The organism is Candidatus Poribacteria bacterium (genome assembly GCA_021295715.1).
Classification (GTDB): Bacteria; Poribacteria; WGA-4E; order WGA-4E; family WGA-3G; genus WGA-3G.
This window is the reverse complement of the sequence record JAGWBV010000053.1, coordinates 1-50,408: the sequence shown is the minus strand read 5'-3', so window position 1 is coordinate 50,408 and position 50,408 is coordinate 1. Positions and strand designations below refer to the sequence as shown.

At 48.9% G+C, this 50,408-nt stretch carries 38 protein-coding genes and 1 tRNA gene; 26 read left to right on the top strand and 13 right to left on the bottom strand.

Features of this window, described 5'->3' with window-relative positions:
• The 23 genes from J4G07_14000 (at position 1) to J4G07_13890 (ending at position 32,136) form a co-directional block, all read left to right on the top strand.
• A tRNA-Val gene (locus tag J4G07_14000) sits at positions 1-68 on the top strand.
• Positions 69-413: 345 nt separating this feature from the next.
• Complete coding sequence (gene thrS / locus J4G07_13995; GenBank protein MCE2415108.1) at positions 414-2,201, top strand: threonine--tRNA ligase; 1,788 nt, start codon at positions 414-416, stop codon at positions 2,199-2,201.
• Positions 2,202-2,337: 136 nt separating this feature from the next.
• A complete protein-coding gene (locus J4G07_13990; GenBank protein ID MCE2415107.1) occupies positions 2,338-2,970 on the top strand; it encodes a penicillin-binding protein activator LpoB in 633 nt (210 codons plus the stop codon).
• A gap of 67 nt (positions 2,971-3,037) precedes the next feature.
• Complete coding sequence (locus J4G07_13985) at positions 3,038-4,423, top strand: hypothetical protein (GenBank protein MCE2415106.1); 1,386 nt, start codon at positions 3,038-3,040, stop codon at positions 4,421-4,423.
• A gap of 197 nt (positions 4,424-4,620) precedes the next feature.
• Entirely contained in the window at positions 4,621-5,781 is a 1,161-nt protein-coding gene (nifS, locus tag J4G07_13980) for a cysteine desulfurase NifS (GenBank protein MCE2415105.1), read from the top strand.
• 275 nt (positions 5,782-6,056) lie between these two features.
• Complete coding sequence (locus J4G07_13975; protein ID MCE2415104.1) at positions 6,057-7,526, top strand: DUF4159 domain-containing protein; 1,470 nt, start codon at positions 6,057-6,059, stop codon at positions 7,524-7,526.
• Positions 7,527-7,692: 166 nt separating this feature from the next.
• Positions 7,693-8,796: a mandelate racemase/muconate lactonizing enzyme family protein gene (locus J4G07_13970; GenBank protein ID MCE2415103.1), complete on the top strand. Its 1,104-nt coding sequence runs from the start codon at positions 7,693-7,695 to the stop codon at positions 8,794-8,796.
• Between the two features lie 8 nt (positions 8,797-8,804).
• Entirely contained in the window at positions 8,805-9,773 is a 969-nt protein-coding gene (locus J4G07_13965) for an ornithine cyclodeaminase family protein (protein MCE2415102.1), read from the top strand.
• 418 nt (positions 9,774-10,191) lie between these two features.
• The gene (locus J4G07_13960) at positions 10,192-11,265 is read left to right on the top strand and encodes an Ldh family oxidoreductase (GenBank protein ID MCE2415101.1); all 1,074 of its coding nucleotides are present in this window, start codon (positions 10,192-10,194) and stop codon (positions 11,263-11,265) included.
• Positions 11,266-11,472: 207 nt separating this feature from the next.
• Positions 11,473-12,510, top strand: coding sequence for an Ldh family oxidoreductase (locus J4G07_13955; protein MCE2415100.1), 1,038 nt, complete (start codon positions 11,473-11,475; stop codon positions 12,508-12,510).
• 46 nt (positions 12,511-12,556) lie between these two features.
• Positions 12,557-15,112, top strand: coding sequence for a T9SS type A sorting domain-containing protein (locus J4G07_13950; protein ID MCE2415099.1), 2,556 nt, complete (start codon positions 12,557-12,559; stop codon positions 15,110-15,112).
• 514 nt (positions 15,113-15,626) lie between these two features.
• Complete coding sequence (locus tag J4G07_13945) at positions 15,627-16,418, top strand: SDR family oxidoreductase (protein ID MCE2415098.1); 792 nt, start codon at positions 15,627-15,629, stop codon at positions 16,416-16,418.
• Between the two features lie 177 nt (positions 16,419-16,595).
• Positions 16,596-17,297, top strand: coding sequence for a glycosyltransferase family 2 protein (locus J4G07_13940; GenBank protein ID MCE2415097.1), 702 nt, complete (start codon positions 16,596-16,598; stop codon positions 17,295-17,297).
• Positions 17,298-17,636: 339 nt separating this feature from the next.
• Positions 17,637-19,250, top strand: a complete 1,614-nt coding sequence (locus J4G07_13935) for a hypothetical protein (GenBank protein MCE2415096.1) — start codon at positions 17,637-17,639, stop codon at positions 19,248-19,250.
• 87 nt (positions 19,251-19,337) lie between these two features.
• Complete coding sequence (locus tag J4G07_13930; GenBank protein ID MCE2415095.1) at positions 19,338-21,173, top strand: bifunctional homocysteine S-methyltransferase/methylenetetrahydrofolate reductase; 1,836 nt, start codon at positions 19,338-19,340, stop codon at positions 21,171-21,173.
• Between the two features lie 29 nt (positions 21,174-21,202).
• Positions 21,203-23,131 (top strand): hypothetical protein, encoded by a 1,929-nt coding sequence (locus tag J4G07_13925; GenBank protein MCE2415094.1) that lies wholly within the window; start codon positions 21,203-21,205, stop codon positions 23,129-23,131.
• Between the two features lie 11 nt (positions 23,132-23,142).
• The gene (locus J4G07_13920) at positions 23,143-24,162 is read left to right on the top strand and encodes an AIR synthase family protein (GenBank protein MCE2415093.1); all 1,020 of its coding nucleotides are present in this window, start codon (positions 23,143-23,145) and stop codon (positions 24,160-24,162) included.
• 91 nt (positions 24,163-24,253) lie between these two features.
• Positions 24,254-24,844 (top strand): Uma2 family endonuclease, encoded by a 591-nt coding sequence (locus tag J4G07_13915; GenBank protein ID MCE2415092.1) that lies wholly within the window; start codon positions 24,254-24,256, stop codon positions 24,842-24,844.
• Between the two features lie 88 nt (positions 24,845-24,932).
• Positions 24,933-25,598: a methyltransferase domain-containing protein gene (locus tag J4G07_13910; GenBank protein ID MCE2415091.1), complete on the top strand. Its 666-nt coding sequence runs from the start codon at positions 24,933-24,935 to the stop codon at positions 25,596-25,598.
• Between the two features lie 279 nt (positions 25,599-25,877).
• A complete protein-coding gene (locus tag J4G07_13905) occupies positions 25,878-26,507 on the top strand; it encodes an ANTAR domain-containing protein (protein MCE2415090.1) in 630 nt (209 codons plus the stop codon).
• Positions 26,508-26,750: 243 nt separating this feature from the next.
• Positions 26,751-28,340 (top strand): ferredoxin--nitrite reductase, encoded by a 1,590-nt coding sequence (locus J4G07_13900; protein MCE2415089.1) that lies wholly within the window; start codon positions 26,751-26,753, stop codon positions 28,338-28,340.
• 123 nt (positions 28,341-28,463) lie between these two features.
• Entirely contained in the window at positions 28,464-29,807 is a 1,344-nt protein-coding gene (locus J4G07_13895; GenBank protein ID MCE2415088.1) for an MFS transporter, read from the top strand.
• A 172-nt stretch (positions 29,808-29,979) separates the two neighbouring features.
• Entirely contained in the window at positions 29,980-32,136 is a 2,157-nt protein-coding gene (locus J4G07_13890) for a nitrate reductase (protein ID MCE2415087.1), read from the top strand.
• 8 nt (positions 32,137-32,144) lie between these two features.
• On the opposite strand, the gene J4G07_13885 is transcribed toward J4G07_13890, so the two are convergent.
• The 6 genes from J4G07_13885 to J4G07_13860 all read right to left on the bottom strand — a co-directional run bounded on the left by J4G07_13885 (position 32,145) and on the right by J4G07_13860 (position 39,291).
• A complete protein-coding gene (locus tag J4G07_13885) occupies positions 32,145-33,161 on the bottom strand; it encodes an AAA-like domain-containing protein (GenBank protein MCE2415086.1) in 1,017 nt (338 codons plus the stop codon).
• Positions 33,088-33,270 (bottom strand): hypothetical protein, encoded by a 183-nt coding sequence (locus J4G07_13880; protein MCE2415085.1) that lies wholly within the window; start codon positions 33,268-33,270, stop codon positions 33,088-33,090. The genes J4G07_13885 and J4G07_13880 overlap by 74 nt, the downstream gene beginning before the upstream one ends.
• A gap of 236 nt (positions 33,271-33,506) precedes the next feature.
• Positions 33,507-34,457, bottom strand: coding sequence for a D-2-hydroxyacid dehydrogenase (locus tag J4G07_13875; GenBank protein ID MCE2415084.1), 951 nt, complete (start codon positions 34,455-34,457; stop codon positions 33,507-33,509).
• A gap of 111 nt (positions 34,458-34,568) precedes the next feature.
• The gene (locus J4G07_13870) at positions 34,569-35,465 is read right to left on the bottom strand and encodes an HAD family hydrolase (GenBank protein MCE2415083.1); all 897 of its coding nucleotides are present in this window, start codon (positions 35,463-35,465) and stop codon (positions 34,569-34,571) included.
• A 249-nt stretch (positions 35,466-35,714) separates the two neighbouring features.
• On the bottom strand, positions 35,715-37,181 hold the full coding sequence (gene gnd / locus J4G07_13865; GenBank protein ID MCE2415082.1) for a decarboxylating NADP(+)-dependent phosphogluconate dehydrogenase: 1,467 nt from the start codon (positions 37,179-37,181) through the stop codon (positions 35,715-35,717).
• A 55-nt stretch (positions 37,182-37,236) separates the two neighbouring features.
• A complete protein-coding gene (locus J4G07_13860; protein MCE2415081.1) occupies positions 37,237-39,291 on the bottom strand; it encodes a hypothetical protein in 2,055 nt (684 codons plus the stop codon).
• Between the two features lie 390 nt (positions 39,292-39,681).
• On the opposite strand from J4G07_13860, the gene J4G07_13855 reads away from it, so the two are divergent.
• Both J4G07_13855 and J4G07_13850 read left to right on the top strand, forming a co-directional pair.
• Positions 39,682-41,367, top strand: a complete 1,686-nt coding sequence (locus J4G07_13855) for an ABC transporter ATP-binding protein (protein MCE2415080.1) — start codon at positions 39,682-39,684, stop codon at positions 41,365-41,367.
• Between the two features lie 94 nt (positions 41,368-41,461).
• A complete protein-coding gene (locus J4G07_13850; GenBank protein ID MCE2415079.1) occupies positions 41,462-43,270 on the top strand; it encodes an ABC transporter ATP-binding protein in 1,809 nt (602 codons plus the stop codon).
• 159 nt (positions 43,271-43,429) lie between these two features.
• Here the strand turns inward: J4G07_13850 and J4G07_13845 are convergent, their stop codons facing one another.
• The 6 genes from J4G07_13845 to J4G07_13820 form a co-directional block, all read right to left on the bottom strand.
• Positions 43,430-44,011, bottom strand: coding sequence for an MjaI family restriction endonuclease (locus J4G07_13845; GenBank protein MCE2415078.1), 582 nt, complete (start codon positions 44,009-44,011; stop codon positions 43,430-43,432).
• 25 nt (positions 44,012-44,036) lie between these two features.
• Positions 44,037-45,179, bottom strand: coding sequence for a site-specific DNA-methyltransferase (locus tag J4G07_13840; GenBank protein ID MCE2415077.1), 1,143 nt, complete (start codon positions 45,177-45,179; stop codon positions 44,037-44,039).
• A gap of 224 nt (positions 45,180-45,403) precedes the next feature.
• Positions 45,404-45,844 (bottom strand): HNH endonuclease, encoded by a 441-nt coding sequence (locus tag J4G07_13835; protein ID MCE2415076.1) that lies wholly within the window; start codon positions 45,842-45,844, stop codon positions 45,404-45,406.
• Positions 45,837-46,079 carry a hypothetical protein gene (locus J4G07_13830; GenBank protein ID MCE2415075.1) on the bottom strand — a complete coding sequence of 81 codons (243 nt, stop codon included), beginning with the start codon at positions 46,077-46,079 and terminating at the stop codon, positions 45,837-45,839. Before J4G07_13830 ends, J4G07_13835 begins: the two co-directional genes overlap by 8 nt.
• A gap of 243 nt (positions 46,080-46,322) precedes the next feature.
• Entirely contained in the window at positions 46,323-48,221 is a 1,899-nt protein-coding gene (locus tag J4G07_13825; protein MCE2415074.1) for a hypothetical protein, read from the bottom strand.
• Positions 48,214-48,918, bottom strand: coding sequence for a phosphopantothenate/pantothenate synthetase (locus J4G07_13820; GenBank protein ID MCE2415073.1), 705 nt, complete (start codon positions 48,916-48,918; stop codon positions 48,214-48,216). Before J4G07_13820 ends, J4G07_13825 begins: the two co-directional genes overlap by 8 nt.
• 158 nt (positions 48,919-49,076) lie before the next feature.
• On the opposite strand from J4G07_13820, the gene J4G07_13815 reads away from it, so the two are divergent.
• Positions 49,077-50,141: a tetratricopeptide repeat protein gene (locus tag J4G07_13815; GenBank protein MCE2415072.1), complete on the top strand. Its 1,065-nt coding sequence runs from the start codon at positions 49,077-49,079 to the stop codon at positions 50,139-50,141.
• Between the two features lie 41 nt (positions 50,142-50,182).
• Here J4G07_13815 and J4G07_13810 read toward each other — a convergent pair.
• On the bottom strand, positions 50,183-50,408 hold a 226-nt coding region (locus J4G07_13810; GenBank protein MCE2415071.1), incomplete at its 5' end, for a hypothetical protein.

Sequence of the window (50,408 nt, the reverse complement as noted above, 5' to 3'; positions counted from 1 at the left end):
TTAGCTCAGGTGGCTAGAGCGTTTGCTTGACATGCAAGAGGTCACAGGTTCAAGTCCTGTACCGCCCATCCTCCCAAAACGTTTACGCCAACGCACCTGAAACTGGACAATACCCTCCCTAAACAATATCAATTCTGATTGATGATTGTTCTTAAAAGGGTCCACTATTTTTGGTTATACCCGGTGCGGTTAGGAAACCCCACCTACCGGGGTCTGAGTGAACGTCGCGCTTAATCTTTTAGAAATGGTACAATATCCTCCTAAAACTAAAACTCCTACCCTTATCTTTTTTATTGGCAATCCCCTTTTAAATCGTGTAAAATTATTTCGTAAACAGTGTAGAAAAAAAGACGTTAAGTCTATTAAGACCAATTTTGAAACCTATCTGAATCAATATATGAGAGTGAATTGCAATGCGTGAACCCAATCAACCTGAAGATTACTTACAACGCTTACGCCATTCGACCGCGCACATCATGGCGTATGCCGTCCAACAACTATTCCCAGATGGCGAACGGACCGTTAAACTCGCAATCGGACCGCCGATTGAAAACGAGTTCTATTATGATATGGAGGTGCCGCGCCCCATCACACCCGACGATTTTCCTGAAATCGAAAAGCACATGAAGGCGATGATCAAAGCCAATGTGCCTTTCGAGCAAGAGGCATGGTCCTACGACGATGCTCGCACATGGTTCGGTGAACGCGATCAGAAATTCAAACTCGAATTAATCGACGGGATTTCGGATCGTGAAGTCAGTGCTACCGATGAGGGTGTTGATGAAGAAGGTGTTTCTATCTACCACAACGGCGATTTCACAGACCTCTGCAAGGGTCCACATGTTGAAAAAACACGCGAATGCCGATATTTCAAACTGCTCCGGGTTTCAGGAGCCTATTGGCGCGGTGATAGCAACCGTGAGCAGTTGCAACGCATCTATGGCACCGCATGGGAGACCAAAGCCGACCTTCAGGCGTACTTGACACAACGCGAAGAAGCCGCCAAACGCGACCATCGTAAACTCGGACGCGAATTGGAACTCTTCCAAATGCATCCCGAATCCCCCGGAAGCGCATTTTGGCTTCCGAAAGGCACACTCATCTATAATCTCCTCTCGGAAAAGGTGCGGAAACTCTATCTCAGTGAAGGCTATCAGGAGGTTCGGACACCGCTCATCTACGATAGTAGTCTCTGGAAGACCTCCGGACATTGGGAACATTTTAAAGACGATATGTTCCTCGTCGAAAATGAAGATGGCGAAGCGACGAGTGCTTTGAAACCGATGAACTGTCCGGCACACATGTTAATCTATAAAAGTGTGCGCCACAGCTATCGTGATTTACCCTATCGTCTGCACGACCAAGGCGTGTTGCATCGTAACGAAGCCACAGGGACACTGACCGGTTTGTCGCGTGTGCGTCAGATGTGTCAAGATGATGCACACAATTTCGTCACCGAAGACCAGATTGCTGATGAATATGAACGGATTCTTGGACTCTTCCAACGTATCTACGGCACGTTTGATCTACCGTTTCGATGCGATTTGAGTACACGCAACCCTGAGAAGTTTATGGGCGATGTAGAGGTCTGGAATCGAGCGGAGACAATCCTTGAGGACGTGTTGAAAAACAACCGGATTGAGCACACTATTGATCCCGGGGAAGCCGCATTCTACGGACCTAAGATGGATTTTCAGGTTCGGGATTCACTCAACCGAGACGTGCAGTGTGCTACCGTGCAACTCGATTTCCAGCTGCCTGAACGGTTTGAACTCATCTACGTCGCGCCAGACGGATCTGAAAAGCGTCCTGTGGTTATTCATCGCGCGATTTGCGGGAGTTTTGAACGCTTTATCGCGATGCTGATTGAGCATTACGCCGGGGCATTTCCGACATGGCTCTCGCCTATCCAGTGCGTCGTGATGACGATTAGTCAACGCTTCGTTGATTACGGCAAAGAGGTCGAACACCTTCTGTTGCAAAAAGGGTGTCGTGTTGCATTGGACAATAGCGATGACAAGATTGGCGCGAAGATCCGTCAAGCCCGTTTGCAACGTGTGCCGTACATGTTAATTATCGGTGGACGTGAGCAGGAAAGCCGCACGGTCAGCGTCCGCAGCCGCGATGAAGGCGACATCGGTGCGATGGCACTTGATACTTTCGTTGACAAAATTGTTCAAGAAGCCGACTTAGACTTTTAATTGGCAATCAGTTATCAGCAGTCGGCAGTCAGAAAGAGAATCTTGTGGTGGTTATCGTAAACATTCCTGCCATACTGTGTCCTACTGACAGCCGAAGGCTGACGGCTGATAGCCATTCCAAAAAGGAGCATACCGAATGTATAAAATTTTGACAGTCAAGCCTTTTAAATATAGTCTTACAATTTTCGCACTCTTCGTTGGTATCACAATTTTCAGTAGTTGCAGTTCCTCTAAGCAGGTCACTCGTGTCGATGCCGATACTACGATTGATCTGTCTGGACGTTGGAACGATACCGATTCGCGTATGGTCGCCGACGACATCATTCAGGACTGCTTAACACACCCTTGGATCAATGATCACGGTATAAACGCCGGTACGAAACCGGTTGTAATCGTCGGAGGTATTCGCAATAAGAGCATGGAACATATCCCCGTTGCTACGTTTATCACCGACATCGAGCGCGCTTTCATTAATTCTGGAAAGGTGCGGACTGTCTCAAGCTCAAGTGAGCGCGGTGAAATTCGCGAAGAGCGTGCCGACCAAGGCGAATTCGCTGCAATCGAAACCGTTAAACGGATGGGACGTGAACTCGGTGCCGATTACATGATGACCGGTGAAATCAACACCATCGAAGATCGAGAGGGCGGCGACCAAGTTATCTTCTACCAAACAGACCTGACATTGACGAACATTGAAACTAACGAGAAGATTTGGATCGGTAACAAGAAAATCAAAAAGTTTGTCGGACGTGACAAGTTTAAAATGTAGAGGAACGGCTATCGGCTTTCGGCAGTCAGCAAAGAGGTTTCCGTTCTGATGACTGATGGTTAAACTGATGGCTACTCTGAAAGCCGACGGAAACCGATGGAAACCGATTGCCACTCTTATGATTAAAACACTCTCTTTCCTGTTCATTACTTGTCTGATAATCGGATGCGGCGGCTATAAGATGCAAGACCTCCAAATCGCATTGGAGGCGGGAGAAACAGAAAAAGCCTATACGAACCTTCAGAAAAATGCCTCGAAAAAGTCTGACATCCCTTTTCTGTTTGAATTAGGATTAGTTGCCCATTACGCCAATCATTTCCAAGAAAGCAACGCGGCGTTCGATCAAGCAGGCGATATCGCTGAAGACCGGTATACCAAAAGCGTTTCAAAAGAGGTTGTTTCGCTCGTTACCTCTGATCAGATGCGTCCGTATCCGGGCACCCGATATGAACGGCTTTTGAGCCACTATTACCGGGCACTCAACTATATCTACCAAGGTCAGTTAGACGGTGCGCTGGTAGAATGTCGTCGGGCAACGGCTCTCATCAACTACTTCAAAGGTGAAGACGAAAATTACGATTTCTTCGGCGCAGGATTTCTTGCGCACCTCTCTGGTGTTCTCTTTGAAGCCACTGGTGAATGGAATGATGCCTACATCTCTTACAAACAGGCTGCAGCATACTATAGAAACGCATCAGAGAAAACGGGTGTAGCGATACCAGCGGACATCGGGCGTTCGCTGGTCGGGTTGGCACGCAAACTCGGTTTCGTCGACGAGCTGGCGCGTTATGAGGAACAGTATGGAAAGTTTTCTGTCCGTCCTGAAAACACCGGCGAACTGATTCTTTTTTATGAAAGCGGCTACGTTCCGCCGAAAGGTGAGGACGCTTTGACGTTTCCGATTCTGAAAACAGACGATGTGGACGATGACAAGTTTGTGCCGGCACTTATAGGGCGCGAGGGAAGGGTGTATAAAGAGATTGAATTGGAATATCTGCTACGTGTCGCTATCCCGAAAATTGACTCCCATCGACCCCTTTTCTCAGGGATCGAAGTTGCGGTTGGAGCGGTGAAAGCGAAGGGTGTGCTTGTGGAGGATGTAGAGAACAGCGCAATAGAAACTTTCAAGGCGCAACGCACTGGGATTCTCTTGCGAACCTTAGTCCGAGCTGTAGGGAAATACTTGCTCTACCGAAAAGCAAACAAGGAAAATGAAGCCTTAGGACTCCTTGTAAACCTCGCTGGTGCCGTGACAGAACAGGCGGACACACGTTCTTGGCAAACGCTTCCGAATCAAATTTTTATCGTGCGGATGCCTCTGCCCGCAGGCACGCATACACTCAATCTTTCCTTTTTAGACGCGAACGGAAGGGTCGGTGAACGCGATTCTGTGCCAAAAATCAAGATTAACCCGAATCGGATAACTTTTTGGAATCACCGAACATATTTTTAATTCTTTAATTTTACCTTGCGGGAGAACAACGCTCATTTGAGCCAAGAATATGCTTTCTTGAGCATCCGCTCTCCATTTCATTACGAGCTACAGGTCCGATTTTAAGAAGAATCTACAGAATAATCGAGGACCTGCTCCGATAAGGTCTTTCCAGTGGGGAAATCCATCTGTGTAGCCAAGGATTCATAAATTTAAAAATGCAACGCATCTATTTAGATTACAACGCCACAACACCCCTTCGTCCCGAAGTCATAGACGCAATGACACCGTATCTCACCGAGGCATTCGGTAACGGTTCGAGCATCCACGCATACGGCCGCGAGGCACGCACGGCGATCGACACCGCCCGCGAGCAGGTCGCGGATCTCATCGGTGCCAAAAGTCCGAGTGAGATTGTTTTCACCGGAAGCGGCACCGAAGCAGACAACCACGCCATTAAAGGATTGACTGAACTGGGAAAGAGCCGGGGCAACGGAAACCATATCATCACTTCCTCTGTGGAGCATCACGCTGTCTTGCATACGTGTCAATATCTGGAGCAACGCGATTTTGAGATAACCTACCTCCCCGTAGACAGATACGGACGAATCCGTATTGAACAACTCCGTGAAGCAGTCCGTGATACGACAGTCCTGATCTCTATCATGCACGTCAACAACGAGAATGGCACCGTCCAACCGCTCGAAGAGATATGCGAGATCGCGCAGGAACACGAGATCCCTCTCCACACCGATGCCGTGCAATCGGTCGGCAAATTGGAGATGAACGTTCAAAAACTCGGTGTGAACCTCCTCGCGTTTTCTGGGCACAAGATTTACGCCCCCAAAGGCATTGGTGTCCTCTACATTCGCCGCGGCACCCGACTGGCAAACCTCGTTCACGGGGGGGCGCATGAACGCAACCGACGCGCTGGATCTGAAAATGTCCCTGCCATTGTCGGCTTAGGTATTGCTGCCGATCTTGCGAAACAGGAGCAGAACACCTACGCACAGCATCTCGACGCTTTAACCCAAAGACTCCGCGAAGGCTTGGATGCACACATCGATCGCTTGCACTACAATGGACACCCTGACCACTGTGCGCCCGGCACGCTTAACGTCTCGTTTGAAGCGGTAGAGGGTGAAAGTCTCATCTTACGTTTGGACATGGAGGGTATCTGTGTCTCGACGGGTTCAGCGTGTACCTCCGGTTCTATGGAACCGTCGCACGTTCTCGCCGCGCTCGGCTTACCCCCGCGTTTGGCACAAGGCACAGTCCGCTTTTCCTTGGGTAGGAACACAACTGAAACCGAGATTGATGAAGTGATTACCAAATTACCGAAGGTCATCCAGCAAATGCGCACCTTGTATAGAGGATAGAATTCCCATCTCCATCGAATCGGGGTAGATGCGGTTTCTAACCGCATCGGTTTTCCATCCTGTAACCTCTTCACGCCAATCCCATAGCATACTTGTAGAAATACCGAACTGCAACAAGCCCCTTTTTGTGCAATCAAAAAAGACAACTGTCCTTTTTCGTGCAGTCTAATCCCTCATAACTACACGAATTACCGCAAATTCAGCACTTTTTGTATTGGCACGGAAATTGCTTTTATCTCCATATCAACACTTTTGTTCCTTGGAGGTAAAGACAAATGCGCGGAAAAATAACCTCAGGTGCTCTTATAACCTCGTTGGCACTTCATGCTGTCATCATATGTGTTGCTGGACTCTATCTGCTTGCGCTAACTGCGCCGCTCAAAGATCTGATAGGCATCGAAATTCTCTATCCCAAAGAGCCCCCGAAGCCTAAAGTGGGAAGAAAACTCGTCGTGAAACCTATCGTGAAACCAACGGTTCCAACGCAAAAAACTGTTGTTGGACAGATTCAGGTGCAACCGCGTGTAACAACTGTGTTGCCTCGCGAGTCAAATTTCCAAGCACAGACAGTAATCGAATTTTCAAGCCAAACCGTCAAAGTCCAACCGCCAATAGATCCGGATGTACCGAAAGTAGTAACGCTAAACCCAGCGGCGCAGGCAGATGTGATATACGGTGATTTACTGGTATCAGATGCTCCCGATGCCTTGGCATTCTCTGCCCCCGTGGTAACAGTCCCTTCCGCTCGAATGAGAAATGTCAACCGTGGTATCGCTGGGTGGTTAAAGGTCACGCTTGAACGCCCACCGGGACTCTCAATGGTTGAAAACGTCGGTGCCGCACGCGATGCACTTGGTGATGTGGTCGAGAATATTACGCTTTCTAACTACGTCGTCCCGCCCCTTCCGAAAGGCGAACCGGGTGGACGCGTCATCGGTAAAGGTAAGGACATCCGAGGTATCCTCCGTTTTGCCCGGGTTCGGCACGATCTTTCTGACTGGTGGGCGGACGCCTCCGCTCTTAACGCATTGACGCAATGGCTCAACGAACGCACCAAGATTAAAACCGATATGAATGTTGAAGGCGGTGCATTGAAACTCACCGATGCGAGTCTCTTCAAAACGCCCCTCGTTTTTATGACAGGACATGATCCAGCAGTTGTCCGATCTCGCGATCTTCTGGGGAAAAATTATGGTGCCGGTAGAATAGATGGTCGTTTCTCTAACAACGAAGCAGCAGGACTGCGTCGCTATCTCGTCGAAAAAGGTGGATTCCTCGTTTTTGACGATTGCGGTGTAGATGCTCCTGCACAAGCGATGGTTCGCCTCTTTCTCTCGCAGATGCACTACGTTATGCCTGAATACCACATTGAGCGGATTTCCAACAATCACGAAATTTATAATAACTTCTATGGGATGGGCGGACCTCCAATCGGATACGACATTTTCTGGTGGGGCACACGTCCACCGAAACGGAACTTCCTTGAAGGTATCTCCGTCGGTGAGAAATTATCGGTTATCGTTGTTCGTCGTGATTACATGTGCGCGATGGAAACTGTCAGCTACCCGACGCGGAGTGTCCACTATTCCCCAGGGGTCTACCGTTTCATGACGAACGTTGTGATATATGCGTTGACGCACGGCTCGATCTCTGATTACTCCGGTTATGTTCCTGAATCCGCGCTAATCAAGAAAGCACTCCCAAAGCATGCACCTGCCGCTGCGAGGGTCAGTGGTTTTGAGTAGTATTTTATCTTTCTGCGCGTACACGCTTTTTCTTGATAGTTTTTGTCAAACATGCTACTATCCTCACAACGGATTGTGGTGTGGTGAAAGATTTTGATAATCCTTCCGCCCACTACTGCCTCAATTATCAATCACTTCATTTCACGATTGGCACATAATTAAAAATATGGAAATTCGCTGTATTAATGCCTATCAAGTTGATCTCCCACTCTATGAAGGCAGTTATAACTGGTCGGGCGGAAAATCTGTATCCGTATTTGACAGCACCATTGTCTCAATTGAAACGGACGAAGGCATCACCGGCTACGGTGAGGTTTGTCCGTTGGGACCTTTCTATCTCCCCGCTTATGCGGCAGGCACCCGCACCGGCATCGCTGAACTCGCACCACATCTCATCGGCGAAGATCCGACACAACTGCTTCCGCTCAACCAACGCATGGATATTGCCCTCAAGGGACACCCGTATGTGAAATCAGCGATCGACACAGCGTGTTGGGATATTCTCGGTAAGGTTTCAAACCAATCGGTTTGTACGCTTCTCGGTGGAAGGTATGGGTCGGATTTCATGCTCTATCGTGCGATTTCGCAACAATCTCCCGACGAGATGGCGGCAAAAGTCGCCACCTATCGTGCGGAAGGATACCGCAAATTCCAGTTAAAAGTAGGCGGCGATCCGAACACCGATATCGAACGTATCCGAGCGGTTGCTGAACTGATGGAACCCGGAGATGTCCTCATTGCAGATGCGAACACGGGTTGGTTGATGCACGAAGCCGCCCGCGTCGTCCGAGGCGTAAGCGATGTAGACGTCTACATCGAACAACCCTGTCTTTCCTATGAAGAATGCCTTGCGATCCGTCAACGCACAAGTCACCCCTTCGTTCTTGACGAGACGATAGACAGCATTCAAGCGTTGCTACGCGGTCATGGCGATCAGGGGATGGATGTCGTCAACATCAAGATTAGCAAATTCGGCGGACTGACCAAAGCGAAACTGGCGAGAGACTTATGCGTTGAACTCGGAGTTGCGATGACGATCGAAGATAGCTGGGGTGGTGATATTACAACCGCTGCCATTGCCCATCTCGCGCACAGTACACCGACGGCATTTCTTTTCACGGCAACCGATTTCAATAGCTACGTCACCGTCAGCACGGCGGCAGGGGCACCCCAACGAACTAACGGCAGGATGGCAGCCTCAACGCAACCGGGCTTGGGAATCGTCCCTGATATGGATGTGTTAGGTGAAGCGATCATCCGTGTGGAGTAAATGGTTGTATGCAGATCAGAATTTTATCCGCCGCCGATGTCCGAACAGCCCTACCGATGCCCAAAGCAATTGAGGCGATGCGGCATGCCTATGGTCAACTTTCAGCAGGCAAGGTGGACGCGCCGCCACGGCAACACATTGCCACTGACAAAGGCGTTACGCTCCTAATGCCTGCTCATCTGCCTGAACACAGCGAGTTCGGCATCAAAGTCGTCTCGGTTTACGACGATAATCCGAACCTCAATTTGCCTCGCATCACCGCGACAGTTTTAGTACTCGACCCAGCGACAGGACTCCCAAAAGCATTCATGGACGGCAGCAGCCTCACTGCTATCCGAACTGGAGCCGGTGCTGGCGTAGCCGCAGATGTGCTTGCTCGACAAGACGCGAAAACCGTTGGCTTGTTCGGAGCGGGCGTGCAGGCGAGGACACAATTGCAGGCAGTGCTGGCAGTCAGAAAGATCGCGCACGTCAATCTCATCAGCCGCACAAAAGCCTCAGCACAACAACTTGCCACTGAGATTTCAGAAGGGGTAGATGCCCCGGAAGTCAATCTCGCATCCACTCCACAACAGGTAGTCGAGGACGCAGACATCGTTATTTGTGCAACGACCTCGGCAACCCCACTTTTTGACGGAAAGGCTCTGCGACCAGGGACACACATCACAGCCGTTGGCACGTTTGTCCCAGAAAAAAGGGAAGTTGATACGACAACGATCAGAAGAGCATCCCGAATTGTGGTCGATTCGCGGGAAGCCTGTTTGGAAGAGGCGGGAGATCTGATTATTCCAAAGGCTGAAATTGATGCGGAAATCGGCGAAATCGTCAATGGCGACAAGCAGGGACGCCAATCAGACCACGAAATCACATTCTTCAAATCGGTTGGCGTGGCGGTGCAAGATGCGGTCGCAGGATCGGTGGTACTTGCAGAAGCAGAAGCCAAAGGGTTAGGCACCATCGTTGAAATGGCTCTTTAATTTTACCTTGCGGAGGAACAACGTGCCTTTGTATTTTAACGTGCGTTCCTTCTATCCGCCTGCGTGTTTTTGCTTGGGGTTTTTGCTTGGGCGTTTCTGCGTATTGTTGCAGGCTACGGTTTGGAGTCATGTTTAACTACAGAGCCATTCAAGTGTCGGTTTTTTGAACATTCACGCGAAGGCATCTCGAACTGGAACTCGCTCCTACAACGAAGGATTCCCAGGCAGAAAATCGAAATTATGGGAGAATTGAATGCCTTTGCTGACTACCGTTTTTGATATTGACAAAAAAAGCAAATCGTATAAAATAGGGGCATATTTTTCTACGACCTTCAACTTTAGCAAACGCAGCCACGAACTGATCAGAAACCTGCCCGTAATGAAATGGAGGGCAGATCAGGAGGCCATAAATTAAAAAATGGAAAAGACGCACCTACTTCAGGCACCACACCTTCACGCAATTGCACGTAACATCTTTGTCGCTGCTGGTGCATCGCGGCACATCGCAGAGGATGTCTCTGAAATCCTTGTCAATGCTAACCTTGCTGGACACGACTCACACGGTGTGCTGCGCGTTCCCGCTTATCTACGTGGCATTGACACCGGACATCTGAACCCGACTGCGGAACCCAAAATCCTCGCGGACACCCCGAATACTTTACGCGTTGATGGGCAACGCGGCTTCGGGCACTACGTCTCGCGCTGGTCAATTAGCAAAGCCATTGAGAAGGCAAAAACCGCTGTCTCCTGCTCTGTTAGCATCAGCAACACTGGACATATCGGACGCTTGGGTGAATATGCAGAAGCAGCAGCGAAAGCTGGATGTATCGGACTTATCAGCGTCGGGTCGGGTGGTAAAGGCGGGGGACCGACAGTCCCCTATGGTGGTTCGCAAGGCACCTTTAGCACAAATCCGATCGCTTTGGGCGTGCCGACTGGCGACGACAGTCCCTTTATCGTTGACTACGCAACGAGCATGGTTGCTGAAGGGAAGATACAGGTCGCGCGAAGCAAAGGGATTGATTTACCTGAGGGCTGCATCCTTGATAAAAACGGGATGCCGAGCGTCAAGCCCGCCGATTTCTATGATGGCGGTGCGCTCCTCGCATTCGGGAAACATAAAGGTTACGCACTCGCTATGTTCACCTGTCTCCTCGGTGGATTGGCAGGAACATTTGACACAGAAAGCGGCAGGATGGGTGGCATTTTCATGCAAGCGATTGATGTCAACGCCTTCACACCAGTCGAAGAATACCAGCAAGGCGTGCGCGCCTTCTTAGACGGCATTAAATCCACACCGCCAGCACACGGCTTCGATGAAGTCCTCGTTCCCGGTGATTTTGAACACCGATTCCGCACCCAGCGGTTAGTAGAAGGCGTTGAGATACCCGATACCATCTACAATCAACTTCAAGAGTGCGCAGACACACTCGGTATTTCCATCGGCGAAGACACTGTCAAGGAAGACGACAAGGCACACTACAGCTTTTAATTATACCTTGCGGAGTAACATCGGGCGTTTGGACTTTGACGGACGTTTCTCAAATCCGCCTGCGCCGATGTTGCAGGCTACGGGTTTGTTTAAAGAGGGCATAGTCCGTAATGAAATGGAGGGTTTTTGATAGGGTATTTCTTCAGATATACGAAATGCACGCTAAGATTCAGACCCACCTCACTGAACCGAAGGAAAATTTAAAAAATGGAAAGGCACATATTTGAAGCCGCACATCTTCAGGCATTTACGAACACCCTATTTGTAGCGGCAGGCACACCGCAGCACATCGCGGATAACGTTGCCGAGATTTTGATAAAAGCCAACCTCGCTGGGCACGATTCGCACGGCGTGCTTCGGATTCCCTCCTATCTTGCGGGGATTGAAGGCGGCGGTATCCGTCCCGATGCCGAGCCAGATGTGCGACAGGAAACCGATACTACACTCCACATTGATGGTGGAAACGGGTTTGGACACTATACCGCGCGTTATGCGGTCCGACGTGCGATCGAAAAAGCGCAAACTGCGCGCACCTGTTTTGCGACACTCACTCGGACGGGACATATCGGCAGAGTCGGGGAATATGCTCAAGAAGCCGCGGAATCAGGGTATATCGGAATCGTCACTGTTGGTGGTGGTTCAAAGGGCGGCGGACGCATCCTTCCCTTCGGTGGAGCGGTTGGCGCGCTCGGCACGAACCCGATCGCTATCGGTGTACCGACGGGTGATGACACGCCATTCCTCATCGACTTCGCGACGAGCATGATCGCAAACGGTAAAACCTACGTCGCCGACAGTGAAAATCGCGACTTGCCCGAAGGATGTGTTGTTGACAAACACGGCAATCCGACCGTAAAAACCGCTGAATATAACGATGGCGGACATCTTCTTGCCTTTGGGCGGCATAAAGGCTACGCGCTTTCCCTATTTGTGGCACTGATCGGTGGATTGGGAGGTGCATTCAATACTGAAGCCGGACAGATGGGCGGTCTCCACATGCAGGTGATTGATGTCAATGCGTTTACACCCCTCGAAGAATATCAAAAAGGGGTTCGATCATTTTTAGACACAATCAAGGCAACACCGCCTGCCGCCGGTTTCGACGAGGTGTTAGCCCCCGGGGATTTTGAAGCAAATACCCGAGCACACCGTCTCGCAAACGGCATTGATATACCGGATACCATCTATCAGCAACTTCGCGAGTGCGCCGAAAAATGGAATGTCCCTATGGCACAAGCCCAGTAGATTCCTCTCGTAATGGAGCGGTGCCCAGAGGTCAATCGTTAGAAATATGCAATTCAAGCACCTTTTTCTCACAATAACCGCTTTATTAATGCTGCCACACACCGTGGTCGCCCAAGTACAACACACCTTATTTAGGCATGGCAGCAGCGTCCAAACGGTCGCATATTCTCCCGTGAATCCTTCCGTCGTTGCCAGTGCGGGAGATAATGGCGAAATAAAACTGTGGAACCTGCGGAACGGGACCTCGGTAACGTTGGGTCGCCACGATGATACCGTCAATTCCATCGCTTTCTCCCCAGACGGCACACTTCTCGTCAGCGGTGGCGACGATTATGTCCTGAAATTGTGGAATGTCACACACAAACATCATATCACAACCCGCGAGCATATTACCGACCGCACCCGTTCACAAGTCAAAGCGGTCACCTTCTCTCCAAACGGTAGCATGATAGCGACTGGGGGTAGACATGCGAAACTCTGGGATGTCTACACTCGCAACCAAATAGTTACCTTCGAGCACCATGACTGGGTCTGGGCGGTTGCGTTTTCCAGCGATGGCAAGCTGCTCGCCACGGGGGATAACAGTGGACAGGTTAACATCTGGAATCTTCAAAGTCAACGGGCTGTTACGCAATTCCATGCTGATTCCGATTCGGTGTATACCGTTCAGTTCTCCCCAGACGACCAAATCCTTGCGGCGGCTGGTTACGAAGGGAACGTCAAGTTATGGACAGTACCGACTTGGATACCACACGGCACGCTAACCTCTAATGGCACAATCTCCGATATTAGTTTTTCGCCTGATAGCAGCAAGCTTGCCACCACAGGCTACACAGCTGTCAACCTGTGGGGGGTTAACACCGGCGAGAATATCGGCACGCTCACAGGACACACAGGTTGGGTCAGGGGTGCCGCCTTTTCTCCGGACGGAAGTGCACTCATCAGCGGTGGTGCCGACAGAACGGTTCGAATTTGGGACGTAACACCCCATAGTAATCTGAATCAAGATAGCAGTCTGAATCAAGATATGGTCCGAATTGTCTATTTCACTCCGCAAGACCGCCTCGCACAACCGGGTATCTGGAATAAACTGGATACGCTCATAAGGCGCGTACAGCGCTTTTATGCAGACCAGATGGAAATTAACGGATTTGGTGGGAAAACCTTCACGTATGAAACCCATGAAAATGGAATCCTACACGTCTACCACGTTGAGGGGCAGTTCAGAGATCCATATTACCGTACAAACACAGCAAACAAGATTTATAAGGAAGTAGCCTCTCAGCTTGACACGGGAAAGCACGTCTATCTTATCGTTGCAGAGATGAGCAGTGAGTCTATTGGGGTAGAAAATAAATGTGGCATCGGCGGTGGCAATTGGTATGAAAATGAGCTTTTGGTAAGAACACAAGGTGGACAGGCTATTATATCTGCCTCCGGCACGTGTTTCGAGGGTACGTACGGTATTGTTGTAGCAGCGCATGAACTCGGGCACGCTTTCGGCTTAGAGCACGACTTTCGCGATGCCTCATATATCATGTCCTACGGCGCATCGCCCGACCGATTGTCCAAGTGTGCCGCCAAATGGTTGAATGTAAACCGTTTTTTCAACACCGACCAAACCGCCTTTGATGAACCGACATCGATTCAGATGCTCACACCATCGGCTTACCTGCCGAACGCCAAAAATTTCACGCTCCAATTTGAAGTAACGGACGCAGATGGTATCCATCAAGCCCAGTTACTTGTCCCAGTGACCGCAGCCGATCCAGCACCGGGCATTAAGTTGCACAGTTGTAAGGATTTAAACACGCAAAGCAGTACCCTTGAGTTCAGTGCTCCAATATTAACGACTCACCAAGTTAACGACATAGCACTTCAAGTGATTGATGTATATGGAAATATTCGGCGGCAGAATTACACACTCAAAGCAGAGAACTCCCAACTTTCCAGAAAAAACGCCGATGTCAACAAAGATGGAACCGTCAACATAGCCGACCTTGTATTGGTTGCTTCAAATTTCGGCAAAACTATTAAGGGTAAACCGAATAGAAATCCCGATGTTAACAGCGACGGAATTGTCAATGTTGTCGATCTTCTCTTGGTTGCAAGCCTCTTACCTGATGCGTCAGCAGCACCCGCGCTACTTACTCAAGAGATGCCCGCATTCACAGCAACAGATCTAAAGCAGTGGATTCGCCAAGCCAAGAATTACAATAACCAAACGGATTCCTTATCCTCTCATCCAGACAAAATAAAAAAAGGAATTGTCGTGCTCGAGCAACTCCTCGTAACCTTAGCAATTCCAACAGAAACCCATCTCTTAGCGAACTACCCGAACCCGTTCAACCCAGAGACATGGATACCCTTTCAGTTATCGGAGCCTGCGGAAGTGAGATTACACATTTACGCTATAGATGGGACACCGGTGCGGACGTTGGCGTTGGGACATCAACCGGCTGGAACGTATCATAACAAAAGCCGTGCTGCGTATTGGGATGGTCGAAACGAACAGGCAGAACGCGTGGCGAGTGGCGTTTATTTTTATCACTTGTCAGCAGGGGATTTCACAGCAACAGGGAAAATGCTGATAAAGAAGTAGAATAGCCATCAGCAGTCAGCAATCAGCGAACAAGGTTGCAAATCTCGCCCAAGCTGCAGGATCAGATAGGTGCGGTTTGGTGAAGTTTAAGAAAATATTCCAATAATTCCACAAAGGGCAGATGGCGATCAAGCAGCGTCCCTAATCCTGTGAATTCTCTAATCCTGTAAATCCTGATTCAGACAATAAGAACTTCCTACAACCAATCGCCAACACCCAAACCTTTGACAAAATATTTACACACCCGTGTAAAAAAAATTGCGCTTGACATTGCAGTGCCAGAGTGTTATACTTAACCTCGTAAAGTCAATTCCGCTTTTTGAAAGGATGTAGGGCCTTGTGGTGATGGCTAAAATTAGGATGCGTAGGATTCAGCGGAGGCGCGATATGAAGGGGAGTCCTGTCTTAAATCTTAACCAAAACTTGTAGCCTATAATGAAAGGGAAGGCGGATCCTCTGAAAGGCACGTCAATACCGCAACTCCGATTGTTTAACCGCAAGGAATAATTAAAAAATGAATCTCGGACTCACGGATAAAATTGCAGTTGTGGGTGCTTCAAGCAAAGGGCTTGGGCGCGCAATTGCGCTCGGTTTAGCACATGAAGGAGCGAAAGTCACGATCTGTGCAAGAAATAGCGATGCCTTAGAAGCAACAGCAGATGACATTCGCAACCAGACCGGCACGGAAGTTTTAGCGGTTCCAACCGACGTTAGCCAATCAGAACAGGTTGGAAATCTCATTAGCACAGCGATCGGACACTTCGGTGGTATCGACATTTTGGTGAACAACGCCGGTGGTCCCAGAGCCGGACGGTTTGATGACTTGGATGCACAGGACTATCAAGACGCCGTCCATTTGAACCTGATGAGCACAATAAACCTCTGCCGCGCTGTTGTTCCGACGATGCGGGAACGTGGTGGTGGACGGATCATCAACCTAACCTCTGTCTCTGTCAAGCAACCTGTCGACAACCTCATGCTATCAAACATGGCACGGACGGGTGTAATTGGATTTGCGAAGACCCTCGCGACGGAGTTAGCACCCGACAAAATCCTCGTTAATAATGTCTGCCCGGGTATTATTTTCACCGACCGCATCCGTCAACTCGCGACGGTCCGCGCAGAAGAGGGGGGCATCACGTTTGATGAGGCACTCGCGAATATGACTGCCGATATTCCGCTCGGTAGGATCGGCGATCCAGACGAATTTGCAACTTTAGTTGTCTTTCTTGCATCGGGATGCGCAAGCTACATAACCGGAACTACGATTCAGGTAGATGGCGGCATGGTCAAATCACTGCTCTAACGCGAGTTTGCGTTAAGCATTCCTCGGGACTTCGGGTCAAGTCGAAAAAATATAATTTGGGTAACCTCCGAACGCGCTATAAATAGCACCACTACGAGCAAACCCGTTTGTAGTAGGGCGATCCATCGCCCGCCAATTACACTGCTCCAGCATGCTTGGACGGAGGCATGATGAACGATGTTAATATCCGTAATCATTCCTGCGTTTAACGAAGAGCAGACCCTTGAGCAGGTCGTTAGGGCTGTTAGTTCGTTACCCATCGAAACGCAAATTATTGTTGTCAACGACGGTTCCACCGACGGGACTTACAAGGTCCTTGAGGAATTGCGTGCGACTTATGAACTGAGTGTCGTGCATTGTCAAGAGAACAGAGGAAAGGGTTTCGCAATTCGGAGGGGTCTTCAACATGTGAAGGGGGAAGTGATTGTCATTCAAGACGCAGACATGGAATTAGATCCAACGGATCTCTCTGAGGTCGTGAAACCGCTTAAAAAAGAGAACGTTCAAGTCGTCTACGGCTCAAGGTTTTTGGAAGGACGCGGGAACGCGAGTCTTCATAACTTTATCGCGAATCGCATTCTCGCGACCTATACAAATCTCCTTTACGGATGCCAAATTACCGATGAATCAACGGGCTACAAAGCCTTCTCAGCAGAACTCATAACACGTTTAGATTTAACGTGTGAAGGATTTGAATTCTGTCCGGAAGTCACAGCCAAGATTTTACGGGCAGGTTATCGTATCTATGAAGTGCCGGTCTCCTATTTCCCGCGCACGAAAAAGCAAGGCAAAAAACTCCGATTCTGGTCGGATGGTTTTTTTGCTGCATGGACACTTTTAAAATACCGTTTTATATCAGAAACCGAACTTTTTAAATAGTTAATGGTTGTCAGTGTTCAGTTTTCGGTTAAGAGGCGTTTTCACAATTCACACATACTTAGCGCACGTCACGGAAAGGTGAATTGTTACAGGCATCCCTCTTAACTTTAACCATCAACTCGACTCTAATACAAGACAGCAAAGCTGGTAAATCCTAAAAATATATGAACAGTTTTCGTAGGGGTGTTTACTTGGGTGTTTCCCGCAGGGGACCCACCCCCAAATATACCCCCTATCGCGGTAGGCGAGGTTTCTAACCTCGCCGATGCAGCGTGTCAAAGTAATTCTAAAATCTACCATAATAACCGATAACCCAAATACGGAGGTTAGATAGCGATAATGTTAAAAAAAACAACGTATTCTATACTCATTCTTCTACTAATAGGCGGCATGTCCTTCTTAGCGTTTGGACACAGTAATCTTCCTACCCTGTTGGAAGACGTTAATAAAGACGGTGTCGTGAACATCCAGGATTTGGTGCTTGTTGCTGGTTCTTTCGGGCAGCCAAGGGATCGCAATGCCGAGCAGGACCCTGATGTTAATCGTGACGGAATCGTCAATGTCCTGGACCTCGTTCGCGTGGGCAACAGTTTTGGACAAACCGCCCCGGAAGAAAACTCAGCGTATCATGATATTCAGGAGTATGTCTTTGACAAGAGCTGTGCCAACAGTGTCTGCCATGCTGCGCCTGCAAATGCTGGCAATTTGAATCTCACCTATGGTCTCTCCTACGAAGATTTGGTTGGACGTGAGCCACAGAACCCATCGGCAGCAGCAGCGGGTATGAAACTCGTTGATCCAGGGAATCCAGAGAACAGTTTTCTTTTAGCGAAACTGATGGGACCGACAGCACCCGAACAAGGGGCTCGGATGCCATTCGGTGGTGGCATGCTTCATACTGGTAAAATAGATGCGGTTCGGACGTGGATTGAGGCTGGCGCGCCGCAGACCGGTAAATTAGTAGGTATCGGGGACCTCGGTGTCCTACGCGATCCTGACGAAGTTTTTGAACCGCCCGCGCCGCCTACCCCCGGCGAAGGTTACCAACTCCGTTTGCCGCCGTTCAAAATCGAACCCGGCACTGAACGCGAAATTTACTACGCCACCCAAATCAGAGATGAAAATGGCAATCCAGTGGACGGAGACATCTTTATTAACAGAGTCGAGATTTTCTATCCTTCTGGTAGCCACCACTTCGTCTTATATCGCTTCACGGAAGAAGGTTTGGCGAACGGTGTGCCAGAGAGAGGCATCACACCCGGCATCGGCGTTAATTCGGAAGATGCTTTCCGCGAACTCGACCCAGAGGATCCGCAGATACTTGGGAATTTCGGTGTTGACAGACTTTTCGTCGTCGGAACACAAACCGATGATACCCTATTTCAGTTCCCAGAGGGTGTAGGGTTACGACTCCCCGGTGACACCATTTACGATCTGAATTCGCACTACATTAATCTGCTTGGTGACGAAACGTTACTCGGTGAAACTTACGTCAATATCTACACGATTCCGGAGGCGGAAGTCCAGTACGAAGCCGTTGAAATCTTCGTTTCTAATCGGTCCATTAACGTCCCGCCCGGAACAACGCGCGTCGCCAAAATGTCGTGGTATGTTGAAGATGAGTTGGAACGCCGAGGCCACGACCCAAGTGCCGCGCTAAATGTCTTTTTGCTGACATCCCACATGCATCGGCACGGAGAATTGTTTGAGATTTTTCAGGGATCATCAGGCGACTTGTTGCATCGGAGTATTGCTTATGATGATGCCCCCATTGACCTCTTTGATCCAATCCTCCGCTTAGATGGGGAAGATACAATCAAGTTCCAGTGTACCCATAACAACTATGACACGGATGAACCCCTCATATTTGGACTTACGTCTGAAGATGAGATGTGTATCATTTTTGGCTATTATTATATCCCGACCGAAAGCGCGGGAGCAATAATTAAGTAGAACCCGCTTCATAAACACAGGAAGGCGCGCTCTTTAAGCGCGCTTTTCTCTTATATGAAAACCACTCATTCAAGAAAAGACAACTTTATGGAAGCCCTTGCGCACCAGATTCTGGTGTGCGACGGTGCTATCGGAACCGAACTCCGCAAACGGATTCCCTCACATATACAGTGCGTTGATGCCTGCAATATCTCTACAGAACATGCCGAGAAAGTTGTAGCGGTTCATCGCGCCTACATTGAGGCGGGTGCTGATGTTATTCAGACGAATACCTACCAAGCAAACAGGGAAGCATTAGCAGTCCACGGCTTGGCTGAACAGGTTGAAGAAATTAACAGAACAGGCGTGTCCCTGGCACGAGCGGCGGCACAAGAGACATGCTATGTTGCTGGCTCCGTCGGTCAAATCCCGTTCCAAACCTTAGATGCCCCTACTCCATCCACGAAGACAATCCGACGGCTTTTCAAGGAACAGATGGATGTGCTCGTCGATGAAGGCGTTGATCTTCTCGTCCTTGAAACCTTTGTCTCTCCCAAACAGGCAGAAATCGCTACCAAGCAAGCCCTCACATACAGTGTTCCTGTCATCGTTGAAATCAGCGGCGTTTCAGGTGGAACTGTAGGTGCGGGATTAGATGTGCGCGTCTTTGCCCAAGAGTTAGAACAGCTCGGCGCGCACGCAGTCGGCATCAATTGCAGAGGACCGCACGATCTCGTTGAGGCAATGGAGTTAATCGCTCCAGTCATCAAGGCACCTATTGTCGTGCAACCGAATGCTGGTAATCCGAGAGTAGAGCAAGGTGAAATTGCTGTCTCCTATACAGTCGAGGCTGAAGTATTCAGTGACTACGTTGGCAAGTTAGTCGAACTTGGTGCGAACATGATCGGCGGCTGTTGCGGCACGACCCCGACATACACGGCAAAAATTCGACAAGCTGTCACCGGGCGTGAACCTGTCGAACGAGAGCAGCGTATTTTCGTGCTTCCAAAGATTGCGTCTACCTCCAAATCACCAAGCGATAATCCTGTCCAGCAAGTATTTGAAACGCGCGAACGCATTGTAAGCGTAGAAATGCGCGCCAATACTTTTCCGCAATTGCGAGCAATGTTGAAAGAAGCAAAAAACCTCGCTGCAATCGGTGTAGATTTATTCGATGTAACCGACAACTCCGGTGCTGCCGTGAATATCGGGGCTATCGCTACAGCCTATCGACTCCAGCAGTCAACCCAGATTCCGACGCTTATCCACTGGACGACCCGATCCCGTAATCTCATCAGTATGCAATCCCATCTTCTGGAAGCGGAAGCCCTGGGGATCCGAGGCATTGTCGCCTTATCCGGCGATCATCCGAAAGCTGGACCATATGAGACTGCGAGTCTCGTGCCGGATGTTCGGGGTGCGGTTCAATTGATGGGACTCATTAACCGACTGAACCAAGGCGAACTCGCCGATGGTTCGTCGATCGGTGAGCCGTGCAGCTTCTATTACGGTGGTGGCTTCACGATTGCAGAGAATCTACAACCACACGTTAAGCATCTCGCAAATAAGGTGGCGCATGGTGCGAAGTTTGCCTACACACAACCCGTCTGGGCATACGAAGATATTGCCCGTGCGCAGCAGGCAACGGAACATCTCGATATAAAGGTTCTCTACGGTATCCTTCCGCTTACGAGTTTCCGAAGCGCATCCTATCTACGCGACAATTTGGGGCTTTACATCCCACAGTTTATCGTTGACAAATTCCGAGACCTTGGCGACACCGCCGGGCATGAACTCGGTATGCGACTGTGCTTAGAATTGGTTCAGGAGATCCGTAGCCAAGATGAATTCGCTATCGACGGTATCTACCTAATCCCGCCCGCTCGCATGAATTGGAAAAACAGAGCCAGGGTCATCTCAGAAATCGTGAAAACTTATCGTTAACTGTCTTGCCGCGCCCACGATTCCAAACTATGAAAGATCGTGAAACTTCAATCCCATCAGCACGCGTTACAGGGCGTTCGCTTCTCTTAGGCATCTTATTCATCCCAGTTAATGTCTATTGGATGACGCTTGTTGAGGTGAAGTATTACTCCCTTGACGGCTCGTGCCTCCCCCTATTTATTCAACCTGTTTTCATCATGTTCGTGTGTGTTGTCGCCAACCTTGTGTTGAAACGTATCGCACCGCGACAGATGCTACATCAGGGGGAACTGCTCACCATCTATATTATGGTCGCGATTTCCTGCACGTTCGCCGGACACGATACGATGCAAAATATGTTCGGTAGTATCGCACACCCTTTCCGGTTCGCGACTGAAGAAAACGAGTGGCAGACCCTCTTTTTTCGGTATCTACCGGCGTGGCTCACTGTTTCTGACGCACAAAGTTTGCAGGGGTTTTATGAAGGAGAATCCACTTTCTACACACGGCATAACTTTTCGGTTTGGACAAAACCGTTGTTGTTCTGGGGACTCTTTTTCCTGATTATGATGTTTATGATGCTCTGCATCAACACGCTCGTTCGTAAGCGGTGGGCAGAGCAGGAAAAGTTGGCGTATCCGATTATCCAACTCCCGCTGCGACTCTCGGAAGATGGCGGTATCAGTCTCCTGAAAAATCGGATGATGTGGATTGGATTCAGCATTGCTGTCGCCATTGGTGTTATTAACGGCGTTCATTACCTCTTCCCACAGTTTCCAGAAATCCCTTACATCAAACGGACAGCGGTCTTTCAAAACATCTTCACTGACCGTCCATGGAATGTGATTCGTGGCACCCGTATCTCCGTTTACCCGTTCGCAGTGGGGTTAGCGTTTTTCCTGCCGTTGGATCTGTCGTTCTCGTGCTGGTTTTTCTTTGTCGTTCGTTTAGCGGAATTTGTTATCGGTGCTGCACTCGGTACGCGCTATTTCCCCGCTCTCAATGAACAAGCATACGGGGCATGGGTTGCGCTCTTCCTCCTCGCTGTCTGGGTCACACGGCGCCACTTGATTGAGGTCATGAAAAAGGTGTTTGGGTTTAACTCGCGCCTCGATGATTCTGACGAACCGATGCCTTACCGTGCCGCTTTTTTAGGTATCCTTGGTTCGCTCGTTGCGCTCGGTATTTTTGCTTCTATAGCGGGGATGTCATTATGGGTTGCGGGCGTTTTCTTCGGTGTGTACTTCTTACTCTCCTTTGCGATCACCCGCGTTCGAGCAGAACTCGGCACACCTCATGAAATTTACTACGTCAATCCGCACGACATGTTGGCGACAGTCGGCGGCACTCGGCAGTTTGACACAAGTAGTCTCACCATCATGTCCCTTTTCTACTGGTTCAATCGTGGTTACCGTAACCACCCGATGCCGAATCAGATAGAGGCGTTTAAACTCGCGGAATCAACGGGGATGGGGAACCGACGTTTATGGATGGCGATGTTGATTGCGATTATCGTCGGTATTCTGGTAACCTTCTGGGCAAACCTTGACATCACCTTCCGTAACGGGGCAGTCGCGAAAGCAGGCGGGTTCAAAGGATGGGTCGGCAGAGAATCGTTCAGTCGGCTCCAGCGATGGTTACATAACCCAACCGAACCGAATGTGATTGGCATCGGTTTCATGGGTATCGGTGCGCTCTTGACGTTCGTGATGATGTATATGCGGATGCATTTCTTATGGTGGCCCTTCCATCCCGCAGGCTACGCGCTTGCAATCAGTTTTGCGATGGATTATTTCTGGTTCGCCTTCTTCGTGGCGTGGTTCCTGAAATTGATGATTTTACGGCACGGTGGTTTACGGCTGCATCGTCGGGTCGCACCGCTCTTTCTGGGACTCATCTTAGGCGATTACGTTATCGGCAGCATCTGGGCAATCATTGGACCTGCCTCCGGCTTGCGTACCTACAAAATCTTTATCTGAGAGCGAAAGTCATGAATCTGCCCGTTGGAAAACTGAAACACGACTTTTTAAAAGAACTTCTACCCACACACGACAGAAATACAGACGTGGTTGTCGGTCCACAACTCGGCGAAGATGCCGCAGTCATGGCATTCGGGGACAATTACCTCGTTGCGACGAGCGACCCGATAACCTTTGCGACTGAAGATATTGGGTGGTACGTGGTCTGTGTTAATAGCAATGACATCGCTGCGATGGGGGCTGTGCCGAAATGGTTGCTGGTAACGCTGCTGTTACCCGAAGATGCAACCACCTCTACAATGGTTCGCGACATCATGGCACAAATCACAGAGGCATGTGCGGCGTTCAACATCGCGCTTTGTGGTGGACACACCGAAATCACACCTGCTGTGACACAACCCGTTGTCATCGGACAAATGATGGGGGTTACCCATAAAGATACGTTGTTCACTTCGGCGGATGCCTGCGCAGGGGATGCTCTCATTCTCACAAAAGGAATCGGCATTGAGGCAACAGCAATCATCGCGCGCGAGTGTGAAGATCAGTTGCATGATAAATGTGATGCCCAATTCTTGGAGCAGGCAAAGAACTATCTCACGGATCCCGGAATTTCTGTGCTAAAGGATGCCCAAATCGCAATCGCCACAGGTGGCGTGCACGCCATGCACGATGTCACAGAAGGCGGTGTCGCAACCGCTGTTTACGAGTTGGCAACCGCCGCCGAGTTAGGGGTGACCGTCTATTCGGATAAACTTCTTGACTCACCCATATTGTATAGCAATATAACACGGACGTTATGTGATATGTTTGGACTCAATCCGCTTGGTATCATTTCATCGGGTGCCATGTTAATTGCCTCGGCACCTGAAAAAGGCGAAACAATCTGTCAAGTCCTCGGTATGGCTGGTATCAATGCGGATATTATCGGAAAGTTTTCACCACCTGAGCACGGATTGTGGTTGGAAGATACCACTGGCAGACAACAACCACTACCTATTTTTGAGACGGACGAAATCGCTAAACTTTTCTAAGTTCCTTTGAATGCTTCCATCCCTCCTTGACATCTTCTCGGAATTACGCTATAATACAAATTATCAGTTCAGTACATCACCGGAGGAAACCATGGGAGCCTCTGCAGCACAAACATACCTCACCCCCGAAGAATACATCGCTTTTGAACGCAAAGCACTTCCAGACGCAGAAATAATCAGGCATGAGTACTTAAACGGTGAGTTAATCGCGATGTCTGGCGCGAGCCGGGCGCATAACCTCATTACAGGTAATATATCTGGTGAGTTCCGTAACCTGTTAAGAGGGAGCAGATGCGAAACTTACGCGAACGAGATGCGTGTGAGCACCCCCACGACAACATCCTATTTCTATCCAGATGTCGTTGTCGTTTGTGACGAACCCCGTTTTGAAGATGACGTTTTCGACACACTCCTTAACCCTATTCTTTTGGTAGAAGTTCTCTCACTCTCAACCAAAGCGTATGACCGAGGCGAAAAATTCGCGCACTACCGACAACTCCCATCGTTGCAGGAATACCTCCTCGTCGCCCAAGACGAGGTTTGTGTGGAGCACTACCGTCGCCAAGAGAAACAGTGGATTTTCACCGAATTCCAAGCTATTGAGGAAAGTCTACCCCTTACCTCTATCCAATGCGAATTGTTTTTACAGGAAATCTACGAACGCGTCACGTTTCCTGAGTAGCGTTTTGGAGAACCACAAGGGCGATTTTGAAGTAGGACTCCAAGCACATACTTCCGTCAAACACCTTTGGCACCCCTAATTTCAGTAGATGAACACCGATTTGCGAGACTATCCGCTAACAAGTACCATCATTAAGCTGAAAACCGGTCGGGTTCAACTCACAATCGTAGAGGACCCCGATTGGTTTCTCGAACGACTCAGTCGAGAAGACGATCAAGGCAAACTTTACCTTCCCTATTGGACCTATCTCTGGGAGTCTTCGATCGGTCTCGCCCACCACATAGAAAAAATCGGCACGCGCCTAAAAGATGTGCACATCTTAGAAATCGGATGTGGGTTTGGACTGGCAGGAATTGTTGCCTGTCAAATGGGTGGGCGCGTGGTTTTCACGGATGCGGAACAGGAAGCACTCCGCTTCGCACACCACAACGCCGAACAGAATGATGTGAGCCAACGCGCCGATTTCGTCCTGATGGATTGGAACACCCCCTGCTTCAATCGCAAATTTCTGTCCATTCTCGCCGCCGATGTCATTTACGAAGAACCGCATTGGATACCGATCCTGACGCTACTTCAGGAGCATCTCGCCCATAATGGTGTCGCTCTCTTTTCCGAACCGAATCGTAGCAACGCGACCGGTTTTTTCAAACTGCTCACTGACAACGGCTTCGTCTATCAAAAGAACTCCACCCCTGTCACATTGGACGGACAAACCTCTCAAGTTAATATCTACGCCGTGCAGCGGTCTGTATAGTTCAAGTATACGGGGTCAACCGTGTAAACGGTTTCGCTGTAACAGAAACCTGTATTGCCCAAAAAACAGGAAAAACGCTGACATTCTGCTAAAAAAATAGGCAAAAATTAGCACCCCGCGAATCTTCTGCGGGGTTTCCATTTTGCAGAAGTGTCAGGCACCTTAGGGAAATCAATGTTCTATATGTTTGGCAAGGTTTTTGCTAATGGTGTATTGAGGTCAGCATACCTCCGTTGTTGCAGCACATCTACGTGGTATTAACTTGGGAAAAGGTGGAGAATGGAAGCAGTCCCCTCAACGCCGGAATCCCCACCCGTTACTGGGAAGGGGCGAATTTTAATCATTGATAACAATCCAGAACGCGCACATTCGCTAATCCAGATACTGGAAGCAAGCCGTTACAAAGTCGCTGTACCTGTGCGTCTACAGGAAGGTTTAACTGAGCAGGTTACACAGATAAAGCCAGACATCATATTGATCGGCGTTGACTTCCCAGGACAAACGGTTCTCAGTTGGGTCGCGTCTCTGCACGAGAGTTACCCGTGTCCGACAGTCATGTTTTCACGTGATGAACGATCGAAAACGATTCAGGCAGCGACGCGTGCGGGTGTCTCGGCGTATGCCGTCGGGAAACTTACGGGTGCCCGAGTGAAAACCATTATTGAAGCAGCTGTCGCTCGATTCTACGAATATCGGGCATTGCAAGAAGAACTTGAAAAAACGAAAACAAATCTTGCCGAACGCAAAATCATTGAACGTGCGAAGGAAGTGGTCGCACAGCAACGTGGCTGCAACGAATCACAAGCGTATCAAATTTTGCGGAAGATGGCGATGAATCGCAGAAAACGGCTCGCGGAAATCTCACAAGACGTGCTGTCTGTCGCTGACGTTTTAACAAATAAGTTGTAGAAGTAGTGCTTGTTCAAGGGTGAACAAAGTATTCACATCAGAAAGTTCTGTTCTCTCAGAATACGACTGATGTGTCCTGCACTCCTGTAATGAATAACGATAACACCTAACCGAAGGTGGAATATAAAATAAAGGCAAGTTGTGCCTTGATGGCGCAATTTAGGTCTGGACACAGGTGTCCATTCAGCTGAGTCTTATACTCGCTGATGGATGCCTTTTTTTGTTTCTGAAGGAGATTCAAAGGTGAACCAATCAAAAAAGAAAGTTACTTCCACAAGCCGAGGTGTGCGTTCAGCACCGAGTTTGAAAAGCGCGAGGGTTTCCAAAAAAGCAAAGTCCAAGATAAACGCTGCGGAAGCTCTGAAGCGAGAGAAAAACGGACTTAAGGTCATCAATGATATTCCAAACTACATTCAGGAGGGTTGGGAATCTATTCCCCCGAACGAACGTGATCGGCTTAAGTGGGTAGGTGTTTTTTTTCGAAAGCAAACCCCTGGTGCATTCATGATGCGTCTCCGTATGTCAAGTGGCTTTAGCAATTCGGAGCAGTTCCGCGCCATTGCTGAAATCAGTGAAGCACACGGACCCGGGTTCGTTGATCTCACAACGCGTCAGCAGATTCAATTGCGAGGTTTCACGATTGAGAATGTCCAACATATCTGGAATCGGCTCGAAGAGGTCGGTTTAGGTTCACTCCAAACAGGCTTCGATAACATCCGCGGTGTGATCGGATGCCCCGCTGCGGGCTTGACACCCAATGAGCTCTTTGATGCTTCGCATGTCGGTAGGGAATTCACAAAACTCTGTGTTGGTAATAAGGAATTTACCGATATTCCGCGGAAGTTTAACGTCGGTATCACAGGATGTTTGGATAACTGCACGCATACCGCCTCGCAGGACATTGCCCTTACACCAGCGGTGAAAGACATTGACGGTGAAAAGATAAACGGCTTTAACGTCGCTGTCGGTGGGAAGATGGGTTCTGGTGGTTACACCCTCGCGCAACCCCTTGATGTGTTTATTACGCCTAAAGAAGCCTCAGTCTTGTGTGCGGACATTACGCTAATCTTTCGAGATCACGGACCTCGGACAGCTCGCAATAAATCTCGCCTCGCTTTTCTGATTGCAGATTGGGGTGTAGACAAATTCCGAAAAGAATTGGAAAGCCATCGGCACAGAAAGCAGCCGCTCCTGACAGCGGGGAAAGAAGCACGTGGTAAGAACAAGACTGATCACACGGGCATTTTCTCACAGAAACAGCCACACCTCAACTACGTCGGTCTTGTTGTCCCAGTCGGACGGATGACAACAACACAACTTTCCGAGGTCGCCCGGATCGCAGACGAATACGGCAACGGCGACATCCGTCTCACACAGGGGCAGAATTTGATTATTACCAACGTGCCAGACGCAAAAATCGGAGACCTCACCGCGGAACCGCTCTTACAGGAACTCCGCTATGATCCTTCGGAAGTCATGCGCGGTATGGTGAGTTGCACTGGCATTGACTACTGCCACTTCTCGCTGATTGAAACCAAAGAACGCGCCATGGAAGCGATCCGACATCTGGAGGCGAAACTCGGCAACACTAAACCGCTTACGATACACTGGTCGGGATGCCCAAATGGGTGTGGCAACCACGCTGCGGCAGACATCGGACTCCTCGGTAAGAAGACCAAAATTGACGGGATCGTCACCGATGCAGTGGACGTATTCCTGAAAGGAGATGCCGGGGCACATCCGAAAATCGCACCGAAGTTATTGGAGAACGTCCCTTGCGATGAACTACCGCAAGTACTTGAGGGACTCATTCCTTACCTCTCACGGAGATAGGGTGGAAGTCACGGAGATAGGGTGGAAGTATGGAAGGGTGGAAGGGTGGCAAAAGCATCTCCTCCAATCTTCCAAGTTTCCTTCCTATCAAAATTTAATAATCTTTAAAAATTGGAGGCATTAATGAACATAAAAAATAAAGCGACACAAATAAATCTTTTCAGTTTAAAAACCGTTCAGATGCGCACCTTCCATACCACATGGTTTGCGTTCTTTCTTGCCTTTTTTGGATGGTTCGGTATCGCGCCACTCATGGCAATTGTGCGTGAAGACCTAATGCTAACAAAAGCACAAATTGGTAACACGATTATTGCCTCTGTTGCAATCACAGTTATTGTGCGAATCTTAATCGGACCGCTGTGCGACCGGATCGGTTCTCGAAAGGCGTACACGTGGTTGCTGATTCTCGGTTCACTACCCGTCATGGGTATCGGTCTCGCTCAGAATTACGAGACGTTTCTGCTATTCCGATTGGCAATCGGTGCGATCGGTGCCGCGTTCGTCATCACGCAGTATCATACATCAACGATGTTCGCCCCGAATTGTGTCGGCACAGCAAACGCAACAACAGCAGGCTGGGGGAACCTCGGCGGCGGTGTCACGCAGATGGTGATGCCTCTCATCTTTACCGCTGTTCTCAGTTTCGGTGTGGACAAATTCCTCGGATGGCGGTTGGCAATGATTATTCCTGGGATCGCTCTGTTTATCACCGGTTTCGCGTATTACTTCCTTACGCAAGACGCACCCAATGGGAACTATAAGGAACTCCGGGACCGAGGTGACCTCGAACCCGCGAAAGGCAAGGGCATGGAGTCTTTCATGCTGGCGATTAAAGACTATCGCGTCTGGGCACTCTTTTTCATTTATGCTGCCTGTTTCGGGGTGGAACTTACTATTAACAACGTGGCAGCACTCTACTACCACGATCATTTCCAGTTAGATGTCAAAACTGCCGGACTCATTGCAGGGTTGTTCGGTCTAATGAACATTTTTGCGCGGACTGTCGGCGGGGCTTTTTCTGACTTCTTTGCAAAAAAGATGGGACTCCGTGGACGCGTCATGTTCCTCTTCGTTGTCCTGTTAGGTGAAGGGATCATGCTTATCGTGTTCTCTCAAATGGCGGTTCTCGTGCTTGCTGTCGGCACGATGATTGTCTTCAGTCTCTTTGTGCAGATGTCCGAAGGTGCAACTTATGGGATTGTCCCGTTTATTAATCGAAAGGCGTTAGGAGCCGTTGCAGGTATTGTGGGTGCGGGTGGAAACGCTGGTGCAGTCGCAGCGGGTTTTCTGTTCCGTTCTGAGAGCATCACAATGCAGCAAGGTTTGTTATATCTCGGCATCATGGTTGCAGTCGCTTCGGTCGCTACAGCATTGGTGAGATTCTCACCGGCAGTCGAAAACGCAGAGAAGAAAGCATTTGATGCCGCACTCGCTGAGAAACAACGCCTGAGAGCTGAAGCTTTTTAATTTATGGGAACCTGGGCCGCTCTTCACTTCGTTACGAGCGGGTTTCTGGTTAACAACATACATCTTATAGCATAAACCGCGTAAGGGCGAGGTCCTCTTGCCCTATATGCGAGTTTAACGAAACCGTAGCCTGCAACAACGGTGCAGGCGGATATACGGAAAGGCACTTTCAATGCCCAACTTACCTGACCGAACCGCAAGGAAAGTTAAAAAAACAGGAAAAGCGGTATGTCCCTATTGTGGTGTCGGTTGCGTCATCCGCGCAACCGTTCAGGATAACAAAATTATGAGGATTTCAGCGGACGACGATGTCGCCCCAAATTACGGTATGCTCTGTCCAAAAGGCGCACATCTCAAACAAGTTTTTCAAAACCATGACGGAAGGCTCGCCTATCCTATGATTCGCGATCGCCGAGGTGAACCACCACGTCAGGTTTCGTGGGACGAAGCCATCGCCTTCACAGCAAATCGGCTCCACGAAATCCAATTGGAGCACGGCAAAGATTCTATCGCATTCTACGGCTCCGGACAGTTGGACACAGAGGCTTCCTATGTTTTCAATAAACTGTTCAAAGGATTCCTCCGGACGAACAACGTAGACACGAACAGTCGGTTGTGTATGTCTTCTGCGGTGGTCGGTTACATGCAGTCGTTCGGTTCAGATGGACCGCCGACCTGTTACGACGACATCCAGCACGCCGATGTTTTTCTGATTATCGGCGCGAATATGGCGGTAAATCATCCCGTTCTCTTCCAGATGATTCGGAAACGGCGAGCGACTGAGTCGAATACACGGATTATCACCGTGGATCCGCGACGCAGCAAGACAGCGGAATTTTCAGACATCCACGTCCCCCTTGCCCCTGGAAGCGATGTCGCCTTCCTCCAACTCATCGCCAAACGTCTCCTTGCGATAGGACGGATTAATAGACGTTTCGTCCGAAGGAGCACAGAAAACTTCAGTGCTTATGAAAACCACTTGGATAGCTTAGATGAAGATGATCTTCTCACTGCCTGCGATATTCACCCCGCGCGTATCGACGAGATTGTCGAATATCTTTCTAAGCCGAGTCGTTTGCTTAGTTTTTACTGTCAAGGCACGAATCAAAGCACAAGCGGTGTTGACAAAAATGTCGCCCTCATCAACCTACATCTCCAGTTAGGTGAAGTCGGTATAAAGGGTGCCGGTCCGTTCTCACTCACAGGGCAACCGAATGCGATGGGCGGTAGAGAGGTCGGATATCTATCACACCAATTACCCGGTTACCGGGTCGTCACGAACGATATGCACCGCGCTTATTTAGAGGGTGCCTGGCGCGTTCCACCCGGTAGCATTGACCCGAATCCCGGTCTAACAGCAGTCCCGATGTTTGAGGCGGCAGCTGAGGGTAAGGTTCGCGCCCTCTGGATCGCCTGCACGAACCCCGCTGTCAGCATGCCCGATACAAAAGTGTCGCAAGCAGGACTCCGGCGTGCTGATCTGGTCATCGTGCAGGATTGTTATTACCCGACAGAGACATCGGAGTACGCCGATGTGATCCTTCCTGCAGCGCAGTGGGGTGAAAAGCAAGGCACTATGACGAACAGCGAACGGCTTGTCGTCCGAAGTGAGCAGTTCCTCACGCCACCCAGTGAAGCGAAATCGGATTGGTGGATATTCACGCAGGTCGCAAGAGCGATGGGATTCAAACGGAATTTTGATTTCTATACACCTGAAGAGGTATGGGATGAATATCGGCTTTTAACCGCAGGGACACCGTGCGATCAGATGGGAATGACGAACGAACGGCTCGCGAAGACATCACTTCGCTGGCCCTGTCCTTACCCGAGACACCCTGGGACACCTCGTCGGTATACGCGTAGGAAGTTTTTCACTGAGTCTGAGAAGGCACAATTTCATACGCCCGTCTATAAGCCTCCTGATGAAGATACAGATGCAGAATTTCCGCTCGGCTTAACGACAGGACGCGTTGAGAGCCAGTGGCATACCCGGACCCGGACGGGCAAGGTGCCGCAGCTGGTGCGTAAAGACCCGGAACCTTTCGTGGAAATCCATCCCGATGATGCGGTAGAAAACGATGTTCAAGACGGTGAGTGGGTATACCTTGTCGGGCGACGCGGAAGGTGCTATGCAAAGGCACGTGTCACAGAGACGATTCGACGTGGCTTACTCTTTACGCCTTTTCATTGGGGGGATCTTTTCCATGCCGAAACGAATGCGAACTATGTCACGAATTCTGCGTTTGATCCGGTATCCAAGCAACCGGAGTTGAAATTCTGTGCTGTTCGGATTGAATGTGATGATTCGGGGGGACGAACCACCGTTTAAGGGAGGATCTATCTAAAATTTTCTCGTGAAGGGCGTTCTTGCACTATCGGTTTGAATGCTTGCATGATGCAATGTAGATAAACTGGGTTGGCAATTTTACACATCCTGTCAGTGCCTCTCGCGAGCACTCCGTACGTTGCGAGTTCATTAATAAGTTCATTGCGTAGGTTGAAAGGCACCCCTTCCTCGTACAATAGGATCCGCATCAAAAAGCTTTCAAAGCGCGGGTTTCGGCGGATATTGGTTATCAAATGTGTTAGGTTGGTGTTATTTTCGTCCAAAAGTTGTATATGTGCCTCTGAAAAGTGGGTCATTGTCAGTGTTTCGGTTTTCGGAATGTCCATCTCTTCAGTAAGTATCTGTGCGAATCGGTTGACGAGGAAGGGTTGTCCCCCCGTCTGTCTGTGAATAGATTCAATCACTTCTGGAACAAAGGCTTGTCCGGCCTCAGCAGTATATTGCCTGAACAGCTCTCGCACCTGTGCAAGCGTAAAATTGGACAAAGCAAAATCGTCATGGATATTGAACGGAGAAACAGAGCGATCATAGTCAAGTTGTGCGATGCTCTTGACCCCCACAATGCCAAGGCTGTGCGGACATTGAAGCGTAGCGTGAGTGATGTAAGTATGTCGAAAAGCGTGCAGAAAACCCTTCAGGGCAGATGTGGGGATGCCATCAAACTCGTCGATAATGAGAACAACCTTCTGCCAATCTTCCCCGTCCTTCAGGAAACGCTGAACCCCTTCAAAGAATTCCATCATTGATAAATGATTGGTTATCTGGGCATTGTCGAGAAAATGCTTTAGTGGTTCGTCAAGTGCCTCTCTGCGCTTTTGGAAAACGCGTTTAATTTCCTTACAAATCTGTTTGGTGAGAAAGTTGTAAAATTCGGAACGACTGCAGTCGACATATATTTCAAAATTCAGTTGAATGGGAAAATAGGTGAGGTCTTCAGCAGTAAGTGCTGCAACGGCACGTTGGAAAAAAAGTCGTCTTACCTGTCTGCCGCGGTGCGAAGATGACAATATAGCGTCCCTCTTTGACGCGCTTAATGAACTCTGTGAGTTCTTCCGTGCGTGCGACAACATAGTGCTGTTCAGGGTTCACGGGTCCCTGTGTGCCAAACCTTCTCATCTGTGTTCCTTTTGTATGGTTTGTGTTTCAAAACACGAATGGTGTTATATTCTTTTTCTATGTTAGGGCAGGTTCGTAGTAGTGCGATTTATCACACTGCTACACAAGCGGTTAAATTCCTAATCCAAGACCTTGTTAATCGCTTCTTGAATATCGCTAAGTTTTGTAGAACGAATAAAAAATGCAATGCCCCGATCGGGAGATCAAGGCACTGGAGAAATCAGATACTCTTTTTTTTAGAAACCGAGTTGTTTGTTCACAATGTTCTTCAGCTCTTCACCCTTCAGATACCGTTCCAAGTTATCCAAGAAGAACCCGGTAATCCGTTGCATACGGCGCTGCGAACCTCCCGCAGAATGCGGCGAAATGATAATATTGTCAAAATCCCACAATGGACTGTCTGCCGAAAGCGGTTCGATCTCAGTGACATCCAAGCCTACCGCAGCGATTGTACCGGCGCGTAGAATCTCAATCAGATCGGGTTCATTGACAATCGGACCGCGGGCGACGTTGATAAAGAACGCTGTCGGTTGCATCACGGATAGGTTGTCCTTATTGATGAGTCCCCGTGTCTCCTCAGTCAACGGACATGCAATCATCACAACGTCCACTTGGCTCATCATATTTGAGAGCTGATCCATCGGCATCAGTTCATCAACGGTGTCGGGTTTATCGGTGCGGTAGGCATCGACAGCCATAACGTACATATCGAAGCCCTTTGCGCGCTTTGCCATCTGCATCCCAATGCCACCCATGCCAACAATACCGATCTTGAACCCATCAATCTCGATCATTGGCATTGTCCTTGCGCCACCCCATTGGTGTTTGTCCTGATTCCGAACGGATTCGTGGATACCCCGCGCCAATCCGAGCAGGAGTGCGAACGCTTGGTCTGCGACGTGTGTTCCATATAAGCCTGCAGCGTTTGTTAGAATGACATCACTCTCACGAAGCGCGGGGTACATGTGCCGATCCATGCCTGCGCTGGAAGATTGAATCCATTTGATATTGGGTAGGTGCGGAAATAGGTCTTCACTGCAGTAGCCATAGAAGACTTCAGCATCTTTGCCCTCTTCAATAAGTTCCTCGCGTGAACCTGGGATAACAAAGGTGTGTTCGTCGCCGACGATGCCTTCTAATCTCTGGAGGAGTTCACCTTCAACACGTCCTTGAAGTAAAATCTTCATACACTAAGGGTCCTTTCATAATGTAATATAGGTAATTGGAAGGATGGAAGAAGTAGGAGAGGGAGGGGGGCCTCCACACTTCCCTCCTGCTTCCACCCTACGTTCTGGTTTTCATTGCCATGGTGGGGTTTCTGGCAACAATTCCTGAAACTTGTCAATCAACGCGTCCTCATAAGTACCGGCGTATTGTCCGTTGAAGAATTTATCCATCGCCTCGTCAAGGAAGAGTTGCCAAGATGTGTCCTCGGAACCGGGATTGACAGGAAAGAAGAGTGCCCCTACATCTCTTGCCGCTTTCAAATCGCCGGGTGAATCACCGAGCATTAAGACATGGTTTTCGGGGTACCTGTCTTTTGTCGTTATCGTGAGATGCTCCGTTTTTGTTCCCATCTCCTGTCCAGCAATCAACGCGACGTAGGTGTCAATTTCGTGCTCAGCCCATTCCCGGACGAGTGCCTCATCTGGCGTTGCGGAAACGACGATGACATCCGATTTGCCCTGAAGCCGTTGCAACGTCTCATGCACCCCAGGAAAGGGTGGAAGGTTGTAGACAATCTCTGCGACACTTTCGTTGACACCGAGACTCCACTCCATCACTTGGCTCAATTCGTCAAGTCGTTCCCCAGTTGCGCTGTCAATTGCGGCTTGCAGTGCGGGATTACCGAGTTTCGTTTCCGTTTCCGACCATTCTCGTAGGTACGACAGTTCCGGCACTGCGACCCCCATGTTTCGCACGAGTGGCATCTCGCGTAAGAAATCGCACACCAGCAGGATCGCTTTAAAGCGATTCGTGCCGCGCGTCGTTGAGTAAAGATTCACAAAATCCCACGCCTGATGCACCTGCCGAGAAATAGATGCCAAGCCGAAATGTTTAACGAGGTTCACGCTGAAACAGTCGTTGTGTTTGACCTCCATACTATTGAAAACGCAACCGTCTGAGTCGATTCCAACGAAAAATTCGTGTTGCGGTTCAAAATCGTATAATGCTTGTTGTGATCCGTGATCCATTTTTTAATTTTCCTTGCGGTTTTTTAATTTTACCTTGCGGGTCGGTCAGGCAGATTCGGTAAACAACAATTGTTTCCGTATATCCGCCTGCGCCGGTGTTGCAGGCTATCCTCTTAGGCTAATCAGGACAGGCGCACTTCACGAGTAAGTGCGGTTCCTAACCGCACCGATTCAAGAGAAACGAGCATCTGTGCTACCCGAAGATACACATATTGGCTTAATTTGCGTCCGTCTCGATAAATTAAAAATTTAATCAACAGTAACTTCCGGGCGACCTTCGAGCATCCATTCGGTATGGAATACCGTCGGTTCCCCGTCTTCTCCGAGGATCGTGTTTCCATCTGCGTCAAGTTTATGATAGGTGTGTGCACCGAAGTAGTCACGCATCGCTTGAATCAGGTTCGCAGAGAGTCTCCCGCTGCGGTAACTATCGAAATAGGCTAAAGCGGAGCTGAATGCCGGAACAGGAACACCGAGTTGTGTGGCTGTGCCGATGACGCTTCGCCAGTTGGGTTGCGCGGTTTCAAGCACATCTCGGAAGTAGGAATCGAGCATAAGGTTCGGTAGTTCAGGATTGCGTTCAAACGCCTCCGCGATCCGATGCAGGAACTTCGCCCGAATGATACACCCACCCCGCCAGCCTAAACTAATCATGCCGAGATCCAAATCCCATCCAAATTCTTCGCTTGCTTCCCGCATTAAGGCGAAACCTTGGGCATAAGAGCAGATTTTCGCGGCGTAAAGCGCGTCGTGAATTGCTTTGAGTGCTTCGTCCCGGTCGCCTTGATAGGTGCCAGCGGGTCCTTGGATAACCTGTTCTGCCGCAACACGTTCGCTTTTAACAGCGGAGATACAGCGCGCAAAAACCGCCTCTGCGATCGTCGGTGCGGAGATACCCAGATCCAGCGCCGAGATACTCGTCCATTTACCGGTGCCTTTCTGTCCTGCCTGATCCAGCACGACATCGACGAAAGGTGTACCACTCCTATCGAGTTGTGTGAAAATGTCTGCGGTAATTTCGATGAGGTAAGAATTCAGTTCGCCACGATTCCATTCGCTGAAGACTTCGTGCATTTCGTCGGCGTCCATTCCCAAGATGCCTTTCATCAGGGAATAGGCTTCACATATCAGCTGCATGTCGCCGTATTCAATGCCGTTATGCACCATCTTGACGTAATGCCCCGCGCCATCGGGTCCGATATAAGAGCAGCAGGGTGTGCCTCCTACCTGTGCCGCAATCTTCGTAAAGATCGGCTCCACGAGTGCGTAAGCCTCGGCTGAACCGCCCGGCATCATGGCGGGTCCTTTGAGTGCGCCCTCTTCGCCCCCAGAAATACCTGTGCCGATAAACAGAACGTCCTGCTCAGCCAACTCCGCATGCCGACGGACAGTGTCGTTGAAATTGGAGTTTCCACCGTCAATAATGAGGTCGCCCGTTGAAAGATGTGGGACCAATTGCCCTATAAATGCATCGACGGGTTCGCCGGCTTTCACCATCAAGATAATTTTTCGGGGGCTGTCTAACTTCTCAATGAGTTCTGGAATGGAATGCGCTCCAGTGATATTTTTGTCCTTCGCAGCACCTGCCATGAAAGCATCCACCCGTGAGAGGGTTCGGTTGAAGACCGCTACCTCAAACCCTTTGCTTTCCATGTTCAGTGCGAGGTTTTCACCCATCTGCCGCCAAATCTGTTTTCCTCCTATGATAGAATCCATTTTGCATATCATAAACTGCAAGAGGTAATACTGTCAATAGAAAAATCAGAGGCTTTCAGTTTAACGTTTCCAAACCCCAAAGGAGGATAGTCCGATCAAAACCGCCACTTGCGAGAAGTTTACTGTCCGGTGAAAAGGCAAGCGACTGAATGTCTGTCGGATGTCCCCAGAAGGTAGCGATATTCTCACCGCTCGCGACTTCCCATAATTTAATTGCCATCTTCTCCATTCCTTCCTGCCACCAGGTCCCGGATGCGAAATACCGCCCACACGGCGAAAAGGCAAGCGCGTAAGGTTTCTGTGTTTGTGGCTGCGGTATAGTGAAAAGCGTTGTTAGAGTTTCGGCACACCACAACCGGAGTTCACCGAACATTCCACCTGCAATCACGCTGCCACACGGCGAAAAGGCTATCTCCATCAGTGTCCGAGGTGCGTCCAAAGGCAATGTAGCAATTGCTTCACCAGATTCAACATCCCACAGCCGAGCGATTTTATCATCTGAACCGCTTACCAGCCGCTTGCCATCTGGCGAGAAGCATACTGACCAGATGAAATCTGTGTGCCCTATGAAAGGTTTTAACTTCTCATTCCGTTTGAAATCGTATAGATAGATTGTGCCTTCTCTACTTCCAACTGCAAGTCGATCCCCCGTCGGTGCGAACGCTATATGCCAGCCCAATCGTGCCTGTTCGGTGAATTCAGCAATAGGTTTATCGGGTTTCTCAGCACTCCACACACTGACATTCTGGTCTTGGACATTGGCAGCCAGCATACTTCCACACGGCAAAACAGTAAAAGAGGTGATATGTGCATCCTTCAGTAATATTTCTCGGACCTGCTTACTTTCAACATCCCATAACACGACCCCTTTGGTATCACTCCGGCTCGCAAGTATTTGTCCATCCGGTAGAAATAGCACTGGATCCGAAAAGAGAGTCGGTTCACGAAGGATTGGGAATGTTTGTGTTGTGGATTTTATCGGTTTGTCGGAGAGTGCGTGAGCGATAGCCAATTGTGGGCATTTTGAAAACCATTTATGACCGATGCTCCCAAATCGACGCTCGATAGTCTGTAGTTTTTCACGGTGTTCTACGTCCCAGACTTCGATACTTTCACGGCGTGACAGGATGGTAAGCAGTATACCATCCTGTGTGTAAAATGGAGTACCACAGTCCACATAACTTTTCTTCAACGCGCTCTTCGGCAGATCCCGCAGGCATAGGATTTTGTCTACATCGCATGACGCGAGAAACTGACCGCACGGTGAAAAGATGACGGTGTGTACCCAACTCCTATGTTCGGTGAAGTAGGCGATACGCTCGCCTTTCGCCACATCATACACCGAGATAAAGCAAGGAACGCTATCGACCTCATTCGCTGCTTCGTCGGGTGTAGCGCACGCCAGCAGTCGACTATCTGGGGAAAAAGCGAAATTTCTGCCCGCGAACCTGATTAATGGCATGCCCGTCTCTGAACTCCAGATGTAAGTTTGTGTTCCTTCTGTGTCAGGATTAATGATTTTATTTTTATTAAAAAAATAAAGTTCAGGATTTTCTACAGACCCCGCGATGTAGTGTCCGTTCGGAGAAAATTCCAGTTGAGAAACGTCATTTGATTGTTCATGTTGACCTCGATCCATTTGCACAAGGCACTGACCGGTTTTAGCATCCAAAACCTGAATGATACCATTGTGATCCGCGACACCCCATTTATTGCCGTCAGGTGAGAAGACAATGCGTACGTATCTATCTTTCTTTTTTATTTCAGAGATAGTCCTCCCACTCTGAACATCCATCACTTTAAGGACACCATCCCAATTGGCAATAGAAATGTGCTTGCCATCGGGTGAGAAATCAATAGCGTTAATCCCACCCCGTTCCGTCTCCCACAATGCGATAGGAGACAGAGTGGATACGTCATACCACCAGAGTCCGATGCTGGTTGCAGTGGCGAAATACGTGCCATCCGGAGAGAGTTTCACATCGCCGCCAGGGGTTTTGTGTTCCCCTTTCCCGAATCGGGCGATTGCTCCATCGGGTAGCACCCATGTCGTTCCTTCTGGATCACCCGATACAACGTGGAAGGGTGTAGGTTTTCGATTGCGTTTCATATTGACTCCTTGAAAAATCCGTGTTGAAACGTCCATGACCTATTAGATAGCAACTTGGGTTATAAATAGATAATAATTCATTTATATACACATTCTCGGATGCACCTTTACGCATTCTTGAGGGGTCGCGAGCACAGCTCGCTCCTACATGTGGCAGAGGATCCGAGGACAGTTTGCTTCTACAGGAAGCAACTTCTTTGCCCTACTGAAAACTTGATTAATACGGATAGCCAAAATTTACGTCAAAATTAGAAATACCCTCTTAACATAACACCACGCGGCAAAACGCGCTCGCCGGAAAGGAGTCTCATCATTCGCAGTTTATTCGGTCTCAAGAAATATGTTATTCGGTATCGATTCGCCATTATATTTAGCTTCTGCCTTGTGATTGTGACGAATGCGATACTCCTAATCAGTCCAAAGATTCTTCAGACTTTTTTTGATGAGTTAGAACGCGCATTCAGAGACCCAGATTTTACCGTACCTCCGGAACGAATCCTTTTTTTTGCACTTCTTATCTTCGGGGTCGCGTTCTTTGCGGGCATCTTACGCTTCGCTCAACGACGCATCATCCAAGGTGTCGCTCGGCAGATGGAGTTTCACCTCCGTGCTGATTTCTTTCTCCATCTCCAAAAACTCTCCGCTGCGTATTACGATAGTGTCCGCACCGGTGATCTGATGACCCGCGCCACCAGCGACTTAAACGCCATCAGAATGGTCTTGAGCAGTGCTATCATGTACACCGCCGATGCGATAGTGTTTTTCGGACTCGCGCTTACTATCATGCTGCAGATCGATGCAACCCTAACGGCTGTTGCTTTGCTGCCCTATCCAATCCTCGCGATTTTGATTCGCACCCTCGGAAAGCGGTTACATGCCCACTACGAAAGCATCCAAGAGGCATTCTCAACGCTGAATACCAAAGTCCAGGAGAATTTGTCTGGTGTCCGTGTTGTGAAAGCATATACGCTTGAGGCGAGTGAGGTAGAGCATTTCCAAGAGCTGAATCATGAGTTTGTTGAACGTAATCACCGACAAATCCGATTGATGACTTTCTTCTTCCCGCTCTTCCGTTTCCTACCGGGTATCGGTGGTGTGGTTCTCCTCTGGATGGGGGGTCTCCATGTGATTGAAGGGAAGATTACACTCGGCGAGTTTGTGGCGTTCAGTGCCTATCTCATGATGCTCGTCCGTCCGATGATTACCCTCGGCTTTATTGTCAATACCTTTGAACGCGGGGCAGCATCCATGGATCGGATGAACGCGATTCTCAATGAAAAACCAGAAATCTTCGACGGTGAGCAGGTGAAATGGGGCATCAAAGACATTGAAGGCGAAATTGAGTTTAGAAATCTTAGTTTTGATTACCCAGATGGAACGCCTGTCCTCAAAGGCATCAACCTCAAAGTTGAGCGCGGCATGACCCTCGCGATCGTCGGCGGGACGGGGTCTGGGAAATCTACGCTCGTCAACCTCATTCCACGCATTCGTCAAGCAGAACGGGGCACCATCTTTATCGACGGCGTAGACATCCAAGATATACCCTTAAACGTCCTCCGTTCTAACATCGGGTTTGTGGAGCAGGAACCTTTTCTTTTCTCAGACTATTTGCGAAATAATATCACCTACGGTCTCGAAACAGCAGATGATGAAGAAGTAAAAAGCGCGGCGCATACTGCAGATCTTCTTGAGCAAATTGAAGAATTTCCCGATGGATTGGAAACTTTCCTCGGTGAACGCGGGATAACGATTTCGGGCGGGCAACGCCAACGGAGCGCGCTCGCACGCGCCATTATTATTAAACCGAAAATCCTTATCCTTGATGATGCCTTTGCGAATGTCGATACGCAAACTGAAGATACAATTCTCAACCGACTTGCTGAAATTATGAAGGATCGCACGACGATTCTCATTTCGCATCGGATCTCTACCGTCAAAAACGCCGACCATATCATTGTTCTTAATGAGGGTAGCATTGTTGAGACAGGCACGCATGAACAACTGATTGAATACAACGGCATCTACAACGGCATCTACGAAACACAACTCTTGCAAGAGGAACTCGAAGAACTTTAATCTATCGTGATTGAACTCTTATAAACCCAGTGCGGTTAGAAACCGCACCTACCGTAACCGGGGATGTGAGGAACGATAAAGGAGGAATCCACCTATGTTCGGCATGGGAGGCGAACTGTACGAATATAGCGATGAGGAGCAAGATCTCGGGAAAGTTTATGACCGGGTGCTGATGAAGCGTCTCCTGGCATACCTTAAACCCTACAAATTCCAGCTGCTCTTCATCGGATTGCTCATGGTCGGGAATACGCTTGCACGTTTAGCGGGACCCTACTTACTGCAGCGTGGTATTGACGAGCACATTAGCCCAGGCACATTGACCGGATTAAGTACGATCGCGATTTTTTACGTAGTGGCATTGATTGGCGAGTTCGTGTTTAGTTACTTTGAGGAATACCGCATGCAGATGATTGGGCAACACGCGATGCACGATCTGCGACAGACGCTCTTTTCACATCTGCAACGCTTGGACGTCCAATTTTTCGATAAAAATCCGGTTGGTAGACTGATGACCCGCGTTATGGGAGATGTTCAGGTCCTCAACGAACTCTTTGCCTCGGGTGTGATCACCGTCTTCGCGAATCTGCTCCAGATTTTGGGGATCATGGTGGCAATGCTACTTTATAACTGGAAACTTGCACTCGTGACGTTCACGGTGATTCCAATTATCTTCGGTGCCACGCTTGTCTACCAGATTTATTCGCGTCGTGCGTTTCGGGAACAACGGAAGCAGCTTGCACGGATCAATGCTTTTTTGCAAGAAAACATCGTCGGCATGACGACAATGAAGCTTTTCGCACAAGAGCGACGGAGCCATCTCCGCTTTAACGAGCGAAACCGGAGATACCTCGCAGCCAACCTTCGAAGTATCTTCTATTTTTCAATTTTCCACCCGCTGATTGAAGTAACTGCTTCTCTTGCGATAGCCGTGATTATCTGGTACGGGGGTGGACAGGTTGTGCAAGGCACGCTGACTTTCGGCGTTCTGTTAGCATTCATCCGCTACGCTGAGCGTTTCTTCTGGCCCATCCGAGAACTGAGCGAAAAGTATACGATTTTCCAAAACGCAATGGCATCCTCCGAACGCATCTTCCAACTGATCGATACGCAACCGACCATCGTCTCTACCACCCCTAAAAGTGGCACCAAGACTTTGAAAGGTGAGATTGAGTTCCGAAACGTCTGGTTCGCCTACAACGATGAGGACTACGTTTTGCGGGATGTCTCATTTAAGGTAAAACCGGGCGAGAAGGTCGCACTCGTTGGGCATACCGGTGCGGGGAAAACCTCTATCATCAATCTGCTGTGCCGATTCTATGAGATTAACAAGGGTCAGATCCTGATTGACGGGGTGGACATCCGAGAGATGAATCTGGAGGAACTACGAGAGGCGGTCAGCATTGTGCAACAGAATATATTTCTCTTTTCTGACTCCATCGAACGGAATATCAGTCTGGGGAATCCGTCAATCTCATCGGAACAGGTGACGCGTGCAGCGCAAGACGTGCATTTAGACCGGTTCGTTCAGAAAATGCCGCAGGTCTATGGCACAGAGATCAAAGAGGACGGCGGCGGGTTATCTGTTGGACAGAAGCAGTTGGTCGCCTTTGCGCGGGCTTTAGCATCCGATCCGAGCATCCTTGTCCTCGACGAAGCGACATCAAGCGTTGACACCGAGACCGAACTCCTGATCGAAGATGCCCTGAGTCGTCTGATGGAAAACAGGACCTCCGTCGTTATTGCACACAGACTTTCGACGATCCAAAATGCGGATAAGATTATCGTGATGCATCGCGGCGAAATCCGAGAGACCGGCACACACAACGCGTTATTACAACAGGGCGGCATCTATTATCGGTTGTATCAGTTGCAGTATAAGGGACAGGAGAAAAATGGCAGCTAAACTGGAAAGAGGCGAGGTTGGATGAAGCGTAAGCAATTTAGATGGGTAATGTGTAAGCACTCTTGTCTGAATCAGGATTCACAGGCTTCTTCGATCTTTGCAGGATTATATGTCATCATTGCTTGCCTGAGTCGCGGATTGATATACCTTCTCTCCTGCCTACTCTTCCGGTATTTCAAACACTACGCCATCTTTCTTTTTTTCATAAAAAATCATCTTTATCTCTATGGATTCCGCTACAGTTGGTATTGAATCATAAGTGTCAGGCTTGATAGAATAGGCTTCTTCGCCTACGAACCCATCTATACCTTGGGATTCTTCATGAGGTTCCGCCAAACGGTAGTCGCAGCCTTTTATCTCCGCCAACTTTTTCAGAATTGCCTCCTGAAATTTAAGACCTGTGAACGTTTTGACGAGAATAAGATCCGCCACCCATGATTTCACCAAATTTCGATCAATCTTGTCAACAGCCCCATTGAAGTTCTCTATCATTGAGATGATTCTATCCGTTGCTTCATCAATCGCATCGGGATATCGTTCTTGATACCACATAACCCATTCTTCAAAAGTTTGTCCCGGAAATTCCTGAATCAGTTCGCTCAATTGTCCAACGTGCCTCGGTCGTGTAGCTTGAGAATTTTGATTTGCGACATTCATTAATTGGGTCGTATACTTCGGAAATTCACCAGCAGGAGCGTTTACATATTCTTGAATCTCAGTATTTTTTAATTTAATTTGCATACATACCTCTTTGTCGAATATAAAATCACTGTGCATTCAACATACTGAATTGAGAAGGTTTTGGGTGGGATTTCTCTTTATTCCGAATTGAGGTTTCTGGGGGTTCATCAAAATTCCAAGTTTGCGGTTTGGTTGAATACACGACTTCAAAGATGTTATCTCGGCACTCGTGAACTTCCTTTAAGCCGTTCAGGAAAATAAACTGCTCCTGGCTCGTCACCACCGGACAATCGTAGTGTTTATTTGTATATTTTAACGGTTTCGAGTTTTGGATCCGGTCTTCAACAAACGCCAAGTGTCTTCGCAACCTGTCGCACAAATAATCGTTTGAAAAATCAACGATATGGTTGGCAACTGGACAAATAACGTGTTGAAAACTCTCGTCGATTTCAACACCGATACTGTTGCGTCCCGATGTCATCGCAGCTGTAGTCGTGGTGCCTGTCCCCAGAAATGGATCGAGTATTACATCGCCTTTCACAGAATACATATTGATGAGTCGATACGCCAAATCAAACGGAAATGCTCCACTTCTCAATCGTGACATCGCCTTCGGAAGTTTCTGCTCCGTTCCCTTAATATCCGTCCAAACATCCGAATACCAGATATTCCGCTCTTCCCAAAACAGAGCACTTTCGCGTCTATTCGCTTTTTCGTCCTCTGTTTTAAATTCTCTTTTGGAACCTTTTCTGACGATTAGAATATACTCGTGTTCCAGCGTCACATAAGCACCCGCAGGCAGCATGCCCGACCCCATAAATTTATTTGGCGTATTCGCCTGTTTTCGCCAAAGGATGTCGGGGAGCGCAGAAAACCCGATACTTAAGAGATAATTCAAGATTCTCGCGTGGTTCGGATACAAACAAAAATCATCTCGGATCTTCCGTGTCGCATCACCGATATTGATGCAGGCAAACCTACCATTTTTTAACACCCTGAATACTTCATTCCACACAGCATCGAGAATCTCGTGTATCAATGCATACGCCTGTTTTCCATCGCCGCACACTAATGCCTTTTGAATCTCTGGATTCTGATCACTAAACATCTCATCCCACATGCTAATCATGGGATATGGTGGAGAAGTAACAACCAAATCGACGCTTTCTGATGGAATATTTTTTAGATCTCGTGCATCTTGAAAAAGGATACTATGGGTAGTTTTCATAGAGGGTTTGCCTAAATTGTGATATTAATTAATGAAAATGATAACATGTTTGATAAGAATAGAACCTACGCAAAACGCAATGAATTGCGCTACTACGAACCACACTCCTTTGAAAAACACACGTATTTTCAAGGTTCATCTGTTTGTAGTAAGGTGATTTATCGCCTGTCTACGTAAGCCCTAAGGAACTACGAAAAAAAGATCGGCTTATAGGACTATTAAGATTATAACATCAATGTTAGAGCAGCAGACGAAGGATAGTGGCCAAGGGCAGCCAATTCTTCACGCTCAATAAGTCGATCAATATGATTGAAATCCAAGATACGGGAAGTGACCTCACCGGTGGGTGTAAGGAAAGCAATCCTGATGCCATCTAATCTAAAATGGTCCGCCCATTGGTCAATGCGGGGATTGAAGAAACCACAAAATCGCCGGGTCTGCCACACAATAGATCCGATGTCGCTCCCTTTGTTGCGATTGCAGTACGAACACGCATAGGCAAGATTACTCTCATGAGTAGAACCTCCATGCTTCTCGCTAATAATGTGATCTACCTGACAACCAAAGTAGGTATCCTCTTCGCGAATCAAGCAATATTCACACAGGTTCTTGGCACGTGTCCTAATCAACTGTCTTAAGGCGACAGAAACGTAAGTCTTACTCATCTTTCAAATAATGTCGAGCGCGGGATTTCGCAAGACGCATCAGATGCTCAAGTTGTAAACAGTGATTTAATTCCGCTGTCTCTTCAGGAGTTAGACCGGTTGTCTTTTCGCGATGAATAAGATCAGCGATACGTTCCTTCGCATCTTCAGACGGACAGAAATCAACCAAATTTTGGGGTGTTGTCCCTGCTGCGATAAAATCAACGATCTCTTGATACGCAGGTGATATGTGCATTGAGTGTTCCTCCTTGATGCCTATTCCCATTGGTTTCAATTCTATACTGCTCCGAGTTTGGCTTGAGGGTTTTGCACGTGCGTCGGGCAGCTTCGGCCCTTTGCATTGCGCTATTATATAGCATATCACGCAGATGCGTTAAAATGCCAGTTTTTTGTCAATTGTTATGGAGATGGAACTTCTAAATCTCCACAGAAGGTAGCAGGTGAATTCACATTGTTCATATATGAATGAATCAACACCTCAATGCCAAACGATGTAGGTCGGCATCTCCAACACCAACCCGATCAAACTCCACACGCACCCAAGCGTATAATCCCCTAAAATCAAACCCAAAAAGAACGGGACTGCCTGTCGGTAGAGTTTCACGCCGCCAATCTTTAGCACGATTGCTTTCGCCAGCCAGCTGAGAAAGATCGGAAACCACAAACCGCCCATCCCCGTCCCGCTCACGAGGACATAGCCGCCCGGATGTAGGGGCCACCACAGAAACCGGATCTTCATCATCATCAGGCATATCGTAAATAGGAAACTTCCACTGATAACACCGAGTTCTGGGACGCTCGTCTCCCGTGGGCTGACAAGCCATGTTTGCAAGCGGTTGAACGTCTCCCACCCCATATAGACGATCCAGCCGCGGGCTTTGCTTCCTGCCCCCATATCGTAGAGGACGTGCAGGTATGCCCAGAACGTTATCAGGATACCGAACACAATCGCCAAGATCATCCCGATAAGCAACTGCCGATACCCTATTTGGCTCCGTTCTGCCAAGCGAAACGCCTCCAACTCACTCGGTGTCGGATGCGCACGGAAACAACGGACAAACGGATAGAGAAACGTTAAGCCCGTCAGGTTGCCTGCACCGAGTCGGCGTGTGCCTAACGCAAGGACCATCGTCCGTCCCGGATCGACGAAGATGAGTTGATGCAACGGCGGTCCGATTTCAGCACGGATACGCGTGATCCCGATAACCAGTGGGAAATAGAAAAGAAAAAAGAGCCCAATCGCCCAGAAGGTCATCCCCATCTGGTAACAGAAAAAGAAGAGACACAACATCCCGACCGTAAACAGTCCCGCCGCAGTCCGATAGCGCATCGGTTCACGCGAGTCGTCAGGTGCGGGTTCACCGCGGCGTTGCGCAATGCCGAAGACCTTCCTAAGAATGCGTCCATAGTGCCGTCGTCCTATCCACAACGGAATACATCCGAACGCAATCCACGCGCCCGTCTGCTGTTCGAGATGGTAGATATTCCGCGCCCCAAACGCGTCTGTTACAATCAGCTGGATGCGACCGAGGAGCCAGAAAAACCAGCAGGAAAACGAGAGATCTAACGGTGTGAAGAACATCAAACCGATACTAAATGGGTAGAAAGAGATGCGAATGGGTCCCATCGCACTCCACGGCTTTGAGCTGAATTGCCCGATCGTCTTGCCTTTAATCGGTAAAGCGGGTATATCGGGAAAGAGATAGTTCAAACCGTTCAGCAATTCCGCACTCCCTGCGAGTGCAAATCCGAGCCACATCCACGGGGAAGTAAAGAAGCGTTTCGGATTGCTTGTGAGTGCCAATGGGAGTTGGACGATCGGATAGTTGAGTCGTTCATTTTCTGTCCACTGTTTCCGAAGAAAGACCGTCACCGCCAACAACGTCAGCCAGAGCGCGATAACGAAACCCGACCACGCCAGCACCGGTGGGATCCATGCGTTTAAAGTGGCGGAAGTGTAGAGTGTAGAGTCCCCCTCGTAGAACCCATCCAAGATTCGTGGCGTTTTGACGGCGATCCATGTCGGGACGTGATGTCCGAAAAGTGGGATCCATGCGTGTGCGAGGACAGGGATGAGATAGCCCATCATCGTATGCCCGCTGATAGTCGTCAGCATCACGACCATCACGTAGATGGTTTGCAAATCCGCTTCCGACATCGCCAGACGCGGTAGGAATCGTTGGAAGAGTAGGTTGACAAGTACAAAGACGAGGAGGGTAAAAACGGCGTTAAAGAACAGAGAAGCGATCGTCAGCTGCGTAGAATGCCACACCTCTGTTCCCATGAGGCACCAGTAACTATTAAAGACAACGAGGACCAGTCCAATCAGCAGAATGTGCGGTTTGACGAGGTTGGTTTTTCCGTTTCGGTTAGCCATTCCCGCTCCTGCTGATGTGCTGTAACGCTTCCTGTAACACCGCTGCGTTGCTATATTTTTTCAGGGTGTCCTGTGCTGTTCGATCACTGAAGTTCCGAATCTCTTCGCATAATAGCGGCACTGCTCGCACGACGTTATCTACGATCGTGATACTCGCCTGTTTCGCCGTGCGTGACATCGGGTTCAGATCGATAGTTACGACCTCTTTGCCCATCTTTCGGAGTGCTTCACATCTGTCGCCATCCTCAAGCGGCACAAAGACGACATCGGCTTGAAAGATTCCCTCTGGATGCACGAATTTTCGATTGGAGTCGATGTAGGAGAGTTGCGCATCGGTTGTCGGCATTAGCACGTCCGGTGCGCCGTGCTTCAGCAGATATTCTCGGATCCGCTGTTCCCGTCCTGTTTCCGTATGAAAGATGTTCACTTCTAAGGGTGCGTTCAGGAGTTTCCCCAGTTCGATGAGTCCTTCAGGTACTAACGCCGCGACATTCCCATTGACCGAGATAACAGGGTGTTCTGCGAGACGGAGCATCACTGCGGCAGCGTGGATCGCCTCCGTCGCGAAGGGTTGTGTAGTTTCTCCGATGAGGTAATCGAAAGCTTCCCCGCGTCCGTGCGCGATCAAGCCGTGGACGATGGTATCTCGTAATGCCAATGAAAGATATCGGGGATGTGTTTTAGGAACGTCGCTCAACTGAATAGCACCTCAGCACAGATTTCCGTCTATTATACAGGGTTTTGCATAAGTTTGCAAGGGGCGGTGTGTAACCGAATTTCGGCTCAGATTTGACAAATTCAAGGTGTTACAGTATACTTATAGTAAGTCCAAGAATTAATAAAGGAAAGAAAAAGATGACACAAACAACGAAACACCCTGTTGACGACGAAGCAGACGTTCCAGATAGCGTGAGCCGTGTTGATACTGTTAGTGATATAGAAAATCAACGTCAACTCAACGATTTACGACGTGAATATCTTGATGGCCGGTTGGATACTGTTAATCAATGGCTGGTTGTTATAGGTTTAATTCTTGCCTTTTTTGCAGTTGCAATTCCGGTTGTAACCGGTATTGCTGCTTATGTTGCCTACACTCAGTTTCAACGTATTGAATCCGAGGCAGAGGAACACCTTAAGGAAGCCAAGGAGTATGCCAGTGAAGCAGCAAAATATCTTGAGGACATCCAGGAGCAAAAGAAAATAGCAGAAGAAGTTGTATCAGGATTGACGAGTGGAGACATCAATAAACTCATTCAGTCCGGAGAATCTGAAGTGTCCCCAGAAGTTGAGGAATTCCTACAAACGATTCAACGGAATCCTGGGGCATCCGTAATAGATAAAGCTATCGTTGATGCGTTCAGATTGCAGAAAGAGGAGAAAACCGATGAGGCTATTAAGAAGTGGAGTTCTATTGCGAATACAGCAGAGGGGATTGATAACGATATAGCCGCGGCGGCATTTTTCGCTCTTGGAACAATCAAGACTTCTTTGGGGAGACGTGAGGAGGCGATTTCAGACGCTAATGAGGCAATCCGCTTAAAGCCAAATTATGTTGAGGCATACTTTCTTCGTGGACTCTCCAACGAGAATTCGGGGAGACGTGAGGAGGCGATTTCAGACCTTAATGAGGCAATCCGTTTAAAGCCAAATGATGCTCGGGCTTATTTCATTCGTGGACTCTCCAAAAATAATTCGGGGAGACGTGAGGAGGCGATTTCAGACCTTAATGAGGCAATCCGTTTAAAGCCAAATGACGCTCAGGCTTATTACCTTCGTGGCACTGTAAAGGGAAACCTTAGCAAAATGGAGGAGGCAAAGGCAGATTATCAGACGGCTTTAAAACTCGCTGAACAACAAGGAGACGAAAATCTCAAAACGACTCTTGAAGGAATACTTCAAGGATTCAAAGATAAAGAGTAGCCTTACGTTATCACGAAACACTCTTCCAAGAATTGAACATCTCAATGCCAGACAATATATGTCGGTATCTCCAGTACCAGTCCGATGAGGCTCCAGACACATCCGAGCGTGTAATCCCCTAAGATGAGTCCCAAAAAGAACGGCACTGCTTGTCGGTAGAGTTTCACACCGCCAATCTTCAACACGATCGCCTTCGCTAACCAACCCAGGAAGATTGTAAACCATAGTCTTCCCATTCCGCTGCCACTGATTAACACATAGCCAGCA

Bases quoted from the DNA above. Each gene is read 5' to 3' on its own strand.
- thrS (MCE2415108.1), top strand. From the start codon at position 414: ATGCGTGAACCCAATCAACCTGAAGATTACTTACAACGCTTACGCCAT.
- J4G07_13990 (MCE2415107.1), top strand. From the start codon at position 2,338: ATGTATAAAATTTTGACAGTCAAGCCTTTTAAATATAGTCTTACAATT.
- J4G07_13985 (MCE2415106.1), top strand. From the start codon at position 3,038: ATGGCTACTCTGAAAGCCGACGGAAACCGATGGAAACCGATTGCCACT.
- nifS (MCE2415105.1), top strand. From the start codon at position 4,621: ATGCAACGCATCTATTTAGATTACAACGCCACAACACCCCTTCGTCCC.
- J4G07_13975 (MCE2415104.1), top strand. From the start codon at position 6,057: ATGCGCGGAAAAATAACCTCAGGTGCTCTTATAACCTCGTTGGCACTT.
- J4G07_13970 (MCE2415103.1), top strand. From the start codon at position 7,693: ATGGAAATTCGCTGTATTAATGCCTATCAAGTTGATCTCCCACTCTAT.
- J4G07_13965 (MCE2415102.1), top strand. From the start codon at position 8,805: ATGCAGATCAGAATTTTATCCGCCGCCGATGTCCGAACAGCCCTACCG.
- J4G07_13960 (MCE2415101.1), top strand. From the start codon at position 10,192: ATGGAAAAGACGCACCTACTTCAGGCACCACACCTTCACGCAATTGCA.
- J4G07_13955 (MCE2415100.1), top strand. From the start codon at position 11,473: ATGGAAAGGCACATATTTGAAGCCGCACATCTTCAGGCATTTACGAAC.
- J4G07_13950 (MCE2415099.1), top strand. From the start codon at position 12,557: ATGCAATTCAAGCACCTTTTTCTCACAATAACCGCTTTATTAATGCTG.
- J4G07_13945 (MCE2415098.1), top strand. From the start codon at position 15,627: ATGAATCTCGGACTCACGGATAAAATTGCAGTTGTGGGTGCTTCAAGC.
- J4G07_13940 (MCE2415097.1), top strand. From the start codon at position 16,596: ATGTTAATATCCGTAATCATTCCTGCGTTTAACGAAGAGCAGACCCTT.
- J4G07_13935 (MCE2415096.1), top strand. From the start codon at position 17,637: ATGTTAAAAAAAACAACGTATTCTATACTCATTCTTCTACTAATAGGC.
- J4G07_13930 (MCE2415095.1), top strand. From the start codon at position 19,338: ATGGAAGCCCTTGCGCACCAGATTCTGGTGTGCGACGGTGCTATCGGA.
- J4G07_13925 (MCE2415094.1), top strand. From the start codon at position 21,203: ATGAAAGATCGTGAAACTTCAATCCCATCAGCACGCGTTACAGGGCGT.
- J4G07_13920 (MCE2415093.1), top strand. From the start codon at position 23,143: ATGAATCTGCCCGTTGGAAAACTGAAACACGACTTTTTAAAAGAACTT.
- J4G07_13915 (MCE2415092.1), top strand. From the start codon at position 24,254: ATGGGAGCCTCTGCAGCACAAACATACCTCACCCCCGAAGAATACATC.
- J4G07_13910 (MCE2415091.1), top strand. From the start codon at position 24,933: ATGAACACCGATTTGCGAGACTATCCGCTAACAAGTACCATCATTAAG.
- J4G07_13905 (MCE2415090.1), top strand. From the start codon at position 25,878: ATGGAAGCAGTCCCCTCAACGCCGGAATCCCCACCCGTTACTGGGAAG.
- J4G07_13895 (MCE2415088.1), top strand. From the start codon at position 28,464: ATGAACATAAAAAATAAAGCGACACAAATAAATCTTTTCAGTTTAAAA.
- J4G07_13890 (MCE2415087.1), top strand. From the start codon at position 29,980: ATGCCCAACTTACCTGACCGAACCGCAAGGAAAGTTAAAAAAACAGGA.
- J4G07_13880 (MCE2415085.1), bottom strand. From the start codon at position 33,270: ATGAGAAGGTTTGGCACACAGGGACCCGTGAACCCTGAACAGCACTAT.
- J4G07_13875 (MCE2415084.1), bottom strand. From the start codon at position 34,457: ATGAAGATTTTACTTCAAGGACGTGTTGAAGGTGAACTCCTCCAGAGA.
- J4G07_13870 (MCE2415083.1), bottom strand. From the start codon at position 35,465: ATGGATCACGGATCACAACAAGCATTATACGATTTTGAACCGCAACAC.
- gnd (MCE2415082.1), bottom strand. From the start codon at position 37,181: ATGGATTCTATCATAGGAGGAAAACAGATTTGGCGGCAGATGGGTGAA.
- J4G07_13860 (MCE2415081.1), bottom strand. From the start codon at position 39,291: ATGAAACGCAATCGAAAACCTACACCCTTCCACGTTGTATCGGGTGAT.
- J4G07_13850 (MCE2415079.1), top strand. From the start codon at position 41,462: ATGTTCGGCATGGGAGGCGAACTGTACGAATATAGCGATGAGGAGCAA.
- J4G07_13845 (MCE2415078.1), bottom strand. From the start codon at position 44,011: ATGCAAATTAAATTAAAAAATACTGAGATTCAAGAATATGTAAACGCT.
- J4G07_13840 (MCE2415077.1), bottom strand. From the start codon at position 45,179: ATGAAAACTACCCATAGTATCCTTTTTCAAGATGCACGAGATCTAAAA.
- J4G07_13835 (MCE2415076.1), bottom strand. From the start codon at position 45,844: ATGAGTAAGACTTACGTTTCTGTCGCCTTAAGACAGTTGATTAGGACA.
- J4G07_13830 (MCE2415075.1), bottom strand. From the start codon at position 46,079: ATGCACATATCACCTGCGTATCAAGAGATCGTTGATTTTATCGCAGCA.
- J4G07_13825 (MCE2415074.1), bottom strand. From the start codon at position 48,221: ATGGCTAACCGAAACGGAAAAACCAACCTCGTCAAACCGCACATTCTG.
- J4G07_13815 (MCE2415072.1), top strand. From the start codon at position 49,077: ATGACACAAACAACGAAACACCCTGTTGACGACGAAGCAGACGTTCCA.